General features: G+C 34.4%; 62 protein-coding genes (2 of these 62 cut by a window edge). 9 read left to right on the top strand and 53 right to left on the bottom strand.

The window, feature by feature from the left end:
- From BMX64_RS14465 to recR, 5 genes are all read right to left on the bottom strand, one after another.
- A protein-coding gene (locus BMX64_RS14465) for a UDP-glucose 6-dehydrogenase (protein ID WP_091173770.1) crosses the window boundary here: on the bottom strand, positions 1-188 show its 5' end (the start). The gene continues 1,204 nt to the left of window position 1, outside the view; 188 of the gene's 1,392 nt are visible here — the first part of the coding sequence; it begins with the start codon at positions 186-188; the stop codon falls past the left edge of the window.
- 171 nt (positions 189-359) lie between these two features.
- The gene (locus BMX64_RS14460) at positions 360-1,340 is read right to left on the bottom strand and encodes an SDR family oxidoreductase (RefSeq protein ID WP_091173766.1); all 981 of its coding nucleotides are present in this window, start codon (positions 1,338-1,340) and stop codon (positions 360-362) included.
- Between the two features lie 30 nt (positions 1,341-1,370).
- A complete protein-coding gene (locus tag BMX64_RS14455) occupies positions 1,371-3,827 on the bottom strand; it encodes a polysaccharide biosynthesis tyrosine autokinase (RefSeq protein WP_091173762.1) in 2,457 nt (818 codons plus the stop codon).
- Positions 3,828-3,842: 15 nt separating this feature from the next.
- The gene (locus BMX64_RS14450; RefSeq protein ID WP_091173757.1) at positions 3,843-4,634 is read right to left on the bottom strand and encodes a polysaccharide biosynthesis/export family protein; all 792 of its coding nucleotides are present in this window, start codon (positions 4,632-4,634) and stop codon (positions 3,843-3,845) included.
- 73 nt (positions 4,635-4,707) lie between these two features.
- On the bottom strand, positions 4,708-5,328 hold the full coding sequence (gene recR, locus BMX64_RS14445) for a recombination mediator RecR (protein ID WP_091173922.1): 621 nt from the start codon (positions 5,326-5,328) through the stop codon (positions 4,708-4,710).
- Between the two features lie 100 nt (positions 5,329-5,428).
- Here recR and BMX64_RS14440 point away from each other — a divergent pair, with 100 nt between their 5' ends.
- Positions 5,429-6,937, top strand: a complete 1,509-nt coding sequence (locus tag BMX64_RS14440) for a sodium:solute symporter (RefSeq protein WP_091173753.1) — start codon at positions 5,429-5,431, stop codon at positions 6,935-6,937.
- A 98-nt stretch (positions 6,938-7,035) separates the two neighbouring features.
- Here BMX64_RS14440 and BMX64_RS14435 read toward each other — a convergent pair whose 3' ends face one another.
- Entirely contained in the window at positions 7,036-7,401 is a 366-nt protein-coding gene (locus BMX64_RS14435; RefSeq protein ID WP_091173917.1) for a CoA-binding protein, read from the bottom strand.
- A 146-nt stretch (positions 7,402-7,547) separates the two neighbouring features.
- On the opposite strand from BMX64_RS14435, the gene BMX64_RS14430 reads away from it, so the two are divergent.
- A complete protein-coding gene (locus tag BMX64_RS14430; protein ID WP_091173749.1) occupies positions 7,548-8,177 on the top strand; it encodes a MarC family NAAT transporter in 630 nt (209 codons plus the stop codon).
- A gap of 62 nt (positions 8,178-8,239) precedes the next feature.
- Here the strand turns inward: BMX64_RS14430 and ctlX are convergent, their stop codons facing one another.
- From ctlX to eno, 4 genes are all read right to left on the bottom strand, one after another.
- Complete coding sequence (ctlX, locus tag BMX64_RS14425; RefSeq protein ID WP_091173744.1) at positions 8,240-9,175, bottom strand: citrulline utilization hydrolase CtlX; 936 nt, start codon at positions 9,173-9,175, stop codon at positions 8,240-8,242.
- A 74-nt stretch (positions 9,176-9,249) separates the two neighbouring features.
- Positions 9,250-10,164: a dimethylarginine dimethylaminohydrolase family protein gene (locus BMX64_RS14420; protein WP_091173741.1), complete on the bottom strand. Its 915-nt coding sequence runs from the start codon at positions 10,162-10,164 to the stop codon at positions 9,250-9,252.
- Between the two features lie 65 nt (positions 10,165-10,229).
- Positions 10,230-11,513: a citrate synthase gene (locus BMX64_RS14415; RefSeq protein ID WP_091173737.1), complete on the bottom strand. Its 1,284-nt coding sequence runs from the start codon at positions 11,511-11,513 to the stop codon at positions 10,230-10,232.
- Positions 11,514-11,668: 155 nt separating this feature from the next.
- Positions 11,669-12,961 carry a phosphopyruvate hydratase gene (gene eno / locus BMX64_RS14410; RefSeq protein WP_091173734.1) on the bottom strand — a complete coding sequence of 431 codons (1,293 nt, stop codon included), beginning with the start codon at positions 12,959-12,961 and terminating at the stop codon, positions 11,669-11,671.
- A 379-nt stretch (positions 12,962-13,340) separates the two neighbouring features.
- Between eno and BMX64_RS14405 the strand changes: the two genes are divergently transcribed.
- Complete coding sequence (locus tag BMX64_RS14405; protein ID WP_091173731.1) at positions 13,341-14,678, top strand: erythromycin esterase family protein; 1,338 nt, start codon at positions 13,341-13,343, stop codon at positions 14,676-14,678.
- Positions 14,679-14,763: 85 nt separating this feature from the next.
- Here the strand turns inward: BMX64_RS14405 and carA are convergent, their stop codons facing one another.
- The 33 genes from carA to rpsL all read right to left on the bottom strand — a co-directional run bounded on the left by carA (position 14,764) and on the right by rpsL (position 33,461).
- Positions 14,764-15,864, bottom strand: a complete 1,101-nt coding sequence (gene carA, locus BMX64_RS14400) for a glutamine-hydrolyzing carbamoyl-phosphate synthase small subunit (protein ID WP_091173728.1) — start codon at positions 15,862-15,864, stop codon at positions 14,764-14,766.
- 391 nt (positions 15,865-16,255) lie between these two features.
- Positions 16,256-16,741 (bottom strand): 50S ribosomal protein L17, encoded by a 486-nt coding sequence (rplQ, locus tag BMX64_RS14395; protein WP_091173723.1) that lies wholly within the window; start codon positions 16,739-16,741, stop codon positions 16,256-16,258.
- Positions 16,742-16,772: 31 nt separating this feature from the next.
- Complete coding sequence (locus tag BMX64_RS14390) at positions 16,773-17,765, bottom strand: DNA-directed RNA polymerase subunit alpha (protein ID WP_039110214.1); 993 nt, start codon at positions 17,763-17,765, stop codon at positions 16,773-16,775.
- A 21-nt stretch (positions 17,766-17,786) separates the two neighbouring features.
- The gene (rpsD, locus tag BMX64_RS14385; RefSeq protein ID WP_091173719.1) at positions 17,787-18,392 is read right to left on the bottom strand and encodes a 30S ribosomal protein S4; all 606 of its coding nucleotides are present in this window, start codon (positions 18,390-18,392) and stop codon (positions 17,787-17,789) included.
- Between the two features lie 90 nt (positions 18,393-18,482).
- Positions 18,483-18,866: a 30S ribosomal protein S11 gene (gene rpsK / locus BMX64_RS14380; RefSeq protein ID WP_024981527.1), complete on the bottom strand. Its 384-nt coding sequence runs from the start codon at positions 18,864-18,866 to the stop codon at positions 18,483-18,485.
- Positions 18,867-18,874: 8 nt separating this feature from the next.
- Entirely contained in the window at positions 18,875-19,249 is a 375-nt protein-coding gene (gene rpsM / locus BMX64_RS14375; RefSeq protein ID WP_091173715.1) for a 30S ribosomal protein S13, read from the bottom strand.
- Between the two features lie 2 nt (positions 19,250-19,251).
- On the bottom strand, positions 19,252-19,368 hold the full coding sequence (gene ykgO, locus BMX64_RS14370; RefSeq protein WP_008992256.1) for a type B 50S ribosomal protein L36: 117 nt from the start codon (positions 19,366-19,368) through the stop codon (positions 19,252-19,254).
- Positions 19,369-19,380: 12 nt separating this feature from the next.
- A complete protein-coding gene (gene infA / locus BMX64_RS14365; RefSeq protein WP_007136545.1) occupies positions 19,381-19,596 on the bottom strand; it encodes a translation initiation factor IF-1 in 216 nt (71 codons plus the stop codon).
- Between the two features lie 3 nt (positions 19,597-19,599).
- On the bottom strand, positions 19,600-20,946 hold the full coding sequence (secY, locus tag BMX64_RS14360; RefSeq protein ID WP_091173712.1) for a preprotein translocase subunit SecY: 1,347 nt from the start codon (positions 20,944-20,946) through the stop codon (positions 19,600-19,602).
- 13 nt (positions 20,947-20,959) lie between these two features.
- Positions 20,960-21,412: a 50S ribosomal protein L15 gene (gene rplO / locus BMX64_RS14355; RefSeq protein WP_066081007.1), complete on the bottom strand. Its 453-nt coding sequence runs from the start codon at positions 21,410-21,412 to the stop codon at positions 20,960-20,962.
- Positions 21,413-21,423: 11 nt separating this feature from the next.
- Positions 21,424-21,606, bottom strand: coding sequence for a 50S ribosomal protein L30 (gene rpmD / locus BMX64_RS14350; protein ID WP_027310825.1), 183 nt, complete (start codon positions 21,604-21,606; stop codon positions 21,424-21,426).
- A gap of 12 nt (positions 21,607-21,618) precedes the next feature.
- Positions 21,619-22,146 carry a 30S ribosomal protein S5 gene (gene rpsE, locus BMX64_RS14345; RefSeq protein WP_035668102.1) on the bottom strand — a complete coding sequence of 176 codons (528 nt, stop codon included), beginning with the start codon at positions 22,144-22,146 and terminating at the stop codon, positions 21,619-21,621.
- 6 nt (positions 22,147-22,152) lie between these two features.
- Positions 22,153-22,503 carry a 50S ribosomal protein L18 gene (gene rplR, locus BMX64_RS14340; RefSeq protein ID WP_039110219.1) on the bottom strand — a complete coding sequence of 117 codons (351 nt, stop codon included), beginning with the start codon at positions 22,501-22,503 and terminating at the stop codon, positions 22,153-22,155.
- Between the two features lie 11 nt (positions 22,504-22,514).
- Entirely contained in the window at positions 22,515-23,057 is a 543-nt protein-coding gene (gene rplF, locus BMX64_RS14335) for a 50S ribosomal protein L6 (RefSeq protein ID WP_091173708.1), read from the bottom strand.
- 18 nt (positions 23,058-23,075) lie between these two features.
- Positions 23,076-23,474, bottom strand: coding sequence for a 30S ribosomal protein S8 (rpsH, locus tag BMX64_RS14330; protein WP_026707006.1), 399 nt, complete (start codon positions 23,472-23,474; stop codon positions 23,076-23,078).
- A 123-nt stretch (positions 23,475-23,597) separates the two neighbouring features.
- Positions 23,598-23,867: a 30S ribosomal protein S14 gene (rpsN, locus tag BMX64_RS14325; RefSeq protein ID WP_007136553.1), complete on the bottom strand. Its 270-nt coding sequence runs from the start codon at positions 23,865-23,867 to the stop codon at positions 23,598-23,600.
- Positions 23,868-23,870: 3 nt separating this feature from the next.
- On the bottom strand, positions 23,871-24,422 hold the full coding sequence (gene rplE / locus BMX64_RS14320; protein WP_091173704.1) for a 50S ribosomal protein L5: 552 nt from the start codon (positions 24,420-24,422) through the stop codon (positions 23,871-23,873).
- Between the two features lie 2 nt (positions 24,423-24,424).
- Positions 24,425-24,739, bottom strand: a complete 315-nt coding sequence (gene rplX, locus BMX64_RS14315) for a 50S ribosomal protein L24 (RefSeq protein ID WP_035668111.1) — start codon at positions 24,737-24,739, stop codon at positions 24,425-24,427.
- Between the two features lie 11 nt (positions 24,740-24,750).
- A complete protein-coding gene (rplN, locus tag BMX64_RS14310; RefSeq protein WP_026717863.1) occupies positions 24,751-25,119 on the bottom strand; it encodes a 50S ribosomal protein L14 in 369 nt (122 codons plus the stop codon).
- A 2-nt stretch (positions 25,120-25,121) separates the two neighbouring features.
- The gene (gene rpsQ / locus BMX64_RS14305; protein WP_091173701.1) at positions 25,122-25,382 is read right to left on the bottom strand and encodes a 30S ribosomal protein S17; all 261 of its coding nucleotides are present in this window, start codon (positions 25,380-25,382) and stop codon (positions 25,122-25,124) included.
- 17 nt (positions 25,383-25,399) lie between these two features.
- Complete coding sequence (gene rpmC, locus BMX64_RS14300; protein WP_091173697.1) at positions 25,400-25,585, bottom strand: 50S ribosomal protein L29; 186 nt, start codon at positions 25,583-25,585, stop codon at positions 25,400-25,402.
- Positions 25,586-25,598: 13 nt separating this feature from the next.
- Positions 25,599-26,024 carry a 50S ribosomal protein L16 gene (gene rplP, locus BMX64_RS14295; protein WP_007803637.1) on the bottom strand — a complete coding sequence of 142 codons (426 nt, stop codon included), beginning with the start codon at positions 26,022-26,024 and terminating at the stop codon, positions 25,599-25,601.
- A 19-nt stretch (positions 26,025-26,043) separates the two neighbouring features.
- Positions 26,044-26,802: a 30S ribosomal protein S3 gene (gene rpsC, locus BMX64_RS14290; protein WP_091173694.1), complete on the bottom strand. Its 759-nt coding sequence runs from the start codon at positions 26,800-26,802 to the stop codon at positions 26,044-26,046.
- 6 nt (positions 26,803-26,808) lie between these two features.
- Positions 26,809-27,219, bottom strand: coding sequence for a 50S ribosomal protein L22 (rplV, locus tag BMX64_RS14285; protein WP_007136561.1), 411 nt, complete (start codon positions 27,217-27,219; stop codon positions 26,809-26,811).
- Positions 27,220-27,225: 6 nt separating this feature from the next.
- Positions 27,226-27,504, bottom strand: a complete 279-nt coding sequence (gene rpsS / locus BMX64_RS14280) for a 30S ribosomal protein S19 (RefSeq protein WP_007136562.1) — start codon at positions 27,502-27,504, stop codon at positions 27,226-27,228.
- 6 nt (positions 27,505-27,510) lie between these two features.
- Positions 27,511-28,335 carry a 50S ribosomal protein L2 gene (rplB, locus tag BMX64_RS14275; RefSeq protein ID WP_035668122.1) on the bottom strand — a complete coding sequence of 275 codons (825 nt, stop codon included), beginning with the start codon at positions 28,333-28,335 and terminating at the stop codon, positions 27,511-27,513.
- A gap of 6 nt (positions 28,336-28,341) precedes the next feature.
- A complete protein-coding gene (gene rplW, locus BMX64_RS14270) occupies positions 28,342-28,632 on the bottom strand; it encodes a 50S ribosomal protein L23 (RefSeq protein ID WP_035668124.1) in 291 nt (96 codons plus the stop codon).
- A gap of 6 nt (positions 28,633-28,638) precedes the next feature.
- Entirely contained in the window at positions 28,639-29,268 is a 630-nt protein-coding gene (gene rplD, locus BMX64_RS14265) for a 50S ribosomal protein L4 (RefSeq protein WP_091173690.1), read from the bottom strand.
- Entirely contained in the window at positions 29,268-29,885 is a 618-nt protein-coding gene (gene rplC, locus BMX64_RS14260) for a 50S ribosomal protein L3 (protein WP_035619642.1), read from the bottom strand. Before rplC ends, rplD begins: the two co-directional genes overlap by 1 nt.
- A gap of 157 nt (positions 29,886-30,042) precedes the next feature.
- Positions 30,043-30,348: a 30S ribosomal protein S10 gene (gene rpsJ / locus BMX64_RS14255; RefSeq protein WP_011963470.1), complete on the bottom strand. Its 306-nt coding sequence runs from the start codon at positions 30,346-30,348 to the stop codon at positions 30,043-30,045.
- Between the two features lie 11 nt (positions 30,349-30,359).
- Positions 30,360-32,516: an elongation factor G gene (gene fusA / locus BMX64_RS14250; protein ID WP_091173685.1), complete on the bottom strand. Its 2,157-nt coding sequence runs from the start codon at positions 32,514-32,516 to the stop codon at positions 30,360-30,362.
- Between the two features lie 10 nt (positions 32,517-32,526).
- Positions 32,527-33,003: a 30S ribosomal protein S7 gene (rpsG, locus tag BMX64_RS14245; RefSeq protein ID WP_035668130.1), complete on the bottom strand. Its 477-nt coding sequence runs from the start codon at positions 33,001-33,003 to the stop codon at positions 32,527-32,529.
- Between the two features lie 74 nt (positions 33,004-33,077).
- Positions 33,078-33,461, bottom strand: coding sequence for a 30S ribosomal protein S12 (gene rpsL, locus BMX64_RS14240; protein WP_007136570.1), 384 nt, complete (start codon positions 33,459-33,461; stop codon positions 33,078-33,080).
- 180 nt (positions 33,462-33,641) lie between these two features.
- On the opposite strand from rpsL, the gene BMX64_RS14235 reads away from it, so the two are divergent.
- From BMX64_RS14235 to rlmB, 4 genes are all read left to right on the top strand, one after another.
- A complete protein-coding gene (locus BMX64_RS14235; RefSeq protein WP_244273309.1) occupies positions 33,642-35,348 on the top strand; it encodes a BamA/TamA family outer membrane protein in 1,707 nt (568 codons plus the stop codon).
- An 84-nt stretch (positions 35,349-35,432) separates the two neighbouring features.
- The gene (locus BMX64_RS14230) at positions 35,433-38,555 is read left to right on the top strand and encodes a SusC/RagA family TonB-linked outer membrane protein (RefSeq protein WP_091173680.1); all 3,123 of its coding nucleotides are present in this window, start codon (positions 35,433-35,435) and stop codon (positions 38,553-38,555) included.
- Positions 38,556-38,568: 13 nt separating this feature from the next.
- A complete protein-coding gene (locus BMX64_RS14225) occupies positions 38,569-40,149 on the top strand; it encodes a SusD/RagB family nutrient-binding outer membrane lipoprotein (protein ID WP_091173676.1) in 1,581 nt (526 codons plus the stop codon).
- 86 nt (positions 40,150-40,235) lie between these two features.
- Entirely contained in the window at positions 40,236-40,970 is a 735-nt protein-coding gene (gene rlmB / locus BMX64_RS14220) for a 23S rRNA (guanosine(2251)-2'-O)-methyltransferase RlmB (protein WP_091173674.1), read from the top strand.
- Positions 40,971-41,023: 53 nt separating this feature from the next.
- Here rlmB and BMX64_RS14215 read toward each other — a convergent pair whose 3' ends face one another.
- Entirely contained in the window at positions 41,024-41,812 is a 789-nt protein-coding gene (locus tag BMX64_RS14215) for a rhomboid family intramembrane serine protease (RefSeq protein WP_091173670.1), read from the bottom strand.
- Positions 41,813-42,070: 258 nt separating this feature from the next.
- On the opposite strand from BMX64_RS14215, the gene BMX64_RS14210 reads away from it, so the two are divergent.
- A complete protein-coding gene (locus tag BMX64_RS14210; RefSeq protein WP_091173666.1) occupies positions 42,071-43,348 on the top strand; it encodes a replication-associated recombination protein A in 1,278 nt (425 codons plus the stop codon).
- Between the two features lie 72 nt (positions 43,349-43,420).
- Here BMX64_RS14210 and BMX64_RS14205 read toward each other — a convergent pair whose 3' ends face one another.
- From BMX64_RS14205 to BMX64_RS14180, 6 genes are read right to left on the bottom strand one after another with little or no spacing between them, the layout of a single operon-like run.
- On the bottom strand, positions 43,421-44,185 hold the full coding sequence (locus BMX64_RS14205; RefSeq protein WP_091173663.1) for a hypothetical protein: 765 nt from the start codon (positions 44,183-44,185) through the stop codon (positions 43,421-43,423).
- Positions 44,186-44,187: 2 nt separating this feature from the next.
- Positions 44,188-44,877, bottom strand: a complete 690-nt coding sequence (locus BMX64_RS14200; protein WP_091173661.1) for a YjjG family noncanonical pyrimidine nucleotidase — start codon at positions 44,875-44,877, stop codon at positions 44,188-44,190.
- Positions 44,878-44,886: 9 nt separating this feature from the next.
- Positions 44,887-45,582, bottom strand: coding sequence for a RadC family protein (gene radC / locus BMX64_RS14195; RefSeq protein ID WP_091173658.1), 696 nt, complete (start codon positions 45,580-45,582; stop codon positions 44,887-44,889).
- A 12-nt stretch (positions 45,583-45,594) separates the two neighbouring features.
- Positions 45,595-46,053: a GNAT family N-acetyltransferase gene (locus BMX64_RS14190; RefSeq protein ID WP_091173654.1), complete on the bottom strand. Its 459-nt coding sequence runs from the start codon at positions 46,051-46,053 to the stop codon at positions 45,595-45,597.
- Between the two features lie 7 nt (positions 46,054-46,060).
- Positions 46,061-47,416: a UDP-N-acetylmuramate--L-alanine ligase gene (locus tag BMX64_RS14185; RefSeq protein ID WP_091173648.1), complete on the bottom strand. Its 1,356-nt coding sequence runs from the start codon at positions 47,414-47,416 to the stop codon at positions 46,061-46,063.
- A 43-nt stretch (positions 47,417-47,459) separates the two neighbouring features.
- Positions 47,460-48,158 carry a tetratricopeptide repeat protein gene (locus tag BMX64_RS14180; RefSeq protein ID WP_091173643.1) on the bottom strand — a complete coding sequence of 233 codons (699 nt, stop codon included), beginning with the start codon at positions 48,156-48,158 and terminating at the stop codon, positions 47,460-47,462.
- Between the two features lie 131 nt (positions 48,159-48,289).
- On the opposite strand from BMX64_RS14180, the gene BMX64_RS14175 reads away from it, so the two are divergent.
- Positions 48,290-54,784 carry an alpha-2-macroglobulin family protein gene (locus tag BMX64_RS14175; protein ID WP_091173639.1) on the top strand — a complete coding sequence of 2,165 codons (6,495 nt, stop codon included), beginning with the start codon at positions 48,290-48,292 and terminating at the stop codon, positions 54,782-54,784.
- Positions 54,785-54,847: 63 nt separating this feature from the next.
- On the opposite strand, the gene obgE is transcribed toward BMX64_RS14175, so the two are convergent.
- The 3 genes from obgE to BMX64_RS14160 all read right to left on the bottom strand — a co-directional run.
- Entirely contained in the window at positions 54,848-55,849 is a 1,002-nt protein-coding gene (obgE, locus tag BMX64_RS14170) for a GTPase ObgE (RefSeq protein WP_091173634.1), read from the bottom strand.
- A gap of 65 nt (positions 55,850-55,914) precedes the next feature.
- Positions 55,915-57,189: a hemolysin family protein gene (locus tag BMX64_RS14165; RefSeq protein WP_091173629.1), complete on the bottom strand. Its 1,275-nt coding sequence runs from the start codon at positions 57,187-57,189 to the stop codon at positions 55,915-55,917.
- Between the two features lie 217 nt (positions 57,190-57,406).
- Positions 57,407-57,671, bottom strand: the end of a protein-coding gene (locus tag BMX64_RS14160) for an adenylate kinase (RefSeq protein ID WP_091173626.1). Its footprint extends 308 nt past the window's final position; 265 of the gene's 573 nt are visible here — the last part of the coding sequence; its start codon lies off the right edge, out of view; it ends in the stop codon at positions 57,407-57,409.

Here is a 57,671-nt window from a genome sequence, read left to right as displayed (position 1 = left end):
ACAATAGCATCAAGACCAGGCTCATATATGGGAATATTCGCTACATCTGCATCATTCCACGCCGCAATACGTGCTTCATTTAAGTCAACAACCGTAACCTGTATATCAGGACATTTCTGAGCGATAACTGCCATAGTTGGCCCTCCGACATATCCTGCCCCAATGCAACAAATTTTTGTAATTTTCATTCTTTTATTTTTTCTATTCGCTAATTTAATTTTTTACTTCTTCACTCTTCACCTCTCACTTTTCCCTTCTCACTTCTCACTTCTCACTTCTCACTTCTCACTCTTCACTTCTCACCTCTCACCTCTCACCTCTCACTTCTCACTCTTCACCTCTCACTCACTCTTCACCTCTCACTTCTCACGCAAATTCTCCCAATACCAGTATACCGCTTCTTTCAATCCTTGTTGCATAGAAAACTTTGGATCATACCCCAATAATTGTTTTGCTTTATCAATACTGGCCAGCGAATGAGGAATATCGCCTGCTCTGTTAGGGCCGTATTCAACAGTGATAGTCCCAATTTTAGGGTCATACTCGGCTAAAAACTCTTTTAAATAATCTACTAAATTAGTTAACGTATTCCTGTCGCCATAAGCAGTATTGTAAACGGTGTTTATTGCAGCTGGATTTTGAGTCGTCAGGGCCAATTCATTCATCTGAATTACATTATCTATATAGGTAAAATCACGAGAATAGTTGCCATCCCCGTTAATTATTGGACTTTCCAATTGCATTAATTGCATCACAAATTTTGGAATAACAGCTGCGTAGGCACCATTTGGATCTTGTTTTCGTCCAAAAACATTAAAATAGCGCAAACCTATCGTTTCCAATCCATACGTCCGACTAAAAATATCGGCATACAACTCATTCACATATTTAGTAATCGCATAGGGCGAAAGTGGCTTCCCGATGACTTCCTCCACTTTAGGCAACCCCACTGAATCCCCGTATGTGGAAGAACTCGCCGCATAAACAAAACGTTTAACTTTAGCATCACGAGAGGCTACTAGCATATTCAAAAATCCGGAAACATTAACATCATTTGTGGTTACAGGATCATTGATTGAACGTGGCACAGAACCTAAAGCCGCCTGATGCAATACATAATCCACCCCCTGAACAGCACGCTGACAATCGACTAAGTTTCGTATATCACCCTCAATTAAATGAAAATCAGCATTATTAATAAAATCTTTAACATTATGTCGATATCCTGTCGCAAAATTATCCAAACAAATTACTTTATATTTTTTGGATAAAAAATATTCACAGAGATTAGACCCTATAAAACCCGCACCTCCGGTAATCAAAATAGTTTTTTCTTTCATTTTTATCGCTACTAAACAGATTATAATCTATTATTTTTTCTTTAGTAATTTTTGTGCTACTCTTTCATAGAAATTTTTCGGCTTTTCTTCTTCATGATACCCATTAGAATAAGGCGCATTTCCGTAACCGTAGCCGTATCCGTAACCTGTACCATATTTAGCTTTATTCGCAAACCCATTCAAAACAATGCTTGCATGATCTAACTCTCCTCTTTTCACTCTATTATTCAATAACGTAATCATGTCCTTTTTAGTGAAATTTTGTCTTACAATATACAAAGTTACATCACAATACTGAGCTAATTCTAATGCATCAGACACTAAACCAACAGGTGGTGTATCCAGAATAATATAATCGTATTTTTTCTTTAATTCTGCAATTAACTCTCCCATACTTTCACTCAAAATCATCTCTGATGGATTTGGCGGAATTGGTCCTGAGAGGATAACATCCAAAAAAGGGATTTGAGTATGATTTATAATTTCATCCACACTTTTTTGCTTGATTAGATAATTCACAACACCCACTTCATTGGATAAATTAAATTCATCAAATAATTTAGGCTTTCTTAAATCAAGTCCAATGATAACCGTCTTTTTTTCGCTGAGGGCAAATACTGTCGCAATGTTTATGGAACAAAATGTTTTTCCTTCGCCACTGACTGAGGATGTGATCATTAGTGTTTTTGCTCCATCAACGTTTTGTTTCTTGTACAAAAATTGCAATGAGGAACGAATCGCCCTAAATGACTCTGATAATGCAGATTTCGGCTTTTCATATACTGCCAAACTTGAATCATCTTTATTTATACCCACCACTCCAATGATTGGAATTTTAGTCAGTTTACTAATATCCTCGGCATTTTGAATAGCATTATTTATAAAGAAAATTCCAAAAACAAATAATAAGGGAATCAAAATTCCCAAAAATAAAGCCAACACATAATTAACTGAAGTTTTAGGCCCAATTAATCCTCCTCCAACATCCTTAGCTGGATCAATAAAATGAATATCTGATAAATTTGCAGCTTTAACAATATCGGCTTCACTGCGTTTTTGAAGAAATGTGCTATAAATATTATCACTTAAATCATATTTCCTTTTTATTTTAATAAGCTCTTGTTGGTCTTCAGGCAATTTTTTTATTGCACTTTCAGTCTGATTGATCTTGCTGTTGACCATAGCGAGATCTTCTTGTAAAGAAGCTTTGGCCGAGGCAATATTTTCTATCAAAACTTTTTTCACAGCCTCCATCTGATTGTCAAAATCTTTGAATATCTTATCACTTTTTACCGCATAAGCCATTTCTGATCTTTGTGTGGAAAGTGCAATCAATTTTGAAACATTAACCACTATATTAGGGTCTTCGATTCCAGCAACCGTTGGAGCAGGAAGTTTAGAATAATCCACACTATTTTTCAAATACGCCTTCAAAGAGTTGTAATACGTTATTTTACGAATAACTTCATCTCTTTTAACATCAAACTCTAGTGCTTTGTCTGAAAATTTTGCTCCTCCTTCTTCTATATCAAAAATGTTTTTATCTTTCCTGAAAGATTTTAATTCATCCCCAGTTTCTTTCAATTGGGATTCCATAGCCACAAGCGTACTATCTATAAATGCAATTGTATTGGTCGCAAACTGATTTTTACTGTCTAATTGCCTTTTTATAAGCATTTTAACCGTTGCATTTAAATATTCTACCAGTCTGGCTTTGTTGGTTCCCTGCATGCCAAGAGTAATGATCGAACCACCCTTATCATCTGACCTGACATTTATCCCTTTGTATCTGGATACTGTTTCATCAAAACCATTAAATTGGACAAAATATTCATTTCCTTTGTAAAAACCGGGATTCTCTTGTATTTGTAATTTCCAATTTAAAAAAGGCAAAGACACTTGTTCTCCAACCTTATATTTTTTTACAAAATCCCCGGTTTCAACATTTGTATTGCTATAGGAATTATTGGAATACGTTAGTATTGAAACACTTTGATTCTCAAATGGAATCCTGATTTCATATTCATTTTCGCTTAGAAACTTAATCCCAATCAGATTTCCTGCCAATTGACCTTTAGATTTATCAATATTTACATAAAAGGGTACGTCGCCATAAGCATCTATCAGATTGTATTTCCCCTGAACTAGGTAATTTATATAATATTGCAACTTGTCTACCACTATCTCGTTATGAGATCTGGATTGCAAGGTTGTTGAAATCGTTTGAACTTGATCTGAAGTACCTCCCCAATTAAAAACCAAGCTGGTGTTTGAAGTAAAAAGAGGATTACTTTCTTCTTTCACTGCTATTAACGTTTCCATTCCGTAAATTTTTTCTTTACGAATATTCACTTGGTAGGCAATAGTGAAAGAGATTAATAAACTAATTAGAAACCACTTCCAGTAACTTCCAATTTTAATTAAAAAATCTTTAAAGTCAAAACCAGCTTGATTTTCAAAACCCGAAAAATCTTTTATATCTAACATTTTTTGAAATGTATTTTATTTTTTCAAAAGTAAAAAAGTAGTTGTTGCCAATGATAATAGTGTAATAATTGTTCCCAAAGATTCGATTCCGGTTTTCCCGGTTCCCCAGGTTTTTTGTTTGAGTGGTTTTACATAAATATAATCATTGGGTTGCAAATGATAGTAGGGTGATTTCATAACATTACTATCGGTAAGATCGATATCCTGCATTTGAACTCCAGTAGAGGACTGCCGTATAATTGTAACGGATTTTCTATTACCGGTAATCGTAATATCTCCTGCATTTGCTATGGCTTCCATCACATTTACATGTTCTTGAAATAGTGTTTTTGTACCTGTACTACCTACTTCGCCATTTATTGTATATCTAAACCCCGCTAATTTTACAGTAACAAAAATATTTGCGGCTTCGTTAAAATATTCGGATAATAATTGTTTTTCGATTTTGATCCTTACTTCCTCAAGTGTGAAGCCAATTACGTTTATTTCTCCTAAAACCGGAAATCGTATTGCTCCGTGATCGTCTACAGTAAAACCATCAAAATACAAGCCGGATTCTGACTTATTTCCTATTTCGGATTGATTTGAAGTACTAAAAATTGAAACTAACTTTGGATCATTTGCTTTAATTGTAATACTCAAAACATCATTAATTTGCAATCGATACGGTTTTGACTCTACAACAGCTACAGTGCTTTGAGTTTCATTTCCATCTTTTTTTTGCAAATAAATCAAATCTTGCGTAGGAATACAAGAAGAAAACAATACACTAACAATTAGCAACAAATAGAGAATGGACTTACTCATTTTTATATTTTTAATAACAAATATAGGCTTTTCATTTACTATATAAAAAAGCACCGTTATTCATTAAAATGGATTAATTATTTTTAAAAGATTTTTCGAATGGAACTCTATGCAATATACTGCGTCCCAAAGTAACTTCATCCGCATATTCCAGTTCATCGCCTACCGAAATTCCTCTCGCGATTGTTGATATTATTATTTCACAATCGGCAATTTGTTTGTAGATATAAAAATTTGTAGTATCACCCTCCATCGTGGAGCTTAAAGCAAAAATAATCTCGTTTACACTTCCTGATTTTACTTTTTCGACTAAAGTCGATATGTTTAATTGACTGGGACCAACGCCATCAATGGGAGAAATTTTACCTCCCAAAACATGGTAAATCCCTCTAAATTGGCCTGTGTTTTCAATGGCCATCACATCGCGAATATCCTCCACGATACAAATGATTTGGTGATTTCTGCTTTTATTGGCGCAAATTTCGCACATCATGCTATCCGAAATATTATGACAACTTGTACAATACTTAATATCTTCACGCATAGCGACCAAGGCTTGCGATAGAAATCCTGTTTGCTCTTTAGGCTGCTTCAATAAATGCAACACCAATCGCAGTGCAGTTCGTTTGCCAATTCCAGGCAGCTGAGACATTTCGTTAACTGCCTTTTCTATTAATTTCGAAGAAAATTCCATAACTGCAAAAGTAGTTAATTTGTCCCAATCGTTCGGGATAGATAATTTGAAAATTTGAAGATTATTTATGTAATTTGGCCAAATACAATATTCACACAATATGACTCCATTTGCCATTCTATCACTAATTGTAATCTACTTCGGAATTCTTTTTTTGATTTCGCATTTTGTAAGCAGAAAAGACAGCGGCAATGATGCTTTTTTCAAGGCCAATAAAAATTCCAAATGGTATTTAGTCGCTTTTGGAATGATTGGAACAGCACTTTCCGGTGTGACTTTTATTTCTGTTCCAGGAGAAGTTGGTTCTCCAAATGGGGAGCAATTCAAATACTTTCAGTTCGTTTTGGGGAATGCCATTGGTTTCATCATAATCGCAAAAGTATTGCTTCCGCTGTATTACCGAATGAATTTGACTTCGATTTACGGCTACATAGAGCACCGATTAGGGACTTACTCCTACAAAACCGCCGCAACCATTTTCTTGATTAGCAGAACCATTGGATCAGCATTCCGGTTGTATCTTGTTGTAATTGTTTTACAACGTTTTGTTTTCGACTTTTATGGAATTCCATTTGCAGTTACAGTTCTGATTTCGCTGGCATTAATATTTGCTTACACGTATCGAGGCGGATTGAAAACCATTATTATTACAGACACTTTACAAACCTTTTTCTTAGTTTCATCTGTCTTTTTGACAATTTTCTTTATTTGCCGAAGTTTAAACTTAAATGTTTTTGAAGCTTTTGAAGCAGTAAAAAACAGCAATTATTCTAAAGTGTTTTTCTTTGAGGATTTTGTGTCGAGTAAGTTTCATTTTGTAAAACAAATTCTGGGAGGAATCTTTGTAACTATCGCCATGGTAGGTTTGGATCAGGATTTAATGCAGAAAAACCTGAGTTGCAAAAACATTAGCGAAGCCCAAAAAAACATGTTTACGTTCACTGGAATCTTTGTAGGTATCAATATCTTTTTCCTTAGCGTGGGTGCTTTACTTTACATTTATGCGGCTAAAAATGGAATAGAAGTTCCTACCGATTTAGTCACTGGAAAACCCAGAACTGATTTACTTTTCCCTGAAATTGCCTTTAACCATTTGACTTTGATTCCATCCGTAATTTTCCTATTGGGATTAACAGCAGCCACCTTTGCAACGACGGATTCCGCATTAACTGCTCTAACAACTTCGTTTTGTGTAGATTTTTTAGGAATGGATAAAACAGAAAATCTAAACAAGCCAAACGTAGTTAGAAACAGGCATCTTGTGCATATTGCATTCTCATTTCTAATGTTTTTGGTTATAATATTCTTTAACTCTATTAATGACAGTTCCGTAGTAGGAATGATTTTTAGGGTTGCGTCCTATACGTATGGACCGCTTTTGGGATTGTATTGTTTTGGACTGTTTGTAAAATCAAAAACGGTGAAAGACAAATTTGTTCCTATTATTTGCTTATTATCTCCTGCTGTAACGTACTTTATAAGCGAAAATTCGAAGACTTTTTTCTGGGGATATATTTTTGATAACGAATTGATTATCGTAAACGGGCTAATCACTTTTCTAGGATTGTTGTTGATTAGCAAAAATGCCACTTCTGAAACACGATTCTAGTTTTTAGCCCAGATAGCAGCGACATCCTTTTCTTGTTCCGTTTTTTTTAACGGAACAAGAAAAGATATAGCGTATAGCTGGAATAGCTCCTAAAAAATTTAATACTGATTGGTAGCTAACAAAACTAACGTACAAGCTACTTCTACTTTAATATCATTCAATTTCAACAACTGATAGAATTCTGGATTTTCAGTACCCGGATTAAAAATAACACGTTTTGGTTTTGCTTCGACGATATAATTGTAATAATCGCGTTGACGTGTTGGGTTTAAATATAAGGTAACAGTATCGATATTTTTTAATGGAATGGCTTTAGTCTGGATTTTTACTCCGGCAACTTCGCCAGCATTTTGGCCTAATGCAAGAACGGAATGCCCTTTTTCTACTAACATATTTACGGCTTTGAAAGCGTAGCGCTCTGGTTTAGTTGTCGCTCCAAGAACCAATGTTTTTTTATTCTTTATCATTTTCTATAATTGTATTTGGCAAAAGTAATCAAAAAGGTTTATTCGTTTAGTAATTTTAAGGTTTAGTTGTAGTAGCAATAAAAAACATTCCCCTAACATTAAAAAACAAAAAAAGAGTATTTTTACACCCTTAAAAATAAAATATGGATCTATTTATTTACCTCTTTGTTGCTCTTTTTTCCGTTTTAAACCCTATTGGAACCGTTCCCATTTTTGTGGGACTTACCCAACACGACTCTAAAAAAGAGCGCTCCAGAATTTCTTTATGGACGGCGATAAATGTATTTATTATTCTTATCGTCTCGTTTTTTATCGGGCAATATGTATTGCTTTTTTTTGGAATCAGCATTGACGCACTCCGAATTGCAGGTGGAATTATTATCGTGAGTTCTGGTTTTTCATTGCTTTCCGGAAAATTCACTAAGAAGCGAGGTATTAATAAAAAAGCAGAAACTGACGCGCAACAAAGAAACGATATCGCCTTAACACCACTTGCAATCCCAATGCTTGCCGGACCTGGTTCTATTTCTCTACTTATTGCTTTTTATCAGGAACACAATACAACTATGGAGATTATCATTTCTTCAATTGCTATTCTTGCCATTGCAGTAACCATTTTTCTTATTCTAAAAAGCGCTCATTATTTAGCAAAAATACTTGGAGCATCCGGAATTGTAGCGATATCAAGAATTGTAGGTTTTATTGTAATTGCTATAGGAATTCAATATATCGTAAGTGCCATTATCAATATTATAAAAGGGAATCTTTCCTAAAATTAAATTAAAACTAGAAAAAAAGCCGGATATGATTTTGAATCGTATCCGGCTTTCTTTTTTTAATTTCTTGGCAAGAAAATCTCTGCCATCATACATCTGGCACTTCCTCCGCCACAAGCTTCAATCGTATCCAGACTAGAACTCAAAATTTCAGCATGTTTTTCTAATTGCTCTATTTGTTTTGGAGTCAAACTTTGATGAGCTGCCGCACTCATAACCAAATATCGTTTGTCATTTGCTCCACGAACTTCAAGCATATTTCCCGCAAAATTGTTCATTTGGGCTTCGGTAATCAAAACTATTTCCTTTCCGTTTTCTTTCAGATTGTCCAAAACCATTTTGCGTTCTTTTTTATCATCAATACAATCCGAACAAATTACTGCAAAAGTTTCTCCTAGACACATCATCACATTGGTATGATAAATCAGTTTTCGCTCCGAATCAACCGTTTGAAAAGCTTCAAAAATTACTGGTGCATAATCAAAATCCTCACAAAATTCTATAAATAACTCTTCATCCGCTCTAGGAGATAATGCGCAATACGCTTTAGCATTCGCTCGGTCTAAAAGTAAACTTCCTGTTCCTTCCAAGAAAAATCCATCTTCTTCAGCGGAAGTGTAATCTATAATATTATGAATCACAAAACCTTTTTCTTCCAGTAAATCTAAAATCTCTTCGCGACGTTCGTGACGACGATTTTCAGCAAACATTGGATACAAAGCTACGTCACCATTCTCGTGAAAAGAAATCCAGTTGTTTGGAAAAATACTATCAGGAGTGTCTGGATTTAATGTGTCATCAACAACGGTAACATCAACATCAACTGCCGTTAGCTTTTCGACAAAAGCATCAAATTCTTGTTGCGCTTTGGCATTTACAGTTGCGGGTAAAAGTCCGTCTAATACTTTTTGATAATAATTATTTACTGCCGTTTGTTCGTTCATTCTAAACGCAACCGGGCGAATCATCAGTATGGAATTTGTGGTTTGTTTCATATATTTTTAGTTTAAAGTTTAAGGTTTAAAGTTTTATGTTGCTCAACATTAAACTTTAAACCTTAAACAAATATTTATTCTCTAATTAAAGGTAAGGTAGAACACCGTAATAATCCTTCTTGTTTTGCAATTTCTGCGTATGGAATTTCTTCTACGACAAAACCGTTTGCACGCAACCAATTGTTAAGTCGGGTAAAATTTCTTTCTGACACGACAACATTCGTATCAATAGAAAAAATATTGGAATTCATATTGTACATTTCGTCTCTGGTAATATGGAATAAGTTTTCTTTTCCAAACAGATTTACCAAAAACAAATAATCTGCTTCTTCACGGAATCCGTTTTTATAAATAATCCCTTTGTCATTCCCAACAGGTTGAAAACAGCAATCCAAATGCAACGCATTGTCACGAGCTTCAATTTTAGATTTTACCAAATCGAATTCTTTGACAATCTTATTTGGAAATAAATCTTTAATGTATTGTACTCCTTGTACATTCGTTCTTGCCGTAATGTAATCTTTGTAATCACTTCCTTTATAGGTTCCAATGAAAATATAATCGTTCCACAACATCACATCACCACCTTCTATATGCACTTCCTCTGGAGGGCGAACGACTTTTTTAGGATTAATTTGGTCAATTATATATTGGATTGCATCCAGTTCGCGTTCTCTGTCTGGCAAAATATTAGACTTCACAAAAACATCATCAATCACAAAACCAATATCTCTGGTGAATATCTGATTGTAATTCTCAATCATTTCGGGACGATAAACAGTCACGTTATATTTTTTCAGAACGGCGCTAAATGCTTCCATTTCGTTCACCATGTCTTTTTCGTGAGGATAAGTACCTGCAAGTATGTGTTCTAATGATTTTGGGTCGTAAGCTTCTTCAACCTTAGGCGTAGGTCCATTATTGACTGCTGAACCCAGCACTACAGCTCGGAGTCTCGATGTTTCATTCTTTATATTTAACTCTAACATGAATTTTTAGCTTTTGGCAAATATAAAAAAAGCTTCACTAATTAGTGAAGCTTTTTAAATTGAATTTATCTTTTCTCAGATGGTACAAAGCCTCTCAAAGGATGCCCTGTATAAATTTGTCTTGGCCTTCCGATAGGCTCCTTGTTTTCACGCATTTCTTTCCATTGTGCGATCCAACCCGGTAAACGTCCTATTGCAAACATTACTGTAAACATGTCTGTAGGAATACCTAAAGCTCTATAAATAATTCCAGAATAGAAATCTACATTAGGATATAAGTTTCTTGATTTGAAGTACTCATCCTCTAAAGCTGATTCTTCTAATTTTTTTGCAATTGCAAGAATTGGATCATCAACTCCTAAAGTCGCTAAAACTTCGTTAGCTGCTTTTTTTATGATTTTTGCTCTTGGATCAAAGTTTTTATAAACTCTGTGACCAAAACCCATTAATCTAAATGGATCGTTTTTGTCTTTGGCTTTAGCCAAATATTTATCAGCATCACCACCAGTTGCATGAATCTCCTCTAACATTTCAAGAACAGCCTGATTTGCTCCACCGTGTAATGGTCCCCAAAGTGCAGAAACACCCGCAGAGATAGAAGCAAATAGTCCGGCATGTGAAGACCCAACCATTCTTACTGTAGATGTTGAGCAGTTTTGCTCGTGATCTCCGTGAAGAATAAAAAGTTTATCCAAAGCATCAATAACAATTGGATTAGGTGTGTAAGGTCCAGTAGGCAATTCAAACATTAAATGCATAAAATTCTCCACATATCCTTTTGTATTATCGTAATAATTCAACGGATAACCCATGCTTTTTCTATATGTCCAAGTTGCTATAACCAAGAATTTCCCCATGGTTTTACAAACTGCCTCATACATTTCTTTTTCATTTTCAGCATTTACCGATTTAGGATTAAATGCAGTCAAAGCACTTGTCAAAGCGGCCAAAACACCCATAGGATGGGCTGTTTTAGGAAAACCATCTATGATGTTTTTCATTTCTTCGTTGACTAATGTGTATTTTCTAATATCATTTTCAAATTGCTCTAACTGTTTAACAGTAGGCAATTCTCCAAAAATTAATAGATAAGAGACTTCAAGAAAGTGAGCTTTTTCGGCCAAATCTTCTATTGAATAACCTCTGTATCTTAAAATCCCAAGTTCTCCATCAAGAAAAGTGATCTCACTTTTACAAGAACCTGAATTTTTATAACCTGGATCAAGGGTTATAACCCCCGAAAGATCACGTAATTTACTAATATCGACAGCCGATTCATTTTCACTTCCTGTAATAACTGGAAGCTCAAATATCTTACCATCTATTTCTAATTTTGCTGTTTTTGACATAATATAATTGAAAATAAACTTTTAAAATAATAATTTCTCAAATCTAAGGAATTAAACACTAATTAAAAAGAGAATAACACAATGAAATTGTTAAATATTACAAAAAAAAGCCACTCACACAAGGCGAATGGCTTTATATAAAAAAATCGTAAGAATTATTTTATTTTGAAAGCATTTTTACCAGGAAAATAAGCGGTATTCCCTAACTCCTCTTCAATTCTTAATAATTGATTGTATTTAGCCATACGATCAGAACGAGAAGCTGAACCAGTTTTAATTTGACCACAGTTTAAAGCTACTGCTAAGTCCGCAATTGTATTGTCTTCTGTCTCTCCTGAGCGGTGTGACATCACTGAAGTATATCCTGCATTTTTAGCCATATTAACAGCTGCAATCGTTTCTGTCAATGTTCCAATTTGGTTTACTTTAATAAGGATTGAATTAGCGATTCCTTTTTCAATACCCGTAGCTAGACGCTCCACATTGGTAACAAACAAATCATCCCCAACTAATTGTACTTTATCTCCAATTTTATCCGTAAGCAATTTCCATCCATCCCAGTCATTTTCATCCATTCCATCTTCAATAGAAATGATAGGATATTTAGCAACTAATTCAGCTAAATACTCCACTTGCTCTGCAGAAGATCTAACTTTACCTGTTTCCCCTTCAAATTTAGTGTAATCGTATTTTCCATTGACATAAAACTCCGCAGCAGCACAATCCAAAGCGATCATGATTTCATCTCCAAAAGTATATCCTGCAGTTTCAACCGCTTTTTTGATAGTATCTAAAGCATCTTCAGTTCCTCCAGCTAGATTCGGTGCAAAACCACCTTCGTCACCCACTGCTGTAGAAAGTCCTCTGTCATGTAATACTTTTTTCAAGCTATGAAAAATTTCAGTCCCCATTTGCATCGCATGTGAAAACGAAGTTGCTTTCACAGGGAAAATCATAAATTCCTGAAATGCGATGGGCGCATCAGAATGTGACCCTCCGTTGATAATATTCATCATTGGAACTGGTAATGTATTTGCAGAAACACCACCTACATATCTATATAATGGCAATCCTAATTCATTCGCAGCCGCCTTTGCAACAGCAAGAGAAACACCTAAAATTGCATTTGCTCCTAAATTAGATTTATTTGGTGTACCATCTAAATCGGTCATCATCTGATCAATAAGATTTTGTTCAAAAACAGAAACTCCCAAAAGTTCTTCAGAAATAACAGTATTAACATTTTTCACTGCATTCAAAACTCCTTTTCCAAGAAATGCTTTTCCTCCATCACGTAATTCAACCGCTTCATGTTCTCCAGTAGATGCTCCAGATGGCACTGCAGCTCTTCCTAAAACTCCATTATCTGTAATTACATCTACTTCTATTGTAGGATTTCCTCTTGAATCGAAAATTTGTCTTGCGTGAATTTTTATAATAATACTCATATACTAAAATTTTAAATTTTAAAATACAAATATATTCTATCTTTTGGAATGATTTTATGAAAATAATGAATGTTATTAACGAAAACGTTATAATTTTTTTTACAAACAAAACATTTCTACTTTTTTAGAATTTATTTTTTCACTATCTGTTATTTTTTCTGTTATTTAAAATTAAATAAAAACAATAACACTATTTTCATCAAAACATAAAATACCAAGCAGAAATTCAGATCATTGAATTTAAGAAAAAATTAAATTTAAATACATTGATTATCAGTTATTTATGTTAATTTTATAAATACTTTTTATAAATACTCACATTGTAAATAGTGTTTTTTTACTGAAAAGTTTTATTGCTTAATCTAAAAATAAAAATGTGATGGAAACTATAAAAAACCTTAACAATTCAATCAATTCTAGTGAAATAATAGAATTATTGACTAGAACATCAACTCCATTAGACAATACGGACGATTTAGACCTATTAATTGACTATATAGGAGATGCAAAATATGTTCTTCTAGGTGAAGCCTCACATGGCACGCATGAATATTACACTTGGAGGGCAAAAATCACACAACGACTCATTCAGGAAAAAGGTTTTTCATTTGTAGGAGTCGAGGGAGATTGGCCGGATTGTTATCGTTTAAATCGGTATGCAAAAGGATATTTAGATTCCGGGAAAGACATCTTTAGTGTTATGAATGAGTTTAAAAGATGGCCAACTTGGATGTGGGCAAATTGGGAAACAGCAGCATTTATAGATTGGTTAAAAGTTTACAACGAAAGCTTATCTGCTGATAAAAGAATCGGATTTTACGGATTAGATGTATATAGTTTTAGAGAATCCATGAATTCAATCGTTCAATATCTAGAAAAAAATGACCCAAAAGCACTCGCAATTGCAAAAACTGCTATGAAATGTTTTGAACCATACAATAAAGACGAAGGTCAATCTTATGCCAGAGCTTCTTCATACGTTCCTGAATTATGCGAGAAAGAAATCCTAAACATGCTTACAGCAATCATTAAAAACGCACCCAATTACAATCACGATGCTAAAAATGCTCTGAGCACCGAGCAAAATGCATTCATTGCGAGAAATGCCGAAAAATATTATCGCGCCATGATAAAAAGGGGTTCCGCCTCTTGGAATATTCGTGACGAACGCATGGTTTCCACGATACAACGCCTTATGAAATTCCACGGAAAGGATGCGAAAATAATCGTTTGGGAACACAACCCCCACATCGGCGATGCGCGTGCTACAGAAATGGCTTCAGAAGGGATGGTAAATGTAGGACAGCTGCTGAGAGAAGAATATTTGACTGATGGAGTAGTTGCTGTAGGATTTGGATCTTACAAAGGAAGTGTCGTAGCTGGAAGAGAATGGGGCGATTCTATGCGAAAAATAAAAGTTCCAGAAGCCGTGGAAGGAAGTTGGGAACATGCCCTTCATCTTGCTGGCAATGGCAAAAACAAACTGTTATTAATGAATAAAGTAAAGAGCGAAAAATGCCTTTCTTCCTATATAGGACATCGTGCAATAGGTGTTGTTTATAATCCAGAGCATGAAAGATTCGGGAATTACGTTCCTACAATACTACCCAAAAGATACGATGCTTTTATTTTTCTAGACGAAACAAGTGCATTACATCCCATACACATCCAACCGGATGGAAATCAAATACCCGAAACCTATCCCTTTGGTATGTAAATATACTTTATATAAAAAAGGGTTTGACTTTCAATTAAGTCAAACCCCTTTTTTTCAATACCTAATCTTGGAAGTTATTCCAATTTTAACCTTTTATGTTCTCTATAAATTGATCAAATAAATAAGAAGAATCATGTGGTCCTGGGCTTGCTTCTGGATGATATTGAACGGAAAAACAATTTTTGTTTTTCATACGCATCCCTGCAACAGTTCCATCATTTAGATGAAGATGTGTAATTTCTAAATCAGGATGATTATCTAATTCTTCTTTGTTAACGGCAAAACCATGATTTTGAGAAGTGATTTCTCCTTTTCCGGTAATGATATTTTTCACAGGATGATTGATTCCCCTGTGCCCGTTAAACATTTTATAAGTAGAAATTCCGTTAGCCAAACCAATCACTTGATGTCCCAAACAGATTCCGAATAAAGGTTTATTATTTTCCAAAATCTCTTTTGCTACTTGAATAGCTCCAGAAAGTGGCTCTGGATCACCAGGTCCATTAGATAAAAAATATCCATCCGGGTTAAAAGCAGCTAAATCTTGGTAAGAAGAATCAAAAGGAAATACTTTGATATAGCAATCTCTTTTGGCTAGATTACGAAGGATATTCATTTTAATTCCTAAATCAAGTGCTGCTATTTTATAGGTTGCATTTTCATCACCAAAAAAGTAAGGTTCTGTAGTTGAAACTTTAGAAGCCAATTCCAAACCTTTCATATCCGGAACTTTTGCCAGTGCAATTTTTAGTTCCTCTATTGGAGTTTCGTTTGTGCAAATGACTGCATTCATAGCACCATTGTCACGAATGTAACTCACCAAAGCACGAGTATCTACGTCAGATATACAGATTAGGTTTTGTTTAATAAAATAATCTTCTAAACTCCCTGAAGCATCTTCACGAGAATAATTGAAGCTAAAGTTTTTACAAACCAATCCAGATATTTTAATACTTTGTGATTCAACTTCTGAATCGTTTACCCCATAATTTCCAATATGGGCATTAGTAGCTACCATTAACTGACCAAAATAAGAAGGGTCAGTGAATATTTCTTGGTAACCTGTCATTCCTGTATTAAAACAAACTTCTCCAAAAGTAGTTCCACTGATTCCAATAGATTTACCGTGGAATATGGTTCCGTCACTTAATAAAAGAATTGCTTTTTGTCGTGTTGTATATTTCATTAGTTGATTTCTATTAATTTTATAATAGTCTCATGTAACTCGAAAGAACTCGTTTCATGTGTAGTTAAATATTTTGCAAATTTAATTTTTTAAAACAGTGAATCCAATGTTTTTTAAAAATTTATGTTTTTCAAGTTTTCTTGTTTAAGGAAAAAGTTTTAAACTAGCCCCAATTACTTCACTTAGTTTCTATTTTCATAGGAGTTCAGTGAACTTTGTTTGAAGTGGAAATCCTTTTTCCTTTTTTCTTTAAAAAGAAAAAGATTGCAAAGGAAAGCGGGACAATTAGTTCTTAAAAACTCGAAATGTTATGCTCCAAAAAAATCAAAAAAAAAAAGGATAAACTATAAATAGCTTATCCTTGATTTTTATTGAATGATTATTTTCATAATTACTCAGCAGTCTCAGTAGTTGTTTCAGTTTCAGCAGCTGGAGCTTCAGTAGCTTCATCTTTCTTAGCTTTACCACCACGACGGCTTTTTGCTTTTTTAACTTCTTTTTTACCACCATTGTAAAGTTCATTAAAATCTACTAATTCGATCATTGCCATATCAGCATTATCTCCTAAACGATTTCCAACTTTAATGATACGAGTGTATCCACCTGGACGGTCTCCTACTTTAGCAGCTACGTCTCTGAACAAGTCAGTTACCGCATATTTGCTACGTAAGTAAGCAAAAACGATACGACGATTGTGAGTCGTATCTTCTTTTGATTTTGTTATAAGCGGCTCAACGAATTGTTTAAGCGCTTTTGCTTTAGCAACAGTAGTGTTAATACGTTTGTGCTCGATAAGAGAACAAGCCATATTAGCTAACATAGATTTTCTATGTGCAGTCTGTCTGCTTAAGTGATTGAATTTTTTTCCGTGTCTCATTGCTATGTAAATTTAAACCTTGCGGCTTAGATTATTCTTTATCTAGTTTGTATTTTGCTAAATCCATACCGAAGTTCAAATTTTTAACTGCAACAAGTTCATCAAGTTCAGTTAAAGATTTTTTACCAAAATTACGGAATTTCATTAGGTCATTTTTATTGAACGATACTAAATCACCAAGTGTATCAACTTCAGCCGCTTTCAAGCAATTTAATGCTCTTACAGAAAGATCCATATCAACAAGCTTAGTTTTAAGCAATTGTCTCATATGCAATGACTCTTCATCATACGATTCTGTTTGTGCAATTTCGTCAGCCTCGAGTGTAATTCTTTCGTCAGAGAACAACATGAAATGGTGAATTAAAACTTTTGCAGCTTCAGTAAGGGCATCTTTTGGATTGATAGAACCATCAGTTTTAATTTCAAAAACTAACTTTTCGTAATCTGTTTTTTGCTCTACACGGAAGTTTTCAATCGCATATTTTACATTTTTTACCGGAGTAAAAATTGAATCTGTAAAAATAGTTCCAATTGCAGCATTCTGTTTTTTGTTCTCTTCAGCAGGAACATATCCTCTACCTTTTTCGATCGTTAAATCGAAATTAAGTTTGATTTTACTGTCTAAATTACAGATAACTAGTTCTGGATTCAAAACTTGGAAACCTGAAATAAATTTTTGAAAATCACCAGCTGTTAATTGGTCTTTACCTGAAACAGAAATAGTAACTGATTCATTATCTATATCTTCAATTTGACGTTTGAAACGAACTTGTTTAAGATTAAGAATAATTTCGGTAACGTCCTCAACAACTCCTGAAATAGTAGAAAACTCATGATCTACACCTTCAATACGAACAGATGTAATTGCATAACCTTCTAATGCTGAAAGCAAAACTCTTCTAAGTGCATTACCAACGGTCAATCCGTATCCAGGTTCTAAAGGTCTAAATTCAAATTTACCTTCAAAATCGGTTGAATCGATCATGATAACTTTATCGGGCTTCTGAAAATTAAATATTGCCATAAATTTCGACTAAGTCAATTATTATTTGTTGTACAACTCTACGATTAATTGTTCTTTAATGTTTTCTGGGATTTGAAGTCTCGCAGGTACAGAAACGAAAGTACCTTCTTTGATATCATTATTCCAAGTAATCCATTCATAAACATGACTTGAATTAGATAAAGAACGTTCGATAGCTTCTAATGATTTAGATTTTTCACGAACAGCAACTTTATCACCAGGTTTAAGGTGGTAAGAAGCAATATTTACTACATCACCGTTAACAGTAACGTGTCTGTGAGAAACTAATTGTCTAGCGCCTCTTCTAGAAGGAGCAATACCCATTCTAAAAACTACGTTATCTAAACGTGCTTCACACAATTGTAAAAGAACTTCACCAGTAACACCTTTAGTAGCTGATGCTTTTTTGAATAAACCTCTGAATTGTTTTTCTAAAATTCCATAAGAATATTTAGCTTTTTGCTTTTCCATTAACTGGATTGCATATTCAGATTTTTTACCTCTTTTTTTAGCCATCCCGTGTTGTCCAGGTGGGTAATTTCTTTTTTCGAAAGATTTGTCATCTCCGAAGATTGCTTCGCCAAATTTACGAGCAATTCTAGTTTTTGGACCAGTATATCTTGCCATTTCTAAAAATTAAATTAAGGTAGAGATTATGAATTCAGGTCATATCCTTCGATAATCGTATATTCTACCTAGTTATACTTAAATATATAATTAAACTCTACGTCTTTTAGGAGGACGACATCCATTGTGAGGCATTGGAGTAACATCGATAATCTCAGTCACTTCAATTCCACCGTTATGCAAAGAACGGATAGCAGACTCACGTCCGTTTCCTGGTCCTTTTACATAAACCTTTACTTTTTTAAGTCCAGCTTCAAGAGCTACTTTACTACAATCTTCTGCTGCCATTTGGGCTGCGTATGGAGTGTTCTTTTTAGAACCTCTAAAACCCATTTTACCAGCTGAAGACCAAGAAATAACTTCACCTTTTTTGTTTGTCAAAGAAATGATGATATTGTTAAAAGTAGCAGAAATATGAGCTTCTCCCGTTGATTCAACGATAACTTTACGTTTTTTTGCAGTTGCTTTAGCCATATTACTTATTATTTAGTTGCTTTTTTCTTGTTGGCAACAGTTTTTCTTTTACCTTTTCTTGTTCTAGAGTTGTTTTTAGTTCTTTGTCCTCTTAAAGGAAGACCAGTTCTATGACGGATACCTCTATAACATCCAATATCCATTAAACGTTTGATGTTTAAAGAAACTTCAGAACGTAATTCTCCTTCAATTTTAAAAGTTGATACCGCCTCACGAATTGCTCCGATCTCGTCATCATTCCAATCTTGAACTTTTTTATCTTGGCTAACTTGAGCTTTTTCTAAAATCTCAATAGCTCTACTATTTCCTAATCCGAAGATGTAGGTAAGTGCTATAACACCTCTCTTATTTTTCGGGATATCTACCCCTGCTATTCTTGCCATAATTATCCTTGTCTTTGTTTAAATCTAGGATTCTTTTTGTTTATTACGTACAATCTCCCTTTTCTTCGCACAATTTTGCACTCGGGACTTCTCTTTTTTACTGAAGCTCTAACTTTCATTTTGAATATCCTTTAATATCTATAAGTAATTCTTGCTTTTGACAAATCGTAAGGGCTCATTTCTAGTTTCACTTTATCACCAGGTAATAATTTGATGTAATGCATACGCATTTTTCCAGATATATGGGCGATTACAATATGTCCATTTTCTAACTCTACACGGAACATCGCATTTGATAATGCTTCAATGATTGATCCGTCTTGTTCTATTGCTGATTGTTTTGCCATAAGTTAAGCTACTGCTTTTCTATTTTTACCACTTTTCATTAAACCATCATAATGTTTATTCAACAAGTATGAATTGATTTGTTGCATCGTGTCTATGGCAACTCCAACCATAATTATTAATGAAGTACCTCCAAAAAACATTGCCCAAGATTGTTGAACATCCATAACACTCACAACAATTGCTGGGAACACAGCTATTAAAGCAAGAAATAAAGATCCTGGAAAAGTTATTAAAGACATCACTTTATCAAGATAATCAGAAGTTTCAACTCCTGGTCTGATACCCGGAATAAAACCACCACTTCTCTTTAAATCATCAGACATTTTATTAGTAGGAACTGTGATTGCAGTATAAAAGAATGTAAATACAATTATTAAAGTTGCAAATACAAAATTATACCAAAAACCAAACATATTACTAAAAGCTCCAACGATTGATTGTGATGCATCTGATTTAGACAAACCTGCTAAGGCTGCTGGAATAAACATAATTGCTTGCGCAAAAATTATTGGCATAACCCCAGAAGCATTAAGCTTCAAAGGAATCCATTGTCTGTTTCCACCCAACATGTCTTGTTCAAAATCACCTGATGTTGTACGACGCGCATATTGAACAGGAATCTTCCTGATCGCCATAACCAATAGCACACAACAAATGATAACTAATAACCAAATGATAATTTCAATAACCAACAACATCGGTCCACCATTATTATTGGTAACTCTTGTTGTAAACTCTTGAATAAAAGCCTGAGGTAATCTAGCCAAAATTCCAACCATGATTAACAAAGAAATACCATTTCCAATTCCTTTATCAGTAATTTTTTCTCCTAACCACATGGCAAAAATTGTCCCTGTAACTAAAATAACAACTGAAGAAAATAAGAATTCAAATGAATTGAATCCCAATAAAAATGCATTACTAGGTAATGTTCTATATAAATTATAGATATAAGTTGGACCTTGAACTAAAGTAATTCCTATTGTCAACCAACGAGTAATTTGATTAATCTTTTTTCTACCGCTTTCTCCATCACTTTGAAGTTTTTGCAAATAAGGAATCGCAATTCCCATTAACTGAACAACAATCGAAGCAGAAATATAAGGCATAATTCCTAAAGCAAAAACAGAAGCTTGAGAAAATGCACCTCCAGTAAACATGTCAAGAATTGAACCAATTCCTTCTTTAGTTTGCCCAGCTAAATTACCTAACTGTGTAGCATCAATACCTGGCAGGGTTACTTGAGCCCCAAAACGATACACTAAAAGCAGACCCAATGTAATTAGGATTCTATTTTTCAGCTCCTCGATTTTCCAAACATTACTTATTGATTCAATAAATTTCTTCATATTAATTGAAAAATTACATTGTTACAGCTTCTCCACCAGCAGCTTCAATAGCAGCTTTTGCAGTAGCAGTAAATTTGTGAGCGGTTACTTTTAATTTTGCTGTCAATTCACCTCTACCTAAAATCTTAACGATTTCATTTTTAGTAGCTAAACGATTAGCAACATAAACTGTCATATCAACAGTATCTTTAATAACACCATTATCAACTAAAAGTTGAAGTGTATCAAGATTTACACCTTCGTAATCTTTACGATTGATGTTTGTAAAACCAAACTTAGGCACACGTCTTTGAAGTGGCATTTGCCCACCTTCAAAACCAATCTTTTTAGAATAACCAGAACGAGATTTTGCTCCTTTGTGACCTCTTGCAGAAGTACCACCTTTTCCAGAACCTTCTCCTCTACCTAATCTTTTATTTTGATTGTGTGTAGAACCTTCAGCAGGTTGTAAGTTACTTAAATTCATAACAGTATTTGTTATTTAGCTTCTTCAACAGAAACTAAGTGTTTAACTTTATTTATCATCCCAAGGATTGTAGGGTTTGAATCATGCTCTACAACTTGTCCCATTTTACGTAGACCTAAAGCTTCTAATCCTCTCTTTTGAGTAAGAGGACAGTTGATTTTGCTTCTAACTTGTTTTACTAATAATTTAGCCATAATTTCCTTGAATTAACCTTTAAAAACTTTTTCTAAAGAAACACCTCTTTGTTTTGCAACAGTATAAGCGCTTCTCATTTGTAATAAAGCATCAAAAGTTGCTTTTACTACGTTGTGAGGATTTGAAGATCCTTGAGATTTAGATAATACATCATGAATTCCTACTGACTCAAGAACTGAACGAACAGCTCCACCAGCAATAACTCCTGTACCATGAGAGGCAGGAATTAAGAATACACGTGCACCACCAAATTTACCTTTTTGTTCGTGAGGAACTGATTGACCGTTCAAAGGAATTTTCACTAAATTTTTCTTAGCATCTTCTACTGCTTTCGCAATTGCTTCAGAAACATCTTTAGACTTTCCTAATCCGTGTCCAACCACTCCATTTTCATCACCTACAACTACAATAGCAGAAAAACCAAAAGCTCTACCACCCTTTGTAACCTTAGTAACACGATTTACACTTACCAAACGATCTTTTAATTCAAGTCCACTTGGTTTTACTAACTCTACATTCTTGTATTTACTATTAGACATACTATATTAGAATTTAAGTCCAGCCGCTCTTGCGCCTTCCGCTAATGATTTAATACGTCCGTGATATAAATAACCTCCTCTATCGAAAGTTACTACGTCTATCCCAGCTTTTAAAGCTTTTTCAGCAACTAGTTTTCCAACTGCTGTAGCAACTTCAATGTTCGTACCGTTACCTATTTCTTTTTCTCTTGAAGAAGCCGCCAACAAAGTAACTCCGTTTACGTCATCAATAAGTTGAGCGTAAATTTCTTTGTTACTTCTAAATACAGATAGTCTTGGATTAGTAGCAGTACCACTAATTGTCTTTCTAATTCTGAATCTAATTCGTTGTCTTCTTTCAGGTTTTGTTAATGACATAATCTTATTTTTTAAGCTGATTTACCTGCTTTTCTTCTTAATACTTCACCTACAAATTTAACACCTTTTCCTTTGTACGGCTCAGGCTTACGGAAACCTCTGATTTTCGCAGCTACCTGACCTAAAAGTTGTTTGTCAAATGATGTTAATTTAACAATCGGGTTTTTACCTTTTTCAGATATAGTCTCTAAAGTTACTTCTGGAGCAATTTCTAAAACTATATTGTGAGAGTAACCAAGTGCTAAATCTAATTTTTGTCCTTGATTTGAAGCTCTATAACCAACTCCTACCAATTCTAATGACTTAGTAAAACCATCCGTTACACCGATAATCATGTTGTTGATTAAAGATCTATACAAACCGTGTTTTGCTCTTTGGTCTTTGTGATCAGAAGATCTGTCTACTTGAACTAGATCCCCTTCAACTGTTACAGTTACGTCCGAAAACTCCTGAGTTAGTTGACCATTTTTTCCTTTTACCGTAATAATACCATTTGCAACTGAAACAGTTACTCCTGCTGGTATTGTTACTGGGCTTTTACCTATTCTTGACATCTTATATAGTCTTTAAAATTAGTATACGTAACAAATTACTTCGCCACCAACATTCAATTGTTTAGCTTTCTTTCCAGTCATTAAACCTTTAGAAGTAGAAACAATAGCAATTCCTAATCCGTTAAGGATTCTAGGAATACTTGAAGAACTTGAATATTTACGTAAACCTGGTTTACTAATTCTTTGGATATCTTTAATTACTGACTCTTTAGTATCTTTATCATACTTCAAAGCGATTTTGATTGAACCCTGAACAGCGTTGTCTTCAAATTTGTAACTCAAGATATAACCTTGATCAAATAAGATCTTAGTTATTTCTTTTTTTAGATTAGACGCAGGAATTTCGACAACTTTGTGGTTTGCAGCCACAGCGTTACGAACTCTTGTCAAATAATCTGCAATAGGATCTGTATACATATGTATTAATTTGCGGTTTTGGTTTTCAACAAACGATTTGCCGAACCTGAAACCAATTTATAAATGTTTATGATACAGACAAAACTTACGTTAAGTCTGTATCAGGACGCAATAAATTACGTCTTACCAAGATGCCTTTTTAACACCAGGTATCAATCCGTTATTTGCCATTTCACGAAATGTAACACGTGAAAGACCGAATTGACGCATATACCCTCTTGGTCTACCTGTTAATTTACAACGATTGTGCAAACGAACTGGCGAAGCATTTTTTGGTAACTTTTGCAAACCTACGAAATCTCCAGCTTCTAACAAAGCTTTTCTTTTCTCAGCATACTTAGCTACTGTTTTTTCTCTCTTAACCTCGCGGGCTTTCATTGATTCTTTAGCCATGTCTTAATTCTTTTTAAAAGGTAATCCTAATTCTGTCAATAGAGACTTTGCTTCTTTATCTGTTTTTGCACTAGTTACAAAAGAGATATCCATTCCTGAAATTTTGTTTACTTTATCAATATCAATTTCCGGAAAAATGATTTGCTCCAAAACTCCAAGGTTATAATTTCCTCTTCCGTCAAAACCAGTAGCTTTAATACCACTGAAATCTCTTACACGTGGTAAAGCAGAAGTAATAAGTCTGTCTAAAAACTCATACATTCTTTCTCCACGCAAAGTAACTTTTGCTCCAATAGGCATCCCTTTTCTCAATTTGAATGACGCAACGTCTTTCTTTGAAATAGTAGATACTGCTTTCTGTCCAGTGATCTTTGTTAACTCATCAACTGCATAGTCAATTAGTTTTTTATCAGATACAGCTGCACCAACTCCTTTACTTAAAACGATTTTTTCCAATTTTGGAACTTGCATTACGTTTACGTATCCGAATTCCTCTTTAAGAGCAGCAATTACTCTGCTCTTATATTCTTCTTTTAGTCTAGGTATATACGCCATTACTATAGTACTTGATTAGATTTTTTTGAAAATCTTACTTTCTTATCTCCTTCTACTCTAATACCAACTCTTGTTGTTTCCTTAGTTTTAGGATCAATTAAAGAAATATTAGATATTTGTATAGAAGCTTCCTTCTTTACGATACCACCTTGAGGGCTTTTTGCACTTGGTTTCGTGTGTTTTGAAACCATGTTTACACCTTCAACAATCGCTTTGTTCTTCTCACGGTAAACACGTAAAACTTTACCTTCAGCACCTTTATGGTCTCCAGCAATTACTCTTACAATGTCGCCTGATTTTATTTTTAGCTTTATCATCTTAAAACGAATTAAAGCACTTCTGGTGCTAATGATACAATTTTCATGAATTGTTTTTCACGAAGTTCTCTTGCTACCGGACCAAAAACACGAGTTCCTCTCATTTCACCAGCAGCATTCAATAACACACATGCGTTGTCATCAAATCTAATGTATGAACCATCGGCTCTTCTTACTTCTTTTTTGGTACGTACAACAACTGCAGTTGAAACAGCTCCTTTTTTAACGCTTCCGTTAGGAGCAGTATCTTTGATAGAAACTACAATCTTGTCACCAACAGAGGCATACCTTCTTTTGGTACCTCCTAAAACACGGATAGTTAAAACTTCCTTTGCTCCAGTGTTATCTGCTACTTTTAGTCTTGATTCTTGTTGTACCATAATTATTTAGCTCTTTCTAAGATTTCAACTAACCTCCAACATTTTGTTTTACTTAAAGGACGCGTTTCGCTAATCCTTACAGTATCTCCAACGTTACAGTCGTTCATTTCGTCGTGTGCGTGATACTTTTTAGTTTTCAACACGAACTTACCGTATAATGGGTGTTTTACTTTACGCACTTCAGCAACAACAATAGATTTATCCATTTTGTCAGAAGTAACAACACCAACTCTTTCTTTTCTTAAATTTCTTTTTTCTTCCATCTTTCAGCAGACTACAGTTATTGTCTTTTAGTAAGTTCGGTAGCTAATCTTGCAACTGTTCTTCTTACACCTCTAATTTGAAGTGGGTTCTCAATTGGTGAAATAGCGTGAGCCATTTTTAGATCAGCATATGTTTTCTTAGTCTGGCTAAGCTTTTCTTGCAACTCTGCTGCAGAAAGATCTTTTATTTCTGATTGTTTCATAATATAATATAGATTATGCTTCGAAATCTCTAGCAACGACGAATTTAGTTTTTACTGGAAGCTTTTGAGCTGCAAGACGTAACGCCTCTTTTGCAACTGACAAAGGAACTCCTCCAACTTCAAACATAATTCTTCCGGGTTTAACAACGGCAGCCCAATACTCAACTGCACCTTTACCTTTACCCATACGTACCTCAAGAGGTTTCTTAGTAATTGGTTTGTCTGGAAATATTTTGATCCATAATTGTCCTTCTCTTTTCATAAAACGAGTTGCAGCAATACGCGCAGCCTCGATTTGACGAGAGGTTAAGAACATTCCATCTTCATGTACAGATTTAATACCAAACATTCCATTAGAAAGTTCATGTCCTCTTTGAGAATTTCCTTTCATTTTACCTTTTTGTACCTTACGGTATTTTGTTCTTTTAGGCTGTAACATTTTTCTTTAGTTTAAAAATTTACTTTCGTTTACGAGCGTCTGGTTTTCCACCTTTATTAAAAGGTTTTCTATCTCCTCTTGGAGAATCACCACCTTTACCACCAGCACCAGATTGTTTTTTGTCCATTCCGGCAAGTGGAGAAAGATCTCTCTTTCCATAAACTTCACCTTTCATGATCCATACTTTGATTCCCATTCTACCATAAGTAGTATGAGCTTCTGCCAAAGCATAATCAATATCAGCTCTGAAAGTTGATAGAGGAACTCTACCTTCTTTAAAACCTTCCGAACGAGCCATCTCAGCACCATTCAAACGACCAGAAATCAAAACTTTGATACCCTCTGCGTTCATACGCATAGAAGCAGCAATAGCCATTTTGATTGCACGTCTGTAAGAAATCCTGCTTTCGATTTGACGACAGATGCTTGTAGCAACTAGATACGCGTCAAGCTCAGGTCTTTTGATTTCAAAGATGTTGATTTGAACCTCTTTGTCAGTAATTTTCTTAAGTTCTTCTTTCAACTTGTCTACCTCTTGTCCACCTTTTCCGATAATGATACCAGGTCTAGCAGTAGTGATAGTAACGGTTACAAGTTTCAAAGTTCTCTCGATGATTACTTTTGATACACTAGCTTTTGATAAACGAGCATGGATATACTTTCTGATTTTATAATCTTCGGCAAGCTTATCACCGTAATCATTTCCACCATACCAGTTTGAGTCCCATCCTCTGATGATACCAAGTCTATTTCCAATTGGATTTGTCTTTTGTCCCATCTTGTATTAAATTGCTTGTGTGTTATTAATAGATCCAAGCACGATTGTTACGTGATTAGAACGTTTTCTAATTCTGTGAGCACGACCTTGTGGAGCTGGACGAAGTCTTTTCAACATCATTCCACCATCAACTGTAATCGTTTTAACAAATAACCCAGCTTCTTCCATATTAGCGTCAGGGTTTTTTGCTTGCCAGTTGGCAATTACAGATAAAACCAATTTTTCTAATTTTCTTGAAGCTTCTTTAGAACTGAATCTTAAGATGTTAAGTGCTCTCTCTACCTTCTGACCTCTTACCAAGTCCGCTACTAAGCGCATTTTTCTAGGTGAAGTAGGGCAGTTATTCAATTTTGCGAAAGCTATAGACTTATTAGCCTCTTTTCTCGCATCTGCTGTTTCTCTTTTACGAACTCCCATTGCTTCTTATTTTTTACCTTTATTTTTTGCTCCAGCATGACCTCTAAAAGATCTAGTTGGTGAAAATTCTCCTAATTTGTGACCTACCATGTTTTCTGTTACGTAAACTGGTACAAATTGACGACCGTTATGAACTGCGATAGTTTGTCCAACAAAGTCTGGAGTAATCATAGAAGCTCTAGACCATGTCTTTACTACTCCTTTGTTTCCACCTGCGATGTTTTCTTGAACTTTCTTGTCTAACTTATAATGAACGAAAGGTCCTTTTTTTAATGAACGTGCCATATCTTATTATTTCTTTCTACGTTCTACGATATACTTGTTACTCGGGTTTTTCTTAGAACGAGTTCTATAACCTTTAGCTGGTATTCCATTTCTTGAACGTGGATGTCCACCAGAAGAACGTCCTTCACCACCACCCATTGGGTGATCGACAGGGTTCATTGCAACAGGTCTTGTTCTAGGTCTTCTTCCTAACCATCTTGTTCTACCTGCTTTACCAGATACAACTAATTGGTGGTCTGAATTAGAAACCGCTCCAATTGTAGCCGAACAAGTCAACAAGATTAATCTTGTTTCCCCAGAAGGCATTTTAATTGTAGCATATTTTCCATCTCTTGCCATCAATTGAGCAAATGTTCCAGCAGAACGAGCGATTACAGCCCCTTGTCCTGGTCTCAATTCGATACAAGAAATTACAGTTCCAAGTGGAACTCTACTTAAAGGTAAAGTATTACCAATTTCAGGTTGAGATTCCGGACCAGAAACTAATTTCTGACCAACTTTCAATCCGTTTTGAGCAATAACATACGTTTTCTCTCCATCAGCATAAGCTAATAAAGCGATAAATGCAGTACGATTTGGATCATATTCAATTGATTTAACCGTAGCAGGAATTCCTTCTTTAGTACGTTTAAAATCAATGATACGATATCTCTGCTTGTGACCACCACCCGTATAACGCATGGTCATCTTTCCTTGACTATTTCTACCACCAGAGTTTTTTATCGGCGCTATCAAAGAGCGTTCCGGCTTATCAGTTGTAATGGCGTCATAACCATTCACAACTCTAAATCGCTGACCTGGGGTAATAGGTTTTAATTTTCTTACTGACATTTTATCTTAGATATTGTTGTAAAAATCAATTGTTTCTCCTTCTTGTACTTGAACAATTGCTTTTTTGATTGCATTCGTCTTTCCACTGATTAAACCACTTTTAGTGTATTTTGTAGTTCTATCCGGTCTTACGTTCATCGTGTTAACACTCAAAATAGTTACTCCATAAGCAGCTTCAACAGCTTTCTTAATTTGCACTTTGTTTGCTTTTTTATCAACAACGAATCCGAAGCGGTTTAAAACTTCACTTTCTTTGGTTACTTTTTCCGTTACTATAGGCTTAATTATGATGCTCATATCCTATTATTTACTTAAATTTTCTTCAATTATCTCCAAAGAACTCTCTAAAAGCACTAAATTATTAGCGTTTAATATAGCGTAAGTACTTAATTCTAAGCTACTTACTACGCTAGAGCCTTTTAAATTGCGTGACGACAAATATACATTTTTATTTACATCACCCAACACAAACAGGGATTTTTTATTCTCTAACTCTAAAGCTTTCAAAACGTTGATGAAATTTTTAGTGTTTGGCGTTTCAAAATTAAAGTCTTCAAGAACGATAATGTTCGACTCTTTTGCTTTAATTGAGAAAGCAGATTTTCTAGCCAAACGTTTCAAGCTTTTATTCAATTTGAATGAATAACTTCTTGGTCTTGGTCCGAAAACTGTTCCACCACCTTTAAACAATGGATTCTTTGCACTACCCGCACGAGCAGTACCAGTTCCTTTTTGTTTTTTTATCTTACGAGTACTTCCCGCTACTTCAGCTCTTTCTTTAGCTTTGTGCGTCCCTTGTCTTTGATTAGCAAGATATTGCTTAACATCAAGGTATACTGCATGATTGTTTGGTTCTATACCAAATACTGAATCAGAAAGTTGAACTTTTCTTCCAGTATCTTTTCCGTTGAAATCTAATACTTTTGCTTCCATTACTTCTGAATGATTACATAAGAGTTGTTATGACCAGGAACACATCCTTTAATAACAAGCAGGTTCTTTTCAGCCACTACTTTTAAAACTCTAAGGTTTTGAACTTTTACATTGTCTCCTCCCATACGTCCAGCCATACGCATTCCTTTGAATACTCTAGATGGATAAGAAGAAGCTCCTACAGAACCTGGCGCTCTTAAACGGTTGTGTTGACCGTGAGTTGCTTGACCAACACCACCAAAACCGTGACGTTTTACAACCCCTTGAAAACCTTTACCTTTAGATACACCTTGTACATCTACAAATTCTCCTTCAGAAAAAATAGAAACATCAATAAGATCTCCTAATTTTTGCTCTGTTGCGAAATCTTGGAATTCAACGACTTTTTTCTTAGCTACAGTTCCCGCTTTTTTAAAGTGACCTAAAGCCGCTTTTGTGGAATGTTTCTCGTTTTTGTCATCGAAACCAAGTTGCAACGCTTCGTACCCGTCAACACCTTTGGTTCTGACTTGGGTAACAACACATGGTCCAGCTTCGATTACTGTACAAGGAATATTCTTCCCGTTCTCGTCGAAAATGCTAGTCATGCCGATTTTTCTACCAATTAACCCAGACATAAATATTAATTATTAATTATTAAATATAAATATAGAACGCAGCTTTTAACCGAATCCTATTTTTTTAAGTGGGTGCAAATGTATAACTTATTTACACACAAACCAAAAAAAATATTTTTCGCTTAAAAACAGCGTTCTTTTCTTACTAGTAAGCTATTTAAACTTTGATCTCTACTTCAACACCGCTAGGCAATTCAAGTTTCATCAAAGCATCAATAGTTTTAGATGAAGATGAATAAATGTCAATTAATCTCTTGTATGACATTACTTCAAATTGCTCTCTCGCTTTTTTGTTAACGTGTGGAGAACGTAGTACTGTAAAAAGTTTTTTGTGTGTTGGTAATGGAATTGGTCCTGTAACAACTGCACCGGTACTTTTTACCGTTTTTACAATCTTCTCAGCAGACTTGTCTACCAACATGTGATCGTAAGATTTTAATTTTATTCTGATTTTTTGACTCATTTTCTTAAAGATTATGCGTTTCCTTTTGCTTTTTTGATAACTGCTTCTGAAATATTAGAAGGCGTTTCAGAGTAGTGTGAAAATTCCATAGTAGATGTTGCTCTACCTGAAGAAAGCGTTCTTAACGTAGTAACGTATCCAAACATTTCAGATAATGGCACATCTGCTTTGATGGTTTTTGCACCAGCTCTATCACCCATATCATTCACCTGACCTCTACGACGGTTGATATCACCTACGATATCTCCCATGTTTTCTTCTGGTGTAATCACTTCCATTTTCATGATTGGCTCTAATATAACAGCACCAGCTGCTTTAGCTACCTCTCTATAACCCATTCTTGCCGCAAGCTCAAAAGAAAGTGCATCAGAATCCACCGGGTGGAAAGATCCGTCTAATAAAGTTACTTTCAAACTATCTACTTGGTATCCTGCTAAAGGACCCGTTTTCATAGCTTCTCTGAAACCTTTTTCAACTGATGGAATATATTCTTTAGGAACGTTACCACCTTTTACTGCATTTACAAACTGCAATCCAACTGGAGCTTTACCGTCAACTTCATCTGCTGGTTCAAGAATAAATACGATATCACCGAATTTACCACGACCTCCAGATTGTTTTTTGTATGTTTCTCTATGTTGTGCTTTCTTAGTAAAAGCTTCTTTGTATTCAACTTGAGGCTCACCTTGGTTCACTTCAACTTTGAATTCACGTCTCATTCTATCCACTAAGATATCTAAGTGAAGCTCACCCATACCCGAGATAATAGTTTGACCCGAAGCTTCATCTGTTCTAACTGTAAAAGTAGGATCTTCCTCAGCTAACTTAGCCAAAGCCATACCCATTTTATCTACGTCAGCTTTAGTTTTAGGCTCAATAGCAATACCAATTACTGGCGCAGGGAATTTCATACTTTCTAAGATAATTGGGTTCTTTTCATCACACAATGTATCTCCAGTTTTAATATCTTTAAATCCAACTGCCGCTCCAATATCACCTGCTTCGATATACTCGATTGGGTTTTGTTTGTTAGCATGCATTTGGTAGATACGAGAAATTCTTTCTTTGTTTCCTGAACGTGTATTCAAAACATAAGAACCAGCATCTAAACGCCCTGAATAAGCACGGAAGAAAGCTAAACGACCTACGAATGGGTCAGTAGCAATTTTAAAAGCTAAAGCAGCGAATGGCTCTTTAACATCTGGCTTACGCAAAATTTTAGTTTGATCTTCTTCTAATAAATCAGCATCATCAGGATGAATCCCTTCGATACCATCTTTATCCATTGGAGAAGGCAAGTATTTACATACTGCATCTAACATGAATTGAACTCCTTTGTTTTTGAAAGAAGAACCAGCAATCATAGGAATGATAGCCATGTCCATTACAGCTGCTCTTAATGCAATGTTGATTTCTTCCTCTGTAATAGAGTTTTCATCTTCCATGAATTTTTCAAGCAAAGTCTCATCATAATCAGCTACTGCCTCAATAAGAATCGATCTGTATTCTTTCACTTCTTCAAGCATATCTTCCGGAATAGGCACAATATCATAAGTTGCCCCCAAACCTTCTTCATGCCATACTATAGCTTGATTTTTAACTAAATCCACAACACCTTTGAAATCATTTTCTTCACCAATTGGCAAAGTGATCGCAACTGCATTTGATTTCAACATATCTCTTACTTGTTGACAAACCATCAAAAAGTTAGATCCTTGTCTATCCATTTTATTAACGAATCCAATACGTGGAACTCTGTATTGATCTGCTAATCTCCAGTTAGTTTCTGATTGTGGCTCAACACCATCAACAGCACTAAATAAGAAAACCAAACCATCAAGAACACGTAAAGAACGGTTTACTTCAACTGTAAAGTCAACGTGTCCCGGAGTATCGATAATATTGAAGTGATAAGGCAATGTTTCAGGCAAAACTTTACCTTGTGTAGTTGGAAAATTCCATTCACAAGTTGTAGCTGCAGAAGTAATTGTAATACCTCTTTCTTGCTCTTGTGCCATCCAGTCCATTGTTGCAGCACCATCATGTACTTCACCAATTTTGTGCGATTTTCCTGTATAGAACAATATACGCTCCGTTGTTGTTGTTTTACCAGCATCAATGTGAGCAGCAATTCCTATGTTTCTTGTATATTTTAAATCTCTAGCCATTTCTTATGAATTAAAATCTAAAGTGAGAGAAAGCTTTATTAGCTTCTGCCATTTTGTGAGTATCCATTCTTTTCTTAACGGCAGCACCTTCTTCTTTAGCCGCAGCTAAACATTCTGAAGCTAACCTTTGAGCCATAGATTTTTCGTTTCTTCTTCTTGAATAAAGAATTAACCATTTCATCGCCATAGAAATTTTTCTATCTGGACGAATTTGCATTGGAATTTGAAATGTAGCTCCACCTACTCTACGACTACGTACTTCTACGTGAGGCATAACATTGGTTAACGCATCTTTCCAAATTTCTAATGATGGTTTCTCAGCATCTTGTTTTTTAGACTCAATGATGTCAATAGCATCATAAAACACTTTAAACGCTGTCGATTTTTTTCCATCCCACATTAAGTTGTTCACAAAACGTGTTACCAGTTGGTCATTAAACCTAGGATCTGGTAAAAGTGGTCTTTTCTTTGCCGCTCTTTTTCTCATGTCTTTTTTTTAATAAAATGTCATACCTATACAGCTGTAACGAATCACATCCCTACAAGAAATAACTTTTTAAATTACTTTTTTGCTTCTTTTGGGCGTTTTGCTCCGTACTTAGATCTTCTTTGCGTTCTTCCTGCTACTCCTGACGTATCAAGCGCACCACGAACGATGTGATATCTAACTCCTGGTAAATCTTTTACCCTTCCACCCCTAACTAATACTATCGAGTGCTCTTGTAAATTGTGTCCTTCACCAGGGATGTAAGCATTCACTTCATTACCATTTGTCAAACGTACACGCGCTACTTTACGCATTGCAGAGTTTGGTTTTTTTGGTGTTGTAGTGTAAACACGCGTACAAACCCCTCTTCTTTGAGGACAAGAATCTAAAGCAACCGATTTACTCTTCTTAGTTATCTGAGTTCTTCCTGTTCTTACTAATTGTTGAATTGTTGGCATAATTAATACTAAAAATTTCTTATTATATTAAATTCCCGCTTTTTACGGGGTTGCAAATGTAGAAAATATTTTTTACTCTACAAACGTTAATCTATTAATTTTCAATAAGATTATTTTATCATTTGATTTTTATCACAAACATTAGATATTTGCGTTACTTTTATTTAAACAACTATTCATTTGAAAACTTCACTTCTTTTTCTTTTATTTTTGATTTTTGGATGGAATTCAGGCGCACAAAATTTTCAATTACAAATACTTGGAAAATCTGAAGCGGAAACAAGAATAATCGATTCTTTAAAATACAATTCAAAACACAAAAACATAAAATCAATCAAAGAAGAAATAAACGAAACATCAAAAAGACTATCACAATTAGGATACATTGATAACGCTACTACTGATTTTAATGCAACAATAGATTCAAGTTTTATCGCAAAATTAGATTTAGGTAAAAAAATAAAATTTATTCATATATATATAGGTAGCGATAAATTATTAAACAGCTTAATTCTTTTAAATAAAAAAAACAACACAATAGAACTACCCTACACAGATGTGGATTTTTTCCTAAAAGAAACCGTAAAGAAATTAGAGCAAAATGGATATGCACTAGCCAAGCTAAAACTGATAAATATTAAAAAAGACAGAAATTCACTTTACGCAGATTTAAAATTAGAATCTGACCTAAAAAGAAAACTCAATTCAATAATAATTCGACACTCAGAAAACAACCAATCAAAGAAATTTCCAAAAGGGTATTTAACACAAATTAACAAAAAATACCGAAATAATATTTTCAATCAAAAAACTGTAGAACAAATACATCAAGATTTCAAAAAATTTGGTTTTGTAAATCAAGTAAAATATCCTGAAATTTTATTTACAAAAGATTCTACAAAAGTCTATGTCTATCTAGAAAAGAAGAATTCAAATACTTTTGACGGTTTTATAGGCTTTGCTAATAATGACACAAAAAAAATAACTTTAAATGGATACCTCGACATTAAACTGGAAAACATTTTAGCTTCAGGCGAAGAACTATCAGTATACTGGAAAAGTGACGGTAACGATCAAAAGACTTTCAAAGCAAGTCTAGAATTACCGTACTTACTTAAAACTCCAATAGGACTGAAAGCACAGATTCAAGTTTTTAGACAAGACACCACTTTTCAAAACACAAAAACCGCAATCGACCTGAGTTATTACATAAATCACAACATCCGCTTATATCTAGGCTACCAAGGAACAGAATCCAGCGACATTCAAAACTTAAATAGTAATTCGATAAGCGATTTCAATAATTCTTTTATAACATCAAGCTTTGAATACACAAAATCAGAAACAAACAATTTTACTTTTCCAATAAAGTCAAAATTATTTATGTCAATCGGAATAGGCAAAAGAGAAATCAATACTCTATCCGAAAGTTCAAACAACAATCAACTTCTCGCAAATATCCAAACAATGCACACTATTTATTTAAATAAAAAGAATTCAATAAACCTAAAAAGTCAAAATTACTATCTACAAAGCAACCGCTATATTACTAATGAATTATTCCGTTTTGGAGGATTCAATAGCGTACGTGGTTTTTCAGAAAATAGCCTACAAGCATATTTAACAACATCAATTCTTACAGAATACCGGTACACACTCACACCCAACCTATATATACACTCCATTCTGGATTATAGCTTTTACAAAAACAAATCGGGAACAGAAAAAACAGACAACACAAGGAACTTAATAGGCATGGGATTAGGAATGGGATTACAAACAAAAAATGGATTGTTAAAATTAGCAGTAGCAAATGGCTATACCAAAAATCAACAATTTGAAATTTATAAAACAATTATACATATGAGTTATAATGTTAAATTTTAATCTTAATGCAAATTAGCGATTTATATATTAGGAAAGTTAACAAATTATTAAGAAGTTTGCGAGACTAATTCAAAATAATTAAAAATGAAACTAAAGTTCAATGGAATCTTAGTACTATTATTAGTACTAGTGGCGCAACTAACTTTTGCGCAAGAAAGAGCCGTTTCAGGAATTGTTTCTGACAATACAGGACTGCCGTTACCAGGCGTGAGCGTATTAGTAAAAGGAACACAAACTGGAACACAAACTGATTTTGATGGAAAATATACTATCAAAGCAAGTCCAAGCCAAGTGTTGGTATTTAGCTACATTGGGATGAGAACCCAAGAAATGGCTGCTTCATCTGCCAACGTAAATATTAAACTGCAAGAAGATTCAGTTCAATTAGAAGGTGTGGTAGTAACGGCTTTAGGCATAAAAAGAGATAAAAAATCTTTAAGCTACGCTGCACAAGAAGTTAAAGGTTCTACCTTAAACGAAGGAGGCTCTAACAATGCTGTTTCTGCCTTATCTGGAAATGTAGCAGGCTTACAAGTAACTGCTCCATCTTCAATGGGAGGTTCTACAAGAATTGTACTTAGAGGTGTTGGATCTGTAACAGGAGAAAATAGACCTTTAATCGTAATTGATGGTATCCCTTTAGACAATGGAAATTACAACACATCAAATACTCAAAGAGGTGCGGGTGGTAGAGATTACGGTGATGCATCAGCAGACATTAATCCCGACGATATCGAATCTGTAACGGTATTAAAAGGAGGCCCAGCCGCAGCGCTTTATGGAAGTAGAGCAGGTAACGGAGCTATTTTATACACAACCAAATCAGGAAAAAGAGGTAGTGGAAAATCTGAAATATCATTTAACACTGGAATCACATTTGAGGACGCCTACATTGCGCCAAAATTACAAAACCAATATGGTGGAGGTAGCTCAATGACTTTTGAAAATCAAATAATTAACGGTAAAACTTACAAATTAGCTGATTACGCAACTGACGAAAGCTGGGGTCCAAAATATGACCCTACATTAATGTATTTACCATGGAATGCATTTGATCCAGAATTTGCTAGTGATTATTTAAAAGAAAAAGCTTGGGTAGCTTCTCCAAATGATGTTGATTCATTCTTTAGAACTGGAATTACAAGAAGCAACTCATTGTCATTCACCAAATCAAATGAAGATTCAGGTATAAGATTCTCTTATGCTAATCAAAAAACTGAAGGTATAATTCCTAATTCTACTTTAACCAAAAACACATTCTCTATCAATGCTAACTCAAAATTGAGCGAAAAACTTAAAGTTGAAGGTATGGCAACATACGTTCAAACAAGAGGTTTCAATAGACCTGAAGTTGGGTATGGAGATAATGGTTTAGCTCAAAAATTCTATCAATGGAGTCAAAGACAACTAGATTTTAGTGAATTGAAGAATTACAAATTAGCTGACGGAACACAAAGATCATGGAACAGAATTGCTTGGGACGATGCAACTCCTAACTATTCTGACAATCCATATTGGATTATCAACGAAAACACTTCAGCTGATACAAGAAACAGATTATATGGTAATGGAAAAATCACTTATAACATTACACCGGATTTATATGCTGTAGGTAACGTTTATGGAGATACTTACTCTCTAAACATCAACGAAAGAGTTGCAATTGGTTCTCAAGCTACTTCTAGCTTTACTACTACTGCAAGAACACTAACCGATTTCAACTACGAAGGTCGTTTACATTACGATAAAAAATTCGACAAATTCAGTTTAAACTCATTTGTTGGTGCTAACAGAAGAAGTTACAATTTATCAAGAGTAACCGGAGCTACACTTGGAGGTCTAGTTCTTCCCAACGTCTACAACTTATCAAACAGTGCAAGCGCCGCTCAAGCAACAAATTACGAAGAAAAAACTAGAACAAATAGTATTTATGGTTTCCTTTCGTTAGGGTATGATGACTTTCTATTCTTAGAGGTTACGGATAGAAATGACTGGTTTAGTACTGTAAATCAAGATGTAAATTACGCTTCATTAACTGGAAGTTTCATTTTCTCAGAATTAACAGATTTATCTTGGTTAAACTACGGTAAAATTAGAGGTGGATGGGCTCAAGCAGGAAATGCAACTACTCCATACAGATTATCTTTCGATGGTGTAGCTGACACACCTTTTCAAGGTGATATTAGATATAGCCAACCAAATACAGCTTCTAATCCTAATTTAAAACCTGAGTTAAAAACTACTAAAGAGGTAGGTTTAGAATTAAGTTTATTCAACAGAAGAGTTGGATTAGATGTTTCTTACTACGATGTAGTTACAACAGATTTGATTACTCCAGTTCAACAGGACCCTGCAGCAGGATACCCTTTTGCATTAAAAAATGCGGGTAAATTACAAAACAAAGGTTTTGAGGCTACAGTAACACTTAACCCCGTAAGAACGGAAGATTTTACATGGGATATCACTTGGAACTTCGCTAAAAACAACAACAAACTAATTGAATTAGCACCGGGACTTAATGAATTAATCATTGGTACCGCTCCATTCCAAGCTACTTTATTAGCTGTAACTGGACAAGAGTACGGTCAAATTTACGGAACTGACTTTACTTATGATGACAACGGAAACAAAGTTGTTGATGCTGACGGTGCTTACATTCCTACAGCTAGAAAATCTTTAGGTACAATTACTCCAGATTACAACATGGGTATTAGAAACTCATTCAAATACAAAAACTTAAGTTTAGGCTTCTTAATTGACATCCAAAAAGGTGGTAGCTATTTCTCTACTACACACATGTGGGGTTCTTATTCAGGTTTGTTAGAAGCTACAGCTGCTAATAACATTCGTGAAAACGGGATAATAGTAGACGCTGTTTACGAAGATGGCACTAAAAACACATCAGTATTACCTGGACAAGCATGGGCTCAACAACATTATGGTCTTGATGCTATGAATGTATTTGATGCTAGTTATGTAAAATTAAGAGAAGTTACTCTTGGTTACACTTTGCCTAAAAAAATCATCGGAAATTTCGGTGACTTAAGATTCTCTCTTTTTGCAAGAAATTTATTTGCATGGGGCTTAGATTGGAACGGTATGGATCCAGAAATGGCTTCTTACGGAAGTGGCAACACTCAAGGTCTTGAAGGTGGTTCATTACCATCAACTAGAACATACGGAATGAATCTAGAATTAAAATTCTAAAAAAAAAATCAAGATGAAAAAATTATTAATATCAATATTATCAATTGCAGCACTACTTACAACTACCGTAAGTTGTACTGATCAATTAGAGGAGATCAATCAAAACCCTAATGCTCCTGCGGTTCCATTTATTCCTGCATATGCATTCTACAATAATGCTGTAGTATTTGTAATGGACCAATCTAGAGGAAGTTTTTCTTCTGGAAGAATGGCATTGCCTTGGGTACAATATTCTGCACAAAGAAACTATACTGAAGAAGATAGATTTCAATTTAGAGAAGGTACAAATCAAGCTTTGTACACCAACTACTATTTAGCAGCACAGGATTTTAAAACTGTAATTGATTTAAACACAGATCCTAGCACAAAAATAGCGAATTCACCTTACGGAGACAACAATAACCAAATTGCAGCAGCAAGGGTAATGCTAGCCTACACTTTCTTACAATTGGTAGATGCTTATGGTGATGTTCCTTATTATTCTTACGGAAACAAGGATGCTGACTTTCAAGCTTTACAATCGCTAGAAGGATTCGAAAAACCAAAATTCGCTTCTCAAGTAAAGATTTACACTGATCTTATGAAAGAGTTGAAAGAAGCAGCTGCTATGGTTGTAACTAGCCAACCAGTAGTTTTTACTAAAGGTGATCAACTTTTTAAAACACCAGCAAAACTTGTAAAATTTGCTAACTCATTAAGATTACGTATTGCAACAAGAGTTAAAGGTGTAGTTCCTGGAGCTGAAGCACATATTACTGAAGCTATTGCTAGTGGTGTTATGACATCTAACGCTGACAATGTTGGTGTTAAATATGAAGCAAATGACAATAATCCAAGTCCATTTTACGAAGATTTCTGGATTTCTAACAGAACTGATTTTGCAATTTCAAATACATTTGTTGACTTATTAAAAGGGAATTTAGGAACATTTGGAGTTGACCCAAGATTACAAAAATACGCAGCACCAATAACAGCTACTAAAGCTCAGGTTAAGGCAAAAACTTACGTTGAAACTGATGATTTAACTAAGTATGTGGGTATGCCTTATGGTATTACTAGTGCTCAGGCTGCTGGTCAAAGAGTTGGTACTTCTTTTTGGAGTTCAAATGTATTAAAACAAGATTATACTGAAATCTTGATGGAATATGCTGAAGTAGAATTCTTATTAGCTGAAAACAATGCATGGAACAACACCAATTACCAAAAAGGAGTAAGAGCTTCGATGGAGCGTTGGGGTGTTTCTACAGTGAAAATTACAGCTTATTTAGCTACTTTAGCTCCAGCTAACCAAGCAAATGTAATCACACAAAAATATATTGCATTATTCATGCAACCATATGAAGCATTCGCTGAGTACAGAAGAACTGGATATCCAAATACACTTCTTCAACCAGGAGGGACTTACAATTTAAACAATCCTATTTCTGGAGTAACTACTTATACTTTCATAGCTTTAAACAACTTAACAGCTATGCCTGCTAGATTTACTTACCCAGTTAACTTACAACAGTTAAATGGTGATAATGTTACTGCTGCAGCTTCCGCTATTGGAGGTGACGAATTAGACACTAAATTAATTTGGGCTAAACAATAATTTATATCCAGATTTATTATACTAAAGCCACCCCATTCATTCGGGGTGGCTTTTTTTTATAAAAACATTATACCTATATTTGCACCATGGAAAAAGAACATCAAATATTTGGGATTAGAGCGATCATTGAAGCTATACAAGCGGGTGCAACTGTAGACAAAGTCTATATTCAAAAGGAAGCGAGCAGCGAACTGATGAAGGACTTAATGAAAGTGATGAAGCGCGGTAATATTAACTTTTCTTATGTTCCTGTTGAAAAGTTAAATAGATTGACCCCTAACAATCATCAAGGTGCAGTAGCTACTATCTCTCCTATTTCCTTTTTTGACTTAGAATCTCTGATAGAATCAGTAATCGAAAATGGTAAAAAACCATTATTTTTAATATTAGATCAAATATCTGATGCGCGTAATTTTGGTGCTATCATCAGAACTGCTGAATGTACCGGAGTAAATGGAATCATTGTTCAAAAAGCAGGTTCAGCACCTGTTAATGGCGATACTGTAAAAACATCTGCTGGAGCAGTTTTCAACATTCCAATTTGTAAAGTAGAGCACATTAAGGATGCAATTTTCCTTTTGCAATCTAGTGGCATAAAAACTGTTGCAGCAACTGAGAAAACAGATCAAAATATTTATGATATTTCTTTAAACGAACCCGTTGCTATAATTATGGGATCTGAAGATAGAGGTGTAAACCCATCCGTACTTAAAATTGTTGATGAAAAAGCTAAACTTCCAATGTTTGGAACCATTGGTTCCTTGAATGTATCAGTGGCTTGTGGTGCTTTTTTATATGAAGCGGTAAGACAGCGAAGTTAATCCCCTAACCTTTCCAAACGGAAGATAGCGCATACCTATAAAGTAAAAATGAATCAAGACTCAGGTTTTGGTTCATTTTTTTTATTTGTAACAATCTCATAACCTACAGGATAATTGGAAGTATAATATGACAACAATTCATGCTGCACTTCATGTTCTTCAATTTCTGGTAGATTAACAAAATTTCCATTATCATCAAAACGTTGCATAAATTTATCTTCTGAAGGATCAAAATCCGGATGTTCCCAATCATATTTGATAATTTTTTTATACTCCGGAGTTTTATAAACTAACGAAAGAAAGAATCCCGTAAGTAATCCTCCCAAATGTCCTTCCCAAGAAATAGATTTGTTTTCTGTGATCTCAGGGCTAGGAAAAACAAACCAAACTAAGCCTCCATACACGACTATCACAGCAAGTGACAAAGCTACCAATCGATTGTATTTCGTTTGTATACCTTTAAAAAAAACAAAACTAAAGAGAACATAAATTAATCCGCTTGCCCCAATGTGATAATTATCTCTGCCAATAACCCAAGTAATAAATCCCGATATTAAGATTCCGTATCCAATAACTTTTATCGATTGATCCGAATAAAAAAATTGCAAAGCTGCCAATAAAATCAGCAAGGGAATCGAATTATTATACAGGTGTTCCATATCAGCGTGAATAAACGGGCTAAGAAAAACTCCTTGTAAACCTGAAAAAGTTCTAGGATAAATTCCGTTTTGGACAAAGTCAAAATCAAATCGGATTTCGAGCCAAAAAACAAACCACAACAATACCACAAAAAAAAGAGGTAGTCCAATAACTGAATTGGTGAATTTAAAATGCTTTTCCATTAATCTTATAAAGTTTTATGCTCTTGTTATAGTTCAAAAACTTCTCCAAAAGCAATTTAGTGCTATTTTGTCATATTTAAACTGCAACTGCATTTTTTAATACGGATGCTAAGCCCAGATGGAAACGGCATCCTTTTATATCTCGTTTTTTCAACGAGATATAAAAGATATAGTGCACAGCTGGAAATAAGCTCCTATCAAAACAAATTTTGACAATCCCAGACAAGTTCAGATTAAAAAAAACAGTAATTTTACGTTATGGAAGCACCACTTGCAGAACGCATACGACCACAAAAATTAGAAAACTACATCAGTCAGTCCCATCTTGTAGGACCAAATGGCTCCTTGACGCAACAAATTGCAAAAGGAATCATCCCTTCATTAATTTTTTGGGGACCACCGGGAACTGGAAAAACTACATTGGCACAAATTATTGCACAAGAATCAAAAAGACCATTCTATATCTTGAGTGCTATCAATTCAGGTGTTAAAGATATTCGTGATGTGATTGAAAAAGCAAAACAAAGTGGCGGTTTGTTTACTGCTAAAAATCCTATTTTATTCATTGATGAGATTCATCGTTTTAGCAAATCACAACAAGATTCCCTGTTGGCAGCAGTAGAAAAAGGTTGGATTACACTTATTGGCGCCACTACAGAAAACCCAAGTTTTGAAGTAATTCCTGCATTACTTTCCCGTTGTCAAGTATATGTTTTAAATGCTTTTACAAAAAAAGATTTAGAGTCTTTACTGGAACGTGCCATGAAAACAGATGCTTATTTGTCTACAAAAAATATTGTTTTAAGCGAAACAGAAGCGCTCCTTAGACTTTCCGGTGGTGACGGACGCAAACTATTAAATATTTTTGAACTTGTCGTAAATGCGTCTAATGAAGACGAAATTTTAATCACAAATGATAAGGTTTTTGCCTTAGTGCAACAAAATACCGTTTTGTATGACAAAACTGGCGAGCAACATTATGACATTGTTTCTGCTTTTATCAAATCAATTCGGGGAAGTGATCCTAATGGTGCTGTATATTGGCTCGCCCGAATGATTGAAGGCGGTGAAGATGTAAAATTTATTGCCCGAAGAATGCTGATTTTAAGTAGTGAAGATATAGGAAATGCGAATCCAACTGCTTTTATTATGGCTAATAATACTTTTCAGGCAGTTGCGACAATTGGATATCCTGAAAGCAGAATTATTTTGAGCCAATGCGCCGTTTATTTAGCAACTTCCCCCAAAAGCAATGCTTCCTATTTAGCCATCGGAACAGCTCAACAACTTGTGAAACAAACCGGAGATTTGCCGGTTCCTATTCACTTACGCAATGCACCAACAAAATTAATGAAAGAATTAGGTTATGGTGAAGAATATAAATATTCGCACGATTACAACAATAATTTTGCTGAACAGGAATTTTTACCGGAAGCGCTTAGCAAGACGCCAATATATATTCCCGGAAACAATTCTAGAGAAAACAGTATTCGAGAATTTCTTAAAAACCGCTGGAAAGATAAATACGGATATTAAATTTCATAAAAAAGGTCTTGCTTACACAAGACATTTTTTATGAAACTATTTTCGGTAACAGATTTCTAAAGTCTAAAACTTAACGGCTACTTTTTCAGAAATTAATTTATCGTTTTTATAATATTCAAAATACCACTGATTATCTTTTAGAATTAATGAACCTTGAACCGTGTCTTTAATTGCGATAAAGGAATTCGGCTGAGAGGTTTTGAATAACTTCATAATAACTTTTGGCGTGCTATCGATTAATTGAAAACCAGTAGCTGTAAGCTGTGCATACAATAAATTAGAATCTGCGAGCACAGTATTAACAACAACAGGCTCACTCACAACAGTCTTGAATACAGCAATCGTTTCTGCCGCAGGCTTAGCAACTTCTAGTTGTGTAGCAGGTTGAACTTTAGTAATTGTACTCCCGTTGTATTTATATTTCAAACTATAAACAGAATTAAAGGCTTCGTTCAACGCTTCGCTATAAGCAACTTGATATTCCTTTTCTTTACTTTTTCCAACAACGGATTGATAGATTATTTTACCATAACAATCCTTTAGCGTTAAAAATAATTTAGAGATCAAAAAGCCATTTTCTCTTAACACATCAATATAGAGCAAACTACATCGGTCACTATAATCATTTGGAATAGTCTCATTAGTATAAAATGCTTCAAAACCTGCTTTCTTTAGATTGAACTTAGTTAATGTATTCAAACGATATTGATTTTCAGTCTTGAGAAAATCAAATTTTACAGGAACAATAACAGCTTTGTAATCATTCACAGACTGGGAATAGGAATAATTAATGACCAATACTAACAATAATAAAAATTGCTTTTTCATCTTTATAAATATTTTTTAAGTTCTAATAAATGATTAATTTGTTTGATATGCTCTTCAACATGCATTTTACTTTCATTAAAAAAAATAGCATCCAATCCAGCGTCAAGTGCTCCTTGAACGTCTGCGTCTAAGCTATCTCCTATCATGATGCTGTTTTCTTTTTTGGCTTTGGCCAAATCTAAAGCATAATCAAAAATAATGGAATTTGGTTTTTTTACTCCAGCCATTTCTGAATTAGTAATAGTCTGAAAATAAGAACCGATTTTTGAATTATTTAATTTTTTAAATTGCACATCTGCAAAACCATTGGTTATAATATGCAAATTATATTTAGGTTTAAGATAATCCAATACTTCCACTGTTCCATCAAAAAGATGATTGTTCTCTGGCAAAAACTTGATATAATCATTCGCAATTGAATCAATTTCCTCATCAGAAATCGAGTAATTTATTGCATCAAAAGAATACTTGAGTCTATTGTAACGCAATTCTTCATGAGTAATTTTATCATATTGGTATAATTTCCAACATTCTTGATTTATTGGAACATATTTCTCAATAAAATCTTTAGTTATTACTGACGGATGATTTTTATTGAAAATAGTTTCAAAAGTCAGTTCTGAATTTTTGTCAAAATCCCAAAGTGTATGATCTAAATCAAAAAAAACGTCCTTTATATGTGTTTGTTTCATTTTATATTTTTAAAATATTCCTTCATCCGCAAAGCTGAAATAACTGGTTTCAGTTACAATGAGATGATCCAATACTTTTATTTCTAAACTATCGCCTGCCAATTTCAATTTCCTTGTAATCTGTTTATCGGCATCGCTAGCAATCAAAGTTCCCGAAGGATGGTTGTGACACAATATCAAAGCAGTAGCTCCCATTTCGAGCGCTGTTTTAAAAACAATTCGCACATCAACTAATGTTCCGGTGATTCCGCCCTTACTCAACTGGGATTTAGCAATCACTTTATTCGAATTATTCATGTAAATAATCCAAAATTCCTCGTGTGGCAATTCCCCAATAATTGGCTGCATGATTTCGAAAATTATTTTACTCGAAGTTATTTTCTTCAACTCCACTGCATCTTCTCCTCTTCGGCGTCTTCCTAATTCTAAAGCGGCAATTATAGAAATTGCTTTCGCCTCTCCTATTCCTTTGAATTGCATTAGTTGAGACAACGATAATTTCCCCAATGCATTCAAATTATTATCAACACTAGCCAAAATCCGTTTGCTTAAATCCACAGCTGATTCACTCCTACTTCCTGAACCAATCAAAATGGCAATTAATTCCGCATCACTCAAAACACTTTTGCCTTTGAGCATTAGTTTTTCGCGTGGCTTATCGTCTTCCGACCAATTCGTTATAGGGAAAAAGAAATTTTCAGCCATTCATTTTGTTGTTTAAATTGGTTTTCGCATGCAAATACTATTTTCTAAACCTAAATAAGGGTCGTAATTATCAACTATGTCATATCCTGTTTTCTGATATAAAGCAATCGTTTCTTTTTGTTTGTATAAAGTTTCCAAAACAGAAAACGAATATCCTAACTCATGTGCCCAACCTTCTAATTCACGTAAAATTGTTTGCGCCAAGCCCATTCCTCGAACTTCAGGTGAAACAAACATACGCTTTATTTCAATTGTATTTTTATCGTATTTTTTGAAACAACCACAACCAACGGCTTTGTCTTCTATATAAAGAATGACGACATTTGGATTTAATTCCAAAATATTATTCCCCCAATAATCAGATTTTAATTCCGGATAACGCTCCCATAAACTTTCATCTAATGCTTTGATCAAATTTTCAAAATCTGGGTGTTCACTGGTAGTTTTAACAATCCTTACTTTGTCTTTCATACCAATTTTACTTTACCAATTCCTTTACTTCATCAAAGTTTAATCCGCCGTAATTACCGGAACTCATCAGCAACAAAGCCGAATTTTCAAGGTTTAAGTTAAACAAATAGTCCTTGAAATCTTTTGGATTTGTATAAATAATCAAATCTTTTCTATTAAAAGCATTTGCTATTTGGTCGTAGGTCACTTCTTCCAGCTGTTTGATTTTTACCGCATCAGGCGAATAAAAAACAACCGCTTTATCAGCATATTCTAATGCGCCTTCGTATTCTTTTAAAAACTCAGCGTTCAAGCTGCTGTAGGTATGCAATTCTAAACAAGCCACTAAAGTTCGGTTTGGATATTGTTCTTTAACTGCTTTCGTAGTTGCAGCCACTTTGCTTGGTGAATGGGCAAAATCTTTATAGGCAACTTTTGTTTTACTTTCTGCTATTTTTTCCAATCGTTTTGAAGCACCTTTAAAACTGGCAATGGCTTCATAAAAGTCAGCTTCATCAACGCCCATATTTTGACAAATCCATTTGGCTCCAGCCAAATTATTAAGATTATGCGCTCCAAAAACTTCAATTGGCATGTCGCCTTCTGGAGTTTCCAGCAATGTCACACCGTCATTAACCGCATATTTTGGCGTATGATACGCTAGTTTTCGGATTGGGTTTGTCGCGGCTTCTGAAATACGCTTTACTTCAGCATCATCTTCATTGTATACTAGAATCCCACCATTTGTTATTTTGCCAATAAAAATTTCGAACTGTTCTACATAATTTTCATACGTTGGAAAAACATTAATATGGTCCCAAGCTATTCCTGAAATTAAGGCAATATTAGGTTGATACAAATGAAATTTAGGTCGGCGATCAATTGGCGAAGACAAGTACTCATCTCCTTCCAAAACAATAAAATCATTCTCTTCTGTGAGATGCACCATCGTGTCAAAACCTTCCAGTTGTGCGCCAACCATGTAATCTACAGCAATGTCATGATAGTGCATAACATGTAAAATCATTGAAGTTATCGTTGTTTTTCCATGAGAACCGCCAATTACAACACGTGTTTTATTTTTGGATTGTTCGTAAAGAAATTCTGGATAAGAATATATTTTCAGTCCTAATTCCTGCGCTTTTAATAGTTCAGGATTATCTGCTTTGGCGTGCATGCCAAGAATTACAGCTTCGATGTCTTGAGTTATTTTTTCAGGAAACCAACCTAATTCTGGAGGCAAAATTCCCTTTTTATCTAATCTTGATTTTGATGGTTCAAAAATCGCATCGTCGCTACCCGTAACTTGATACCCTTTGTTGTGCAGTGCTAAAGCCAGATTGTGCATAGCGCTTCCGCCTATAGCTATAAAATGTGTACGCATTCTAATTTTGGTTTATGGATTTTGGATTCAGGAGAAATTATAATCAATTCTGAATTTTTTTATTATAAGTTTCTAATATTGTTCTTGCCTTTTCAGGATCCCGCATTTTGTTCTTGTACAAGCTGGCTAACTTTTGATAACTTGTTTTAGAACCTCCTACAAGAATTGCTTTTTTATATTGTTGTTCTGCAGCTGTATATCTTTTAAAATATTCGTCAATATGTCCTCTTGACAAATAACCGTCAACGGGAGATAATCGCAATAACTCATTGGAGTATTTTATAGCTTTAGATTCACTTCCACCAACAATTCCAGGTAACTGAATGTATAATTCTATCAATGCCCAACGCGACTCAATATGTTTTGGATTCAGACTGATTGCTTTTTCAAAGGAAGCTTTCACTTCATCAATCATTCCAAGGGCTTTAAACTTGTTTGAATCTTTGGCCTTCATGCCTAAAGCACCACCATATTTATAGTGATAATTAGCCACAGAAGGTTTCAGCTGTTTTAGTTTTTTATAATACCCAATTGCTTTATCCCAAGATTTATCATGACCAGCTATGTCTCCAAGATACTCAATCGTTTTTAAATCCGATGGATTGGACCTTAAAACAGATTCAAAGACCAATTCAGCTTGATCCATTTTATCCGCCTTATACAGTTTTTCTGCTTTTTCAAAATCAGACTGACTCCACATCATAACCGGTAGAAATACAAATAAATAAATAATATGTTTCATTCTTCAAAAATAGGGAAATATGATAAATTAGATTTGATTTTAAGTAAATATTAGTAATTTAGTAAGAAATATTTTCTAATATTAATTTCGCTTAATTCAAGAATAATTACACCTTATTTTAAAATCAACTAATGAAAAATATTTTCTTAATCCTCATTTTATTTTCTACTTCAATTTTTGGACAAAATTATGACAAAAACTGGCTTAAAGTAATTGAATATGAGAACGAAGGAAAAATAAAATCAGCCAATGAAATAGTTTCAAAAATTCATCAAAAAGCTTCTCGTGATAAAAACGAAGTGCAAATCATCAAGTGTTTTTTCTACGAATCCAAATATTTACAAGTGTTGGATGAAGATGCGCAAACCAAAATCATAAACAATTTGAAAACTGAAATCGATAACGCTTCAGTTCCATCGAAAGCGATTTTGAATTTAGTATATGCAAAATGTTTGATTGATTATCAAGAGCAAAATTCCTATTTACTGTACAACAGAACCAATACTGTAAGTTTTGACGATCAATTTTTAACATGGACTTCAAAAGACTTTTCGGAACAGATCGATCGTGCTTTAGAAAAAACAGTCCTTAACGAAGCAATATTAAAACAAACTTCGTTGAGTAATTACCTTCTTATTTTTGATTATAATAATGAAGAAAAAACAAAAAAAGACAATCTGTTTAACTATTTGTTAAAAGAAAACATTACGTTACTTACTCCGCAGATTCCGCATTGGGAAGTTCAAAAAAAGGAATTCTTATCGTTTGAAAAAGAACTTTTAGGAAATTCAGCAACTTTTTTACAACTAAATTTTGATTTTGTCAAAAATGAAAAACTAAAAAAAGTGCTTGAATTGTATCAAAAACAAGAAAAAAATACTCCTAATTTAGAAAATCAATTCGACAGAATTCAATTTTGTAATCGCGTTTTGCTAGATTCTGATAAAACATTTATGAAATCCTTAAATACAATTCAAAAAGAATCTAAAGACCTAATTCTGAATCAAAAAATTCAGTTAGAAAAAGCCATTATTCTCTACAATCTAGCTTCCAAAGAAATACATCCGGATTATAACATTAAAGACGTTGCAACTCTTGACAGCATTATCAGCATTAATAATCTTTCTAATGCACACAAACTGGCGCTACAAAAGAAACAAAATATTAGTTCTAAATCACTGAATATTCAACTTCAAAAATTCAGTTATACTGATGAAAACACCAGAGCATTTATTCGGTATAAAAATCTAAATCGTCTTTCGGTTTCTTTCTTTAAAATAGACCAAAACACGACTAAAGACTTCCGAAACTCCCCTTACAACAAAGACAGTTTAGTAGCTGCAATAATTAAAGACAAAAAACCAATTGCATCTAAAAACTATGAACTTGAAAAAAAGAATAATTATTTCGAATACAGCACTGAAGTACTTTTACCGCCATTAAAAACAGGAAGTTATTTGGTTTATTTTGAAAGTGATTCTGACATCAAGAATACAAAAGCATTTGCTTACGAAACTATTACAGTTTCAAACATTGCAGTTCTAACTTCGGAAAACGATAAGAAAGAAAACTATCAGGTACTGGATAGAAAAACCGGAAAACCCATAGAAGATGTTTCTATTAAACTATTAAATCAAACTATTATAACCGACAAAAATGGCGTAGCAACCTATCTCAAAGAAAACAACAACCGCAATTATAGCCTTATTGAATTTACATCAGTAAACGACTCTCTGCTGCTGAATAGTCGTTACTCGAATTATTATTATAATGATTACACTTCTGTAAAAAACCAGAAAGCAAAAGGCAAAGTCGAATTTTATTTAGATCGAGCCATTTATCGTCCTGGACAAACGGTTTATTATAAGGGAATTGCTTTTCGAAAAGAACTAGACAAAACGAGTATTGTTGCAAAAACTACTTTCAAAATTACAATCAAAGATACAAACGGTGCTGTTTTCAAAGAATTTAATATGATTACCAATGAATACGGCTCTTTCTCCGGAGAATTTTTATTGCCTAAAAATGGACTGACAGGAAATTTCAGAATGACAGCTAACAAACCGGATAAAAATGATACAAATTTTATTTTTGTTAAAACAAAAGACGAACATCCTTTTTGGGATACTGTAAATTATGACAATTCTGAAATATATTTCCAAGTTGAAGAATACAAACGTCCTAAATTTGAAGTGACTTTCGAGTCTTTTAAAAATGCGTATCAAGTTAATCAAAAAGTAAGCGTAAATGGACTTGCCAAAGCTTTTGCAGGAAGCAACATTTCCGATGCAAAAGTAACCTACAAGGTCACACTTATTCCGTACACCTTAAACAACGGTTACTATTACAACCAAAACGGCACATCAGAAAGTATTTTAGTTGGAGAAACTAAAACAGATGCAGCCGGAAAATTCGAAATAAATTTCGTTGCTAAACCATTTGAAAATACCTCCAAAGAACAGTTACCCATTTTTGAATACTATATCTCTGCATCCGTTACGGATAGTAATGGCGAAACCCACCAAACCCAAACAAATGTCAGGATTGGCTACCATTCTTTGACTCTTAAAGCAACTATACCATACCGAATTGAAACCAAAAATAAAAACGAAATACAATTTAATAGCACCAATCTCAACGGAGAATTTTTAGCCGTTAAAGGCGAAATCAAACTCTATTATGTGAGTCCTTTTTCGACAAAATTTAAATCCAGAGTTTTTCCGCAACCAGAAATTGAAACCATCTCAAAAGAAGATTTTGAGCGCTACTTTCCGTACGAATACAATAATCAACCAAACGCTGTAAAACCCACAGAAATTCTTGTCTTTTCTAAAAAAATTGACACTGAAAAAGACAAGAAATTAGCACTAGATTTTATTTCAAATTACAAATACGGAAATTATAAAGTAGTTTTTTCTGCTAAAGATGCTTTTGAAAATCCAATAGAAACCATTTCTAATTTCCAATTGATACAAAGCAAAGACAAAATCGATTCAAGTAAATTATTTGTCGCTGAACAAATTAATACTGATGCTAAAAAAGATGGTTTTGTTTTAGTAAAATTAACGTCGGTTATTCCAGAACTGTATATCAACACCACTGGAAATTACCAAAGTTTCCTTTATTTTGAAAATACTTTCCACTTGCAAAACAACGAAACTATTGTCAAAATCCCCCTAAAAAAAGAATTTGAAAAAAGTATGAAGATCGGTTTTGAAAGTATTTTTGAAAATCAAACTTTCTACGACCAAATAGAAGTAATTCTCAAAGAAGAAGAACCCAAATTAGAATTTACTGTAGAAAGTTTTAGAAACAAAATACAACCCGGAAGCACTGAAAATTGGTCATTTCAATTAAAAACATCTAACACTACTAAAGAAGCTGAAGTTTTGGCCTCAATGTATGACAGTTCGTTAGATCAGTTTGCCAAAAGAGATTGGAATGGTTTGAAATTTAATGGCTATAACTACAACTCTGATAACTTTAAAACGAGTTTAGGATTTGATAAGACATCGAGTTACATTCGGAATCTGAATCCTATTTTAAATCGCATAGACCTGAATTACGAAACTACCAAATTAATGTGGTTTGGATTCAACATAAACGATTCTTTCACAACAATGCAACTAAAAGAATACCAAAAACAGCTAAATAATAAAAGTAAAAAACCGCTAAATTCAAAAATGATTTCAGGGATAGTTTCTGACGGCCAAGAACCATTAGCGGGCGTGAGTGTTATTGTGAATGGGCTTGAACGAGGCACATCAACTGATTTTGATGGGTTTTACCAAATAGAAGCTGCAACTGGCGAAGAACTAACGTTCTCCTATATTGGGTTCGAATCTCAGAAAATCACAATTGACTCAAACATAATTGATGTGCAGTTAGAGGAATCCAGTAATAGCTTAGAAGAAGTAATTGTTGTGGGATATGGTAGTGTAAAAAAGAAATCTTTAACTGCGGCTGCACCGGTAGTTCTAGAAGAAGCAGACAATCAAATTTATAACAGTGCAGGAATCGAGATGAAATTAGAAGGAAAAGCTAGTGGAATAACAATTAGAGGAAACTCAAGTATTTCAGGTAACTACAAAAATGCCTTGTATATCGTTGATGGCGAACCAACAACTGAAGAACAATTCAGATTAATTTCACCCTCCGACATTATTGCTATTGATGTTCTAAAAGGTGAAAAAGCCTCTGCATTATACGGAAGCAAAGGAGCTAACGGCGTCATTATCATCACTACCAAAAAAGCATTAGAAGCCTTGACTCAAGTGAAAGCCAGAAAAAACCTCTCGGAAACTGCTTTCTTTTATCCGAATTTAAAAACAGATGCGAAAGGAAAAGTAAGTTTCAATTTTACTTCGCCTGAAGCTTTGACTGCTTGGAAACTCCGATTGTTGGCGCACAACAAAGAGGCCGTTTCTGGTTATGTAGAAAAAAATGTGATTACTCAAAAAGAGTTAATGGTTACACCAAATTTCCCTCGTTTTTTCCGAGAGAAAGATTCGATAGTCATCACCGCAAAGGTGGCAAACATTACCAATGAAGCCAAAACTGGAATTGCTCTTTTGCAACTCTTTGATGCGACCACAATGCAGCCAATCGATGTTAAAATGGAAAACGCAAATACAGTAAAAAACTTCAAAATTGCTCCTTTTGGAAATACAACCGTGAATTGGAAAATCTATATTCCAGAAGGTCTTCAAGGGGTTCAGTATAAAGTTTTGGCGAAAGCAGGAAACTTTTCGGATGGTGAAGAAAACATACTGCCCGTTTTGACCAATAACATGCTGGTTACCGAAAGTATTCCAATTTGGGTCCGAGATAATTCCAAGAAAGAATACACCTTCGAAAACCTAAAAAACAACAGTTCGACCACTTTACGAAACCATCAATTTACGTTAGAATACACATCAAATCCAGCTTGGATTGCCATTCAGTCGTTACAGTATTTGATGGAATACGAACACGAAAGCGCCGAGCAGACCTTTGCTCGATATTATGCGAATGCTCTCGCTTCTGAAATTATTTCAAGCAATCCAAAAATCTCTAATCTATTCGAAACTTGGAGAAAAAACGGAAAATTGAATTCGAAACTGGAAGAAAACGAGGAACTGAAAGCAATGATTCTTGCTGAAACTCCTTGGATAAATGATGCTCAAAGCGAAGAAGAGAAAAAGAAAAATCTTGCTTTACTTTTCGATTTGGAAAAAATGAAAAATGCACAAGAAACAACTTTTGATAAGCTGAAACAAAAACAAATTTCATCTGGAGGTTTCACATGGTTTGAAGGAAGTACCGAAAATGAATACATAACCAGACATATTTTGGCAGGTTTAGGACATCTTTCGAAACTAAGTAATAATGAAAATACCACTTCCAAAATCAAACAAATTTCCGCAACCGGAATTCCGTTTTTGGACCAAAAATTTTTACAATACCATAAAACCAGAACGGAAAAATTAAAAACAACCGAAAAATTGATTTGGTTCAATCCACATTCCGATTTACATTATTTATATACCAGAAGTTTCTACCTTGAAAATTATCCACTTTCGGACACGTTAAAAAAAGCAACTAAATTGTATCTCGAAACCGCTAAAAAAGATTGGTTGACTTACTCTTTATATGAAAAAGGATTGGCTGCTTTGACTTTAAATCGCTTTGGCGAAAAAGAAACTGCCAAAAAAATTCTAGAAAGTTTAAAAGAAACCGCTTCTAACAACGATGATTGGGGAATGTATTGGATTGCCCACAAATCAGGCTGGTATTGGTATCAGGCCCCGATAGAAACCCAAGCACTCTTGATTGAGGCCTTCGCCGAAATTGGTAATGATACCAAATCAGTAGACGCCATGAAGGTTTGGTTATTAAAAAACAAGCAAAGCAAAAACTGGCCGACCACAAAATCCACCACCGAAGCAATTTATGCTTTATTGATGCAAGGAACCGATTGGTTGAGCGTCAAAGACAACACAATTTTTAAAATTGGAACCGAGAAAATATTGACTAAAAAATTAGCTGAAAACGAAAAAGAAGCAGAAACAGGTTACGTAAAGCTCAATTGGAAAGCAGAAGAAATCAAAAAAGATATGGCAAATATTTCTATCGAAAACAAATCGAAAGTTCCTGGTTTTGGAGGTGTTTACTGGCAATACTTTGAAGAATTAGATAAAATAAAAACCAATTCTGGCACTGCATTATCAGTTTCCAAAGAATTGTATGTAAAGAAAAATACTGGCAAAGGAGAAATATTGGAACGAATCAATTCAAATAATCCATTAAAAATTGGAGATTTAGTTACAGTTAGATTAGTAATTTCTGCCAAAGAAGATATGGAATTTGTGCATTTAAAAGACATGCGTGCTTCTTGTTTTGAACCCGTAGATGTGCTTTCAGCTTACCAATACAAAGATGGATTGGGTTTTTATAAAAGCACAAAAGATGCCGCAACTCATTTCTTTTTTGACCAAATAAACAAAGGAACTTATGTTCTGGAATACGATGTTCGGGTAAATAACAGTGGTGATTTCTCAAATGGAATTACAACTATTCAAAGTATGTATGCGCCTGAATTTAGCAGTCACACCAAAGGAATCAGAATAAAAACTATTGAGAAATAGCAATAAAAAAACCGTTTCGCAATATATACGAGACGGTTTTTATAATGTATTTAAAATCAAGAATTAGTCATTCAACATTTTCCATAATTTATCTTTCAACTCTGTTAAACCTTGTTGAGCAACAGAAGAAATAAACATATAAGGAACATCTTTGAAAGCTACATCTAATTCGGTTTTCAATTCTGCTTTTAACTCATCATCCAACATATCGCATTTAGAAATTACCAACAAACGCTCTTTATCAAGCATTTCAGGGTTGTATTTCGTCAATTCGTTTACCAAAATATCATATTCTGCTTTGATATCTGGAGTATCCACTGGAACTAAAAATAGCAAAGTCGAATTACGTTCAATGTGACGCAAGAAATAATGTCCAAGACCCTTTCCTTCGGCCGCACCTTCAATAATTCCTGGAATATCAGCAATTACAAAAGATTGAAAATCTCTGTAGGCTACAATTCCAAGATTTGGTTTTAAAGTTGTAAAAGGGTAATCCGCAATTTTTGGTTTAGCGGATGTTAGTACCGATAATAGTGTTGATTTTCCTGCATTAGGAAAACCTACCAAACCTACATCAGCTAGTACTTTCAATTCTAAAATTACATCCATTTCCACACCAGGTAATCCAGGCTGTGAATATCTTGGCGTTTGATTCGTAGAGCTTCTAAAATGCCAGTTACCTAAACCTCCTTTTCCACCGCGAGAAAGAATTTGTTTTTCACCGTCATCGGTAATTTCAAATAATATTTCTCCTGTTTCTTTGTCTTTTACAACGGTTCCTAAAGGAACTTCAATGAATTTATCGTCACCATCAGCGCCTGTACTTCTATCACCACTACCATCTCCACCATTTCCAGCTTTGATATGTCTGGCGAATTTTAAGTGAAATAATGTCCAAAGACCTTTATTACCCACCAAATATACATGTCCTCCACGTCCACCATCACCACCGTCAGGTCCGCCTTTTTCAATAAATTTTTCTCTGTGCAAGTGCGTAGATCCTTTTCCTCCTTTACCGGATGAAACATATATTTTAACATAATCTACAAAATTCCCTTCTGTCATTTTTTTTAATTTCAGATTTCAGCTTTCAGATTGAACACATTCAAACTTCCAACATACATCTATTTTTATAATTTAATCGCCTTCACCATCACTTTATCAATCTTCACGCCATCCATATCGATAACTTCTAACTCAAATTTTTGCCAAACTAATTTCTCCCCTTGTTTTGGAATATGAGAGAGTTCAGTCATTATTAGTCCGCTTACGGTAGTTACTTCATAATCATTGATTAATTCATCTAATTCAAAGTAGGTCAAGAAATCGTGTAAAGAATAATGTCCGTCAACCAGCCATGTTCCATCTTCTCTTTCTATCAACTGAAAATCATCTTTATAAAAATCTGAAGCATCACCAACCAATGCTTCCAGAATATCATTCAAGGTAATTACTCCTTGAAAAACACCATATTCATCCGATACAAAAGCATAATGAATTCCTGATTTTTTAAAATTTTCTAAAGCTACATAAGCCGTAGTTTGCTCCATCATGAAAGGAGCTTCGGTCATAATAGCAGACAAATTGAAGTTTTCATTTTCAAAATGAGCAAAAATGTTTTTCAGATTTACAACCCCAACAATATCATCATAATTTTCACCGTAAACCGGATAAATAGAATGCAACTCCTTAAGCATAAATTCCCTAACTTGCTCTTTATCAGAATGCAAAGGTAAAAAAACCACTGACTTCCTGTGTGTCATCAATGAATTTATTTTTCTATCACCAATGTGAAAAACGCGCTCAACAATATCTTGTTCTATTTCCTGAACTTCACCACCTTCAGTTCCTTCTTTGATAATTGCCTTTATTTCCTCTTCGGTTACTTTACCGTCAGCGGTGGGTTTTATCTGTAAAATATCCAATAAAAAATCAGTTGAATGCGTCAACAACCAAATAAATGGCGCGGTAACTATTGAAACTATTTTCATCGGAAGAGCCACTGCTTTTGCGATTGCTTCCGGATGGTTTAGTCCAATTCTTTTTGGTAATAATTCCCCTAAAACAAGAGAGAAAAAAGTCAAAGTAACAACAACTATACCTACCGCAACTGGATGCACATAAGGCACCAAAGCTTCAAATCCTTTTATAAAAGTTTCAACATCTTTAGTTATTTTGTCTCCACTATAAATACCGGTAAGAATTCCTATCAAGGTGATTCCTATTTGTACAGTTGATAAAAACTTATTGGGAGAATTTGCCAAATCTAAAGCGATTTTAGCACTTTTATTTCCTTTTTTCGCTGCGGTTTCTAGTCTATTTTTTCGTGCTGAAATCAATGCAATTTCCGACATCGAGAAAACCCCATTTAACAGTATCAGAAAAAATATTATTACTATTTCCAATTTCTTATTTGATTCGTTTATATCTTAAAATGTGATTTCTAATTTTTTGAAATCGGTTTTTTGTATGCGTAATAGTGTAGCCCAGATGGAAGTGAAAAGCCCGGAGGTAAAAAAACTATTTTTCTTGTTATAAAAGAGCGACCAAAGGAAGCTCCTTTTATGACTTAGAAAAATGTTTTTTTTATTGAGGACTTGTAACGTACAGCTGGAATTGCTCCTATAAATTATCAATAACGTTACTTACTCTTTCGGTAATTTCTGCAATGGAACCAATTCCATTCACGGCGAAAAATTTCCCTTGCTCCTCGTAATAATTCATCAAAGGCGCAGTTTTCTCATTGTATTCTTGGTAGCGATTTCTGATTTTTTCTTCATCTTGATCGTCTATTCTACCACTTGTTTTTCCTCTTTCTAACAACCTTTGCACTAAAATCTCATCATCGGCTTCGAGCGCAATTGTTGCAGCAACATTTGAACCTATT

Origin of the sequence: Flavobacterium sinopsychrotolerans, from assembly GCF_900110375.1 — a bacterium.
GTDB lineage: Bacteria > Bacteroidota > Bacteroidia > Flavobacteriales > Flavobacteriaceae > Flavobacterium > Flavobacterium sinopsychrotolerans.
The sequence above is the reverse complement of the archived record's forward strand: the minus strand, read 5'-3'. Positions and strand labels throughout refer to the sequence as shown.

Coding starts and splice junctions, on each gene's coding strand:
- rplE (WP_091173704.1), bottom strand. CDS start 24,422: ATGGCGTATATACCTAGACTAAAAGAAGAATATAAGAGCAGAGTAATT.
- BMX64_RS14210 (WP_091173666.1), top strand. CDS start 42,071: ATGGAAGCACCACTTGCAGAACGCATACGACCACAAAAATTAGAAAAC.
- rplB (WP_035668122.1), bottom strand. CDS start 28,335: ATGTCAGTAAGAAAATTAAAACCTATTACCCCAGGTCAGCGATTTAGA.
- ykgO (WP_008992256.1), bottom strand. CDS start 19,368: ATGAAAGTTAGAGCTTCAGTAAAAAAGAGAAGTCCCGAGTGCAAAATT.
- rpsH (WP_026707006.1), bottom strand. CDS start 23,474: ATGTATACAGATCCTATTGCAGATTATTTGACAAGAGTTCGTAACGCT.
- rpsM (WP_091173715.1), bottom strand. CDS start 19,249: ATGGCAAGAATAGCAGGGGTAGATATCCCGAAAAATAAGAGAGGTGTT.
- BMX64_RS14450 (WP_091173757.1), bottom strand. CDS start 4,634: ATGAGTAAGTCCATTCTCTATTTGTTGCTAATTGTTAGTGTATTGTTT.
- rplQ (WP_091173723.1), bottom strand. CDS start 16,741: ATGAGACACGGAAAAAAATTCAATCACTTAAGCAGACAGACTGCACAT.
- rplV (WP_007136561.1), bottom strand. CDS start 27,219: ATGGGAGTTCGTAAAAGAGAAACAGCAGATGCGAGAAAAGAGGCTAAT.
- rplR (WP_039110219.1), bottom strand. CDS start 22,503: ATGTCATTAACAAAACCTGAAAGAAGACAACGAATTAGATTCAGAATT.
- fusA (WP_091173685.1), bottom strand. CDS start 32,516: ATGGCTAGAGATTTAAAATATACAAGAAACATAGGAATTGCTGCTCAC.
- ctlX (WP_091173744.1), bottom strand. CDS start 9,175: ATGAAACAAACCACAAATTCCATACTGATGATTCGCCCGGTTGCGTTT.
- rplN (WP_026717863.1), bottom strand. CDS start 25,119: ATGGTACAACAAGAATCAAGACTAAAAGTAGCAGATAACACTGGAGCA.
- BMX64_RS14415 (WP_091173737.1), bottom strand. CDS start 11,513: ATGTCAAAAACAGCAAAATTAGAAATAGATGGTAAGATATTTGAGCTT.
- BMX64_RS14185 (WP_091173648.1), bottom strand. CDS start 47,416: ATGCGTACACATTTTATAGCTATAGGCGGAAGCGCTATGCACAATCTG.
- recR (WP_091173922.1), bottom strand. CDS start 5,328: ATGGAATTTTCTTCGAAATTAATAGAAAAGGCAGTTAACGAAATGTCT.
- BMX64_RS14190 (WP_091173654.1), bottom strand. CDS start 46,053: ATGAAAGACAAAGTAAGGATTGTTAAAACTACCAGTGAACACCCAGAT.
- eno (WP_091173734.1), bottom strand. CDS start 12,961: ATGAGTATTATTATAAAAATTCACGCAAGACAAATTTTCGATTCAAGA.
- rlmB (WP_091173674.1), top strand. CDS start 40,236: ATGGAAAAAGAACATCAAATATTTGGGATTAGAGCGATCATTGAAGCT.
- rplD (WP_091173690.1), bottom strand. CDS start 29,268: ATGGAAGCAAAAGTATTAGATTTCAACGGAAAAGATACTGGAAGAAAA.
- BMX64_RS14225 (WP_091173676.1), top strand. CDS start 38,569: ATGAAAAAATTATTAATATCAATATTATCAATTGCAGCACTACTTACA.
- BMX64_RS14230 (WP_091173680.1), top strand. CDS start 35,433: ATGAAACTAAAGTTCAATGGAATCTTAGTACTATTATTAGTACTAGTG.
- rpsK (WP_024981527.1), bottom strand. CDS start 18,866: ATGGCTAAAGCAACTGCAAAAAAACGTAAAGTTATCGTTGAATCAACG.
- radC (WP_091173658.1), bottom strand. CDS start 45,582: ATGGCTGAAAATTTCTTTTTCCCTATAACGAATTGGTCGGAAGACGAT.
- rplX (WP_035668111.1), bottom strand. CDS start 24,739: ATGATAAAGCTAAAAATAAAATCAGGCGACATTGTAAGAGTAATTGCT.
- infA (WP_007136545.1), bottom strand. CDS start 19,596: ATGGCAAAACAATCAGCAATAGAACAAGACGGATCAATCATTGAAGCA.
- BMX64_RS14460 (WP_091173766.1), bottom strand. CDS start 1,340: ATGAAAGAAAAAACTATTTTGATTACCGGAGGTGCGGGTTTTATAGGG.
- rpsN (WP_007136553.1), bottom strand. CDS start 23,867: ATGGCTAAAGAATCAATGAAAGCCCGCGAGGTTAAGAGAGAAAAAACA.
- rplC (WP_035619642.1), bottom strand. CDS start 29,885: ATGTCTGGGTTAATTGGTAGAAAAATCGGCATGACTAGCATTTTCGAC.
- BMX64_RS14200 (WP_091173661.1), bottom strand. CDS start 44,877: ATGAAACAAACACATATAAAGGACGTTTTTTTTGATTTAGATCATACA.
- rpmD (WP_027310825.1), bottom strand. CDS start 21,606: ATGGCTAAATTATTAGTAAAACAAGTTAGAAGCAAAATCAACTGTCCT.
- carA (WP_091173728.1), bottom strand. CDS start 15,864: ATGAAATATACAACACGACAAAAAGCAATTCTTTTATTAAGTGACGGA.
- BMX64_RS14455 (WP_091173762.1), bottom strand. CDS start 3,827: ATGTTAGATATAAAAGATTTTTCGGGTTTTGAAAATCAAGCTGGTTTT.
- BMX64_RS14215 (WP_091173670.1), bottom strand. CDS start 41,812: ATGGAAAAGCATTTTAAATTCACCAATTCAGTTATTGGACTACCTCTT.
- BMX64_RS14430 (WP_091173749.1), top strand. CDS start 7,548: ATGGATCTATTTATTTACCTCTTTGTTGCTCTTTTTTCCGTTTTAAAC.
- rplP (WP_007803637.1), bottom strand. CDS start 26,024: ATGTTACAGCCTAAAAGAACAAAATACCGTAAGGTACAAAAAGGTAAA.
- BMX64_RS14205 (WP_091173663.1), bottom strand. CDS start 44,185: ATGAAAAAGCAATTTTTATTATTGTTAGTATTGGTCATTAATTATTCC.
- secY (WP_091173712.1), bottom strand. CDS start 20,946: ATGAAGAAATTTATTGAATCAATAAGTAATGTTTGGAAAATCGAGGAG.
- rpsD (WP_091173719.1), bottom strand. CDS start 18,392: ATGGCAAGATATACTGGTCCAAAAACTAGAATTGCTCGTAAATTTGGC.
- rpsG (WP_035668130.1), bottom strand. CDS start 33,003: ATGAGAAAAAGAGCGGCAAAGAAAAGACCACTTTTACCAGATCCTAGG.
- rpsJ (WP_011963470.1), bottom strand. CDS start 30,348: ATGAGTCAAAAAATCAGAATAAAATTAAAATCTTACGATCACATGTTG.
- BMX64_RS14175 (WP_091173639.1), top strand. CDS start 48,290: ATGAAAAATATTTTCTTAATCCTCATTTTATTTTCTACTTCAATTTTT.
- rpsS (WP_007136562.1), bottom strand. CDS start 27,504: ATGGCACGTTCATTAAAAAAAGGACCTTTCGTTCATTATAAGTTAGAC.
- rplO (WP_066081007.1), bottom strand. CDS start 21,412: ATGAATTTAAGTAACTTACAACCTGCTGAAGGTTCTACACACAATCAA.
- rpmC (WP_091173697.1), bottom strand. CDS start 25,585: ATGAAACAATCAGAAATAAAAGATCTTTCTGCAGCAGAGTTGCAAGAA.
- BMX64_RS14390 (WP_039110214.1), bottom strand. CDS start 17,765: ATGGCAATATTTAATTTTCAGAAGCCCGATAAAGTTATCATGATCGAT.
- rplF (WP_091173708.1), bottom strand. CDS start 23,057: ATGTCAAGAATAGGTAAAAGCCCAGTAACAATACCAGCAGGAGTAACT.
- rpsC (WP_091173694.1), bottom strand. CDS start 26,802: ATGGGACAAAAGACAAATCCAATTGGAAATAGACTTGGTATCATCAGA.
- obgE (WP_091173634.1), bottom strand. CDS start 55,849: ATGACAGAAGGGAATTTTGTAGATTATGTTAAAATATATGTTTCATCC.
- BMX64_RS14405 (WP_091173731.1), top strand. CDS start 13,341: ATGGAAACTATAAAAAACCTTAACAATTCAATCAATTCTAGTGAAATA.
- BMX64_RS14420 (WP_091173741.1), bottom strand. CDS start 10,164: ATGTTAGAGTTAAATATAAAGAATGAAACATCGAGACTCCGAGCTGTA.
- BMX64_RS14180 (WP_091173643.1), bottom strand. CDS start 48,158: ATGAAACATATTATTTATTTATTTGTATTTCTACCGGTTATGATGTGG.
- rpsE (WP_035668102.1), bottom strand. CDS start 22,146: ATGTCTAATAGTAAATACAAGAATGTAGAGTTAGTAAAACCAAGTGGA.
- BMX64_RS14440 (WP_091173753.1), top strand. CDS start 5,429: ATGACTCCATTTGCCATTCTATCACTAATTGTAATCTACTTCGGAATT.
- rpsL (WP_007136570.1), bottom strand. CDS start 33,461: ATGCCAACAATTCAACAATTAGTAAGAACAGGAAGAACTCAGATAACT.
- rplW (WP_035668124.1), bottom strand. CDS start 28,632: ATGAGCATCATAATTAAGCCTATAGTAACGGAAAAAGTAACCAAAGAA.
- rpsQ (WP_091173701.1), bottom strand. CDS start 25,382: ATGGAAGAAAAAAGAAATTTAAGAAAAGAAAGAGTTGGTGTTGTTACT.